This is a genomic window from Arthrobacter sp. 'calajunan' (assembly GCF_046940185.1).
Lineage (GTDB): Bacteria > Actinomycetota > Actinomycetes > Actinomycetales > Micrococcaceae > Glutamicibacter > Glutamicibacter soli.
Window position 1 is genome coordinate 453,893 of record NZ_JBKZDY010000002.1, and the last position, 57,671, is coordinate 511,563.

A 57,671-nucleotide genomic window follows, 5' to 3' on the forward strand; every position below is an offset into this window, starting at 1 on the left:
GCTAGCTCATTCCCCTCCTCCTTCTTCATCCGGTCAAGTACGGTCGCAGCCTTGGCCACAAGATGTTCAGGCAATGGATCCGCGCTCCTTGGCCACGGCTGAGGCGCATAGTCTTCATCATCTTTAAGCATCTCCGGTTCTTCCCAGGCAACAACGAGGGCAGCGGCAACCAAGCCTATAGCCCCGGCGGATTCTTCAATCTCGGCCGTCGAACTAAGGACTGCATCCAACGCTTCCTCGATCACCGACGCGATTTCAGCCACGGTAGCGCCGTCATCAAACTCGTATCCAAAGTCGGCAGCATCATCGTTACCGAAGACCGAGACATCCCAAACACCCATATACGATTTCTCCTAATTCGATTTGCTCGACCGAGGACCGGTCTAGTTGAGTTTCTCCCACGTGGGCTTCAGAATACTGAGCGAGGACCGCATGCATGGCGGCAGAGATTCTAGATGATTTTAAAAGTAGCATCCCTCCTAGCCTAGTCCTGGCCCCGGATCCGAACAGTTGAAAATTAAACAGATTTCAATAGGAGTTTTGTCGTACAACTCAATGCTACAAATTATGTACTGAAAATAAGCTATATTCGCGAGTATTGATGCGTTGCGAACGCAACTCAAAGCTATCCAGATAGAAAGTTCAGCTATGGTTACATTTCTCGCAAGCCTTGCGATCGGAGCTTTTGGGTCACTCTTACTATATTTGTCGTTTCGACTCTTAAAGAGCGATTGGCCGACGAACTATTCAGATATGAAGACCGTTGCCGATTCTGCTTCTCAGCGCAACGTCTGGATATACGTGGCAATGAGATTTATTCCAATGTACGTAGTCTCTGCGCTCGTAGCTTCCATAGCAAATTCTAGCGGCGGCAATATGGCGTTATCTCTTACGGTCTGCGCGGTACTACATACCTGCATGACGAACTTGCGACCTTCAATACTGCGTAAATTAGTTAAGACTTCCCGCAACCGGCCGCGATATCTAGCTATGTTTTCGTCATCGTTGCTTTTCATAGTTCTGGCATCTCTCCTAGCGTCCTCAACATGGTTACTTTGGAAACCACTTCTGCCACAACCAAACGAGTTGCTCCAAGCAATATGGACGAGTTTGTTTGTTGGACTCGTTGTCGTCTTAGCGCGAACGTTAGGAAAATTTGAAGACAGTCTCGCTAAGCGCATCAAACTAGCTCTCGATGACTTAGGCGAATCTCTGCTGAGGAAAATTCGAACAGTGGCGGAGACTAACGATGTCTCCGCAGAATTCATTGAAGCAGTCGTCCTAACCGAATGCATTCAACGTCCAAAGTGGATACGTCGAGCCGAAAACTTCAAAGGGCGCTTCGTAAAACCGGGATCATATGGGGTTGCTCAAGTCTTTTCTTCGTCACCGATCTCCGACGAAGAGTCCATTGAAAAAATTTGCAAAATCTACGCCGGATACTATCCTGTGCGGAACGAATATGGAGACTACAACCGGACATTGCTTCAAGTAGCTCTGGAAACGCATAACCCCGATCCAGTATTCGTGAAGCAAGCAACAGAGATCCTCATAGCGAGAAGTCAGAATCTAATCGAGAGCTCCTCATCTTGGGCTCACGATGGACGGAAATTCATTGAAGTTACAAGTCTTAAGCGAGTAGGTAAAGAATGGGTTATCGAACTAACTCACTATCGCGACATTGATTGCTTACGCATGAGCAAGCAGTACAGAAACGGAGTAAATGAGACAGAGTACATGTGCACAGGCAGTGACACCGACACCAAATTTCGTATCAAAACCCAGATCAGACTTCCAATAGAGGTTAGTCAATTTACACTTACCGGCGTATGTGCAAACAACCTAGACGAGGAGTTTGATTCGCTCGACTTAGATCTCGAAGATCCCTACTTAGATTGACAATTTCCGCCTCTAACTTGCTTGTTGAAGCGTCTTATCGAGCTCGGGGCCTCGTCTTGCAACCCATAGGTTGCACGACGTCTCATCTGGCGCAAGTCGCCAATGAGAAATCCACGGAAAATCAACGTTCTGAAATTCTCGCTTCTATGTATCGCAGCTCATGATATAGAACTTACCCGACACCATTAGTTACGAGATGATTTCGAATAGTTACGAGATGATTTCGAAGGTTCGATGAGCAGCAAACTGATTGGATATACCCGTGTATCAACCCGAGTCCAACATGCAGACCGGGAAATCCAAGACATCCACGCCGCCAGACTCCAACTCGATGACCTCTATATCGACCATGGACAGGCTCGGGCGCTCCACCCAGAAAATGATCGAAATGGCCTAAAACTTACGTGAACGCAATTTCATGCTACGGGTGCTGAATCTGGGCGGCGACGTCGATACCAAAACTCCCATGGACGCATGGTCTTCACCGTCATGGCCGCCCTCGCTCAAATGGAGGTGGAGATCAAACCTGAAAGCAACAGTGATTCCGTCATCAAACGGCGTACAACCGGCGGCGACCTAGGTGGACGTCACCGCACCTTCACCGACTTCCAAATCTGGGCCGCAGCTAAACTCGTCAAGGGCAGGCAGACCGGCAACACAAGTCACCAATGTTTTGGGCAGGTCCCCCGCTACCCTCTACCGAAGAATCAATGGGCAAAAACCCAATAATATTCGGCTTCTTTACACCCACGCTGGAATACCTATGAGCTGGTCAAGTTTCTGAGACACGATCTTTGATCTTTTCTAACTATTCTCAAGCCGCAAGGGCCAGAAAATTCCTTTCCCAACACGAGTCCAGAACTGCTTGGGGGTTGAGCCCTCCATTAGCTGTATGCGGTCGTTTCCGGTTGTACCAAACTTCGATGTATTCCATCACCGCGGTCCGCGCTGCCACCCTGCTGGTAAATGCCCGGTGATGATACATTTCGTTCTTGATGGTCGAGAACGTCGACTCGGCCACGGAATTATCCCAGCACACCCCGGTGCGCCCCATCGATTGCCGCACGCCGTGGGCAGCGCACCACCCCTGGAACGCGTCCGAGGTGTACTGCGTTCCCCGGTCCGAGTGGAACACGCTGCCAGGCTGGATAAAGCCCCGCGACGCGGCAAGCTCCATGGCGTCGATGACCAGCTGAGTTTGCATGTTCTCGCCCATTGACCAGCCCACGATCTGACGCGAATACAAATCGATGACCGTCGCCAAGTACAGCCAGCCTTCTCCGGTGCGCAGGTAGGTGATATCGCCAACCAGCTTCGCCCCAGGCCGGTAAGAGCGGAAGTCCCGCCGGCCGAGCTTGTCGACCATATGGTTCTTGATATGCGCTGTTCGAGCTTGGTGGTCACGTACCGTCGTTGTTTTGAACGCACTCATCCGCTTGGCCTGGATTCCCAGGTCTTTCATAATCGAGAGGACCGTAGACTTCGCGATCTGTTCCTCATGGTTGTTGCGGAGCAGGTCCACCAGTTGCCCGGCCCCAGCAACCTGGTTGGATGCTTCGAATTCGGTGTGGATCAGTTCGGTGCGGCGCCTGCGCAGTGCTTGGGCTGCGATCAGCTCCTCGCAGGGGTTTAGCCACCGGTAATAGGATGCCCTGGAAACCTGCAGTTTCTGGCACATCCACTTCACCGGGTACTGGCCGGTATGGGCTTTGATGAAGGTGAAGACTGCGCTTATTTCTTGCTGTTCGAGGCGAAATAGGCGCTGACATCTTTTAAAAAGTCGTTCTCCCGTTTCACCTCCAGCAGTTCCTTGCGTAGCTTCTCGTACTGGGCCCATTCCACCGGTCCGCGTTCCTCGGTTTCCGCTTCGGGGTGCTCGGTGCGGTAAGCGCGGACCCAGTTGCCCAGGGTTCCTTCGTTGATGCCCAGGGATGCTGCAACTTCGACCAGGCTCTTCTGGGAGGAGATCACTAGTTCGACTGCTTCGGCTCGGAACTCCGGGGTGAACTTCTGACGTTTGGACATGCACTCATTCTCCTATGAACGCGTGTCTCACAACATCATGACAGCTCACTATTCTGTCGGCCTGAGGTGCTTAGATAGCATTAACGGAAAAACTAGAGTTGGGTCTAATCAGGTAACTTTGATGGGTTATTCAAAGCGCAACGTGCACCTGAAAATCTGCGCCGAACGTCCTCCGAGTACGGCTCGCACTCAATCTCACTAGGAACGCCTGGGCAGTCTCGCTCTAGATGACGCCGAGGCTGGCACCACCAACAATTCAACCGATCATCCCAGAGCTAAACGCTACAACGCTTCAGACAACCGGCAAAAGCCAGCGTGCCCGTTCAACTCGCGATTCTTAGATCAAGGACACCGCAATGACCCTCAAAGATCTCACCGACCCTGTCGCCGTCCATCAAGCCCTGGACCTATTCGACCAGATGGGACGAGAAAACTTCCTGGCCAAGTACGGCTTCGGCCCCGCCAAATCTTACTGGCTACTACGTGACGGCCGCACCTATGATTCTAAGGCTATCGCCGGCGTCGCTCATCTCATCCAAACCGGCGCCCTCTTGGAACGCAACCAGTTCACGGGCGGACTCCATGGAGCGGCGAAAACCCTCATGGACCTCGGGTTCGATATCACGCCGCAGCTCAACGTCTCAGAGTCGATTCGCGAAGGCGCTGCGTTCGAAGTGCTCTGGAATCCCAACCACTACACCTTGGAGAAGGAAGAATTCCAAGATCTTCAGCACCAAATCCAATCGGGTGCTTCAGTCCCATTCTCATGGAGCACAGGACCACGCAGACAAGGCATCTTCTCCGGCGACCGGATCTACATGTTCCACGTCGGATCGAAGAACCGCGGTCTAATCGCCTCCGGTCACGCAGCCAGCGAAATCGAGCAGCATCCTCACTTCGATGAGACCAGAGATGATGACGCAAACTACGTCGATGTCTCCTGGGACGCACTACTTGACCCCGAAGACCTGTTGTCCTGGGAAACAATCCAAGTTCATGTCCCAGATTTCCCTAAGGCATTCATGTCAGGAGGAATCCGGCTCGAACCAACACAAGCAGACGACCTCGAAGCTCTATGGCAAGACCACACCGAACAAATTGCGTTAGCTGCCGTCAAGCCTCATTCCGCTAAGCCAATCGAAAAGGACTATAAGTACTATCTGGCGAAACACCGTAGCCATCAACGACGTTTCCGGACGTTGCTCCTGGCGCACTACGAGCCCGAGTGCATCGTCTGTGGCCTAGACGAGATCGCGATTCTCGAAGCCGCGCATCTGATCGCCGACGCTGAGGGTGGTTTGCCGACCGTAGAGAACGGGCGGCTGATGTGTCCCAATCATCACAAGGCCTTCGACAGCCAGTTCTTCCATCTCGACGCAGACGACAATGCGATCTGGCAGGAAGGAATCGAGGAATTCTAACCTTGACAAGCAGACAGACGGTAGCCTGTCACCAGCTGCGTGCCTAGGGACAGCGGGCTCCCGAGTCATGAGATTTCAGAATTGCTCACGCGCTGAAACCCCAGGACAACGGATTTCGCCCGTCCAAATTCTTCACACGAGTCTCTTCAAGACAAGATGCATTGTCCACGATCCCTATTTTGTCGCGTTCATTGCATACGATGAGCTCAAACAATACTCAAGAAAGTAGAACAGTACATGCAGGTATGGGGCCTCCATAACGACACCCTCACCACCGAACTGACTGAGGAGAACTTCGTCAGCCTCAGCTGGGACACCATTTCAGATCTCTCGCATATCCCGGGCGGTCGCGAAGGACTCAAAGCCGAGCTCGCCCGCATCATCCCCGAAGAACGCCACAAAGCAATCCCCACCTGGGCTGGCATGCTCTTTCGATTCCGGGAGGAAATGCAGATCGGGGACATCGTTGTCGCGCCATACAAACCCGACAGCACCATTAACATCGGTATCATCAGCAGTGACTACTATTTCGATTCCACAGCACCTACCCACCGGCACCGGCGCAAAGTGCAATGGAAGAAAATCGGTCTCTCCCGCACCGTTTTCACCCAACCAGCACTCTATGAAATTGGCTCAGCACTGACGCTCTTCAAAGTCAGCAAGCACACGCACGAGTTCCTCGCCGCCCTCAAAACTCGCACCGAGGACATCGAAAAAGTCACCGCGGTCGTCGAACAAGCAGCAGCCCGCAACACCCCCGAGGACGAGGTTTCCGATGAACCCCGGGCATCCAGGATCGAACGCCATACCCGAGATTTCGTCCTTGAAGTACTTCAAGAGCGCATCACTCCACGCCAGTTCGAGGAGTTCAGCGCCGATCTTTTGCGGGCACTCGGGTACCAAGCGCGGGTCACTGCCTATTCGCAGGACGGAGGGGTGGATGTCATCGCTCATAAAGACCCTCTCGGGGTCGAACCGCCACTGATCAAAGTCCAGTGCAAACGCATGACCGCCACGATCGGCGCTCCTGAAGTACAGCAACTCATCGGTGTCCAAGGTGCCGGCGAACTCGTAGTATTCATGACCCTAGGAACCTACAGCCGCGACGCTCTGGCGCTCGAACGCCAACGACCAGGACTGCGCCTGATCACTGGCGAGGACATTGTCTCCCTCGTCCTAGAGCACTACCCTGCGCTTCCTGAACGGTGGCGAACCATCATGCCTCTGACGCCGCTGCTCGTCGTCGCCGACACTGCATCCTGACCACGGAGAAACCATGACTTCCCAAACCCCGCACTCGGAACTGATCAAGCACTTTAGCAACGACGTTCAGCAACTGACTGAAGAACAGCTCACCGCCTACGCCGGTGGATGGCCCAACCATCTGCCCATGGTGATCCTCGACGCTATCTATTCGATCCAGGCCCGATACACCACCAAACATGGCAAAGGGCTGCTTCCACGCCTCAAGAAATTCAAGGAAACCTACCCCGAGGCTGCCCAAGACCTCCGTGAACTGCTAAAACTCAGCACAGCAGATATCGAGGACATCCTCGGCCGCGGCAAAACGTCCGGGACATCAAAAGCCCAGGCAGCCCTGCAGGTCGCCCAGAATCTAATCGAGCTGGCTCCTCCTGTCTACACAGCACAAGACTTCAACTACCTGAAGGCAGACCATGAACACGCTTATTGCGGCGTTCACGGTCTCGGGAAAGTCACCTACCACTACCTCGGCATGCTCCTAGGATACGGCGATGTCAAGCCCGACACCTGGATCGTTCGAGCCGTGCAACGAGTCGCCGATACCCACATGCTCGGGCTGAGTGTCACTCCAGCCCTTGCCCGGCTTGTTGTCACCGAAGCCCACAAAGCAACCGGCCACGGCAAGACCGTTACACATCTGGATCATGCGATCTGGCTCAATGAACGAGCCGGCAAAGAGAACTAACTACGCATCCTCGCTGCCCAGAAACCTCGAACAAATAATTACGGGAAGCCGTATTTCGACTCACGGTATCGGGACGAGCAGAAGCTGGAAAACCGCAGGTAATGAGCTACTTTTCACCTGCGGTTTTCACTTTTCCAAGAACCACTGATTATCAGTCGACCGGTCCTGGATCACTTCATTTCACTTAGTGGTCAATCATCCGGTTTCACGTCGCGAAGCTTGAGAATTCCAGATTCTGGATTATCCCAATCAAATATTGGTGCGGGGTTCCACTGCCATAGGATTGCCGACCGCATTGCTTTGCGAAACCAGGCGGTCTCTCGCCTAATCAGCGTTCAATTCCATACTGGCGGCATGCTTCGGGACACTTTTCGTCTTGACCAACCATGCAACAGCCAGCACATCCAGAACCACGACCATCAGCACGGAACCGTGCGCTGCCAACCACATCAATTCGGAGTTCGGAAGCATCTGGCCCGGATCAATGCTGGACTCCGATTCCATGCGGCCAATGGCGGCGCTGTCGGCACTCAGCCACAGGACAAAGAAGGCCACCACGGTGATGTTCAAACCGACCATGGCCACCGCACCAGCGAGGCCAAGTGTTTTCTTTGAATCTTGCGACATGTTCGGCTCCCTGGATGCAGTTGTCATTTTGGTTCCCCGATCAAGCTGACCGGATCTCATCACATTCGGAACCCAGTATTCCTTGCCTGACGTGCGCCACAGGTGAGAATCGCTTGTGCCGCGCCAACGATTAACCGTTGATGCGGGCCTTCCAACGAGGAAGGCCCGCATTCGGTCTTCGGTGGCGCATCAGGCGGTGGTCAGGCTCCGATACTGGAGGCTGCCCGCTTCGGATGCCTTGGCAGCTGCGGCCAGCCCGCGTTCCAGGTCCCCCAGCAGGTCGTCGGCTTCCTCGATTCCCACCGACAGCCGCACCAGGTTTGCAGGGATTTCCAGCGGGGTGCCGATCAGCGACGCATGGGTCATTTCCCGCGGATAGCAGACCAGCGATTCCACCCCGCCCAGCGACACCGAGAGCTGGAAAAGATCCATGGACTCCGCGAAGGCGCGGGCCGCTGCCTCGTCGGCCAGCTGCAGCGAGAGGATCCCGCCGAAGTCGCGCTGCTGGCGGGCGGCCAGCTCGTGGCCGGGATGCACGGGCAGCCCCGGGTAGTAGACGCGGGCCACGTCCGGCCGGCCCTCCAGCCATCCGGCCAGCGTGGAGGCGGTGGCGCAGTGACGTTCCATGCGCAGCCCCAGGGTCTTCAACCCGCGTGAGGCCAGGTAGTTGTCCTGCGGCCCGGACACCGCGCCGCCGGCGAACTGCTGGTAGCCCACGGCCTCGGCCAGCGACTGCCCGCGGTGCAGGTGCTCCCCCACGATCACCGCGCCGCCGAGCACGTCCGAGTGCCCGCCGATGTATTTGGTGGTCGAGTGCACCACCGCGTGCGCGCCGAATTCCAGCGGGCGCTGCAGGTACGGGGTGGCGAAGGTATTGTCCACGACCAGCAGCGCGCCGGCTTCCGCGGCCACGGAGGCCCAGCCTGCCAGATCAGCGATGCCCAGCAGCGGGTTGGAGGGAGTTTCCACCCACAGCAGCGCGGTGTTCGGGCGCAGTGCTGCGCGCACCGCGTCGAGGTTGGTGATGTCCACGGCGCTGGCGGTGATGCCCCACTTGTGGTGCAGGCGGGTGATCAGCCGATTGGTGCCGCCGTAGCCGTCGGCGCCCAGCACGATGTGGTCGCCCGGGGCGAGCAGCGCCCGCAGCAGCGCGTCTTCCGCCGCGATCCCGGAGGCGAAGGAGAAGCCTGCGGCTCCGCCTTCCAGGGCGGTGAGCTGGGTTTCGAACCCGTTGCGGGTCGGGTTGGAACCGCGGGAGTACTCGTGGCCTGCACGCAGCACGTTGATGCCGTCCTGGATGAAGGTGCTGGTCTGGTAGATCGGAGGGATCACCGCACCGGTGTGCGGATCCTTTTCCTGGCCGGCGTGCACCGCCAGCGTATTGAAGCCGCTCATGCGAAGCTCTCCTCTCGGGTCGCGGCCTGGGCCGCGTTCAGCGCGCGGTCCAGGTCGCGGATCAAGTCTGCGGGGTCTTCCAGCCCTACCGAGATCCGCAGCACCGCGCGGTTCAGGCCCGCGTCGGCCAACTGCGCTTCGGAGAGCCGACAGTGGGTCATGGTGGCAGGGTGGGCGATCATGGTGCGGGTGTCGCCAATGTTGGCGGCCAACACAATCACCTCAAGGCTGTCGATGAACGCGGAGACCAGGGCCTCGTCGTGCAGTTCCACCGCCAGCACGCTGCCGGTGCCGCGCGGGAAGAAGCGTTTGGCCCGCTCAAAGTGCGGGTGCCCGGGCCGGCTGGGGTGGTGCACCTGCGCCACCGCGGGGTGGGCCTGCAGGAAGTTTGCCAACAGCAGCAGGTTTTGCTGCGCCGCGGCGGTGCGCACGGACAGCGTTTCGATGCCGGTCAGGATGCCATGGGCGCTGGCCGCCGGCAGGGTCGGGCCCAAGTCGTGCAGGAACTTGGAACGCACCAGCATGGAATAGGCTCCGGCCCCGTAGCGTTCGAGCAGCGAGGTGCCGGCGTAGCGGGCCCGCGGCGCGGCGATCTGCGCCCAGCGGACCGGGTCCGAGAAATCGAAAGTCCCGGAATCCACGACTACGCCGCCGAGCACCTGGCCGTGGCCGGCCAGGGCCTTGGTGGCCGAGTGCACCACAATGTCCGCGCCGTGCAGCAGCGGCCGGAAGTTCGCAGGGGTGGCCAGTGTGTTGTCCACGACCACCGGGATGTTGTGGCGGCGGGCGATCTCGCTGAGCGCAGGCAGGTCCGGCAGCGTGGACAGCGGGTTGGTGACCGATTCAAGGAAGAACGCGCGGGTGTCTTCCTCGATGGCGGCTTCCCAGGCCGCCGGGTCGTCTGGGTCCACGAAGCTGATGCGGATGCCGAAGTCGTTGAATGAATCGGTGAGCAGGTCCACGGTGCCGCCGTACAGCTGGCTGGAGGCCACGATGTGCTTCGGGCCCTGTGTCAGCGCCAACAGCGCCAGTGCCACGGCTGCCTGGCCGGTGGCGGTGGCCACCGCGTAGGCTCCGGCCTCCAGGGCGGCGGCGCGCTGCTCGAAGACCGACACCGTGGGGTTCCCGGTGCGCGAATAGGTGAAGCCCGACTGGCGCAGGGCGAACTTCTCCACCGCATCCGCATGCGAGGGAAATTCATAGGCCGCGGAGGAATACAGCGGCACGGTCAGCGGTCGGTAGTCCCCGCTCGGGGTGTATCCGGCGTGGATCGCCGCGGTTGACTGCTGTGCGAGGTCTCGTGGCTGGGCCATGGCAGTACTCCTTCTCGTTGTGTAATCCACGAGAGAGTGCACCGAACACGGTGCCGCGCACCGCCGGTGCCAGGCCGATTGCCGGCCTGGACATCACGGTACGAGGCACAGCGCCGCGGTTTATAACGCGGCTCGGAGCTGCTCCATCGTTCCTGGCATTAGCACCTTTCGGTTTCCCGATGGTTGCTGCGACGTCGACGAGCCAGATCTCTTAGTCGCTCTTGATGGGTAGGTAGTTCCATGGTTGGGCACCGGCACCGCCAGGCGCAAGCGGGAGTGCGGCCGACGCTTCATGCAGCGCCGCGGCCCGTCATATGTCGCGGTTTCGTCATGCTGGGCATGGCCCCGTATGGCCTTTGTGACGTGTCGACTGGGGCGAAAACCGCTGGGTTCCGGAGATTAGGGGCTTATATGTGTCGCGTGAGGTCGAAATGAAGACGCATTATGACGTTTCAGCCCATCAGGTGCACACCGAACTCGGAGACCACCGAGCGCACTTCCTCAAGGTAGCGCTGGGCCTGTTCGGTCAGCGGAATCGCAGCGTGGTCGATCCAGCCGATCTCGATCCGCTCGTCGATGTCCAGCGGGATGGCGACGATGGACGGGTCCAGCTCGTCGCTGATGATGCCGGTGGAGATCGTGTACCCGCCCAGGCCGATCATGAGGTTGAAGATGGTCGCACGGTCCGAGACCCTGATCTCGCGCTTGCTGGAGAGGGTGGAGAGGATTTCCTCGGCGAAGTAGAACGAGTTGTTCGCACCCTGGTCGAAGGTCAGCCGCGGCAGGTCCTCGAGGTCCTCCAGGGTGGCGCGCCGGCGGGATGCAAGTGGGTTGGTGCGCGAGATGAAGATGTGCGGGTCGGCCAGGAACAGCGGGTGGAACACCAGCCGGGATTCGCGCAGCAGCTTGTCGATGACCTTGCGGTTGAAGTCGTTGCGGTAGAGGATGCCGATTTCGCTGCGCAACGTGCGCACGTCCTCGATGATCTCCTCGGTGCGGGTCTCTCGCAGCGAGAATTCGTACTCCTCGGCCCCGCTGGCCTGGACCATGCGCACGAACGCATCCACGGAAAACGAGTAGTGCTGGGTCGAGATGCCCAGCAGACGGCGGGAAGGCGGGCGGCCCAGGTAGCGATGCTCCAGCAGCTGCACCTGTTCGAGCACCTGGCGGGCGTAGCCCAGGAACTCAGCACCCTCGACAGTGAGCGTCACGCCCTTGGCCGAGCGCACCAGCAGCGTGCGCCCCAGGCGGGCTTCGAGCTCCTTCATCGCCGCGGACATGCTCGGCTGGGCCACGTAGAGCAGGTCGGCGGCCGCGGAGATCGATCCCTCGGTCGCGACCGCAGTGAAGTAGCGAAGCTGTTGCAGCGTCAGGCCGCTTGCCTTTTGAACCATAGGCTGAGTCTATATCAATCCATAGTTAGCCCCAGTTACCCGATATCGAAAAAGGCCCTGCATGATTGAGGCATCCACTTGATTCAGGCCTGTCCAGGCCCATGACCAACAGATTGGCCGCCATGGCAGACGCATTGACCTTCAGCATTTCCGGCACTGACTTCAACCAGGACTACACCCCTGCCCAGAGCTCGCGCATCACCACGAACTTCGCGAACCTGGCCCGCGGCGAGAACCGCCGGGAGAACCTGGGCAACGCGCTGACGATGATCGACCGGCGCCTGAATTCCCTGATGCACTGGGACAATCCGGACGGCGAGCGCTTCACGCTCCAGCTGGAAATCATCTCAGCCAATGTGCATTTCAACTCGGCACAGGGGGCGCAGGACTTCCCGCTGCTGGAGGTGCTGAACACCAGCATCCTGGACCGCTACACCGGGACGAGCACCCACGGCATCGTGGGCAATAATTTCTCTTCCTATGTGCGGGACTACGACTTCAGCGTGCTGCTGCCGGCAACTGCCGACGCCTCGGGCAAACCGGTGGTCCCGGAGGACTTCGGGGAGCTGCACGGCCGGCTTTTCCAGCACTTCCTTGACTCGGAAGCCTACCGCCAGCGCTTCGAGCAGCTGCCGGTGATCTGCATCAGCGTCTCCACCTCCAAGACCTACCGCCGCACCGGCAACATCCACCCGGTGCTGGGCCTGGAATACCAGCAGGACGACTACTCGCTGACCGACGAGTACTTTGCGAAGATGGGCCTGAGAGTGCGCTACTTCATGCCTGGCGGCTCCGTTGCCCCGCTGGCCTTTTACTTCCGCGGCAATCTGCTGAACGACTACACCAACCTGCAGCTGGCCAGCACGATTGCCACCATGGAGACCTTCCAGAAGATCTACCGCCCGGAGATCTACAACGCGAACTCCCCCGCCCCAGCGGTCTACCGGCCTTCCTTGGGCGCGCAGGACTTCTCGCGCACCCAGGTTTCCTACGACCGCGAGGAGCGCACCCGCCTGGGCGCAAGCCAGGGCAGGTACACCGAAGAACACTTCATCACCCCGAACCGCGAACTGCTCGACGCATGGGCCGCCGGCTACGCCGTCCCCGCCGCCTAAGCGCCCCTGAACACCTCACGAATTCAAAGGACCAGTTATGACCAACACCCTGCTTCCCACCTCCATCGTCGGCAGCCTGCCCAAGCCTTCCTGGCTCTCGGAAACCGAAACCCTGTGGTCGCCATGGAAGCTTGAGGGGGCGGCGCTGGCCGAGGGCAAGCAGGACGCGATGCGCGCCGCGGTACTGGAGCAAACCCGGCGCGGAATCGACATCATTTCCGACGGCGAGCAGACCCGCCAGCACTTCGTGACCACCTTCATCGAGCACCTGTCAGGTGTTGACTTCGAGAACAAGCAGACGGTGCTGATCCGCGACCGCTACGAGGCCAGAGTGCCCAGCGTGGTCGGCGCGGTGGAGCGCAAGGCCCCCGTGTTTGTTCAGGATGCGAAGTTCCTGCGCACGCTGACCGACCGCCAGATCAAGTGGACGCTGCCCGGCCCGATGACAATGGTGGACACCTTGCACGACGCCTACTACGGCAGCCGTGAGAAGCTGGCTTGGGAGTTCGCCGCCATCCTGAACCAGGAAGCCATGGAGCTGGAAGCCGCGGGCGTGGATGTCATCCAGTTCGACGAGCCGGCGTTCAACGTCTTCTTCGACGAGGTGGCCGACTGGGGTGTGGCAGCGCTGGAACGCGCCTGCGAGGGTCTGAAGGCGGAGACCGTGGCGCATATTTGTTTCGGCTACGGCATCAAGGCGAACAACGACTGGAAGGCGACCTTGGGCACCCAGTGGCGCCACTACGAGAAGTCCTTCCCGCTGCTACAACGCTCCTCCATCGACACCATTTCGCTTGAGTCCCACCATTCGAACGTCCCGGTGGAGGTCGTGGAGCTGGTGCGCGGCAAGCGGGTCATGCTCGGTGCCATCGACGTAGCAAATCAGCAGATCGAGACCCCTGACGAGGTGGCAGAAACCCTGCGCAAGGCGCTGGCGTACGTGGATGCCGACAAGCTCATCCCGAGCACCAACTGCGGCATGGCTCCGTTCCCGCGTGATGTGGCGCTGGCCAAGCTCAGTGCGCTGAGCGCCGGGGCCGCTGTGCTGCGCGAGGAGCTTGTCGGCGCAAGCGTCTAAAACCGAAGTGGCGGCGCAACGCTGATTACCGCCGACGCAGGCCAGAGCCCAGTGGCGCTGACTGCGTCCTCGGTGGCTTCGGTGAGCGGGCAGCCACAGTTGCTGTTGTTCTCAATTTCCGAGCTGTCCTCGGCCGCCGGGGGGGGGCTTGCCCAGGCGGCATCGGTGGTTGTGCATTTTCTTGATGCCCAGGACATCGAAGGGACGAAGCTCGGTGCAACCAGCGGCATCGACCGCTTTGCCCAAGCCCAGACCTGAACCCGGCTGGAAAGTGGTGAAGCCATGTATGATGGTGTGCGCGTCTGGATGCGCTGCGAGGTTGCCGAACGCGTTCCGGCTGGTGAATCCACGGTGTACCTTGCACGGCCTGTGAATTCCCATATCGAACGCGATGTGTCACGGACGATACTGAAGCTCTACTCGTCGATTTGCCAACGAATAGTTAGGATATGTTCGCGACGATCTGAACCTTTCAAAGCTTGTTCGATCATTTCTAGGTAGTCATCCGCTTTCCGGCGCAAACGATTACGCTCAACCTTGAATTCGTCATACAGACTCTCTGCGCGCTTTGCCAGTCGTTGAGCATCCTTTCGGAGTTGGAGTCGTTTCGAAAGGTTGCTGGCACGCCGCTCTAGCGCACGAACTTCTTCTTCTTCCTTGTTGAGTTTGCGTACCTCGGCGTCGTATTTTGCCTTGTGATCCTTGAGGCGAGCCTCAACTAGATCACCTTGCTCGATGCTGAATTGCGCGGTCCGGTTCTGCACGTACCGGTTGTACTGTGTGGCTTGGGCGGAAAGTGCTGAATAAACAGGATCTAAATCGATATGGGGCGAATTGCTAATACGAGTGCAGGTGAGGTCGAGGATTTGTTCAACCAGCTCAGCATCGACGGGCTGGCCCGTGTCTGTTTGCCCAGCAGCAAGCAAGTATGATTCTTCCGAGAAGTCCTCTCCGACCTGAGTAGTGAATTTCATCAGTTCAATGGTGAGGAATCCCTTCTCACCCTGCATACCACGTACCGCCGCCGCTACTCTATCGGACGCTCGGATCGAAAAATGTAGTGTCTGCTCCGGCGTACTGCCAGCGATTGCTCGTTGGATGACGAATCGCCCGAGGTCGCTTCCATATCGGTATTGGTGTGCTCCATGGAGAGGCTTCGATTTGAAGAAGTATTTTCCGGTCAAGATTTCCGGTTCTGGCGCTTCCGTCAACGTGAAGCTGTACCCACCGTCGTCAAACCGCGCGTAATCGCCAAGCTCTCGTTGCGTCACTTGGAGAAGAAGTCGTTCGAAGTTGTTGAGAACTACTTCTTGCTGGGCGTCGTAGCTTTTCAACTTGTCCTGGACGTTCGGGTCAAGGTTGTCGAAGACTCGTGCGCGGGCTGACTGCATCTCCGCGCTGATCTCGGCCTCGTATTGACGTTCAATTGCATCGAACGCAGCATTGATCTCGTCGGCAGTCTTGCACCGTTCGAGGATGCCCACAATCATTTTCTCGAAGTCCAGACCATCTTCGATCGTTCCAAGCACCTCATCCGATGCTCCGAAAACAGACTTGAAGAGGTTGAACTTCTCAGACAGCAGCTCGAGGATGCGTTCTTCCGCAAGGTTTCCCCTGTTCGAAAAATTCACGACGATAACGTTGTGCTTCTGTCCGTAACGATGGACACGGCCGATACGCTGTTCAACACGTTGCGGATTCCAAGGCAGGTCATAGTTGACCAACATCGAACAGAACTGAAGGTTGATACCTTCGGCTGCAGCTTCAGTAGCGATCATGATGCTGCCGCGTTCGCGGAACTCATCTACGAGGGCTTTTCGACGATCAGCCGATGCCACTCCCGTGATCAGGTCAGATCCATCGTTCGTCGCGAGCCAGTCCTTATAGATCTTGCTCGCCTCTGATGAGTTATTTTGGCCGTTGAACAAGACCAGTCCATCACCACGACCAGCCTCGCGAAGCGTGACCGCAAGATATTCCTGAGTCTTCGTCGAGTCTGTGAAGATGATCGCCTTTTGTGGCGCACCAACTTCCGTCAGCTTCGCAAAACCTTGATCAATTGCATCCAGAAGTTGCACGGCTTTCTGATTGACACGAATCGAACGTGCAAGTGCCGCATACTCACGAAGTTCCTCCACTTCGGCAAGGGCCTCTCGCCGAGTATCGACAGCAACTTCTTCCTGATTTTCTTTCGGCATGGCGAAAAGGGCAGTCTCTGCTGCTTCGATCTCATCCCCAGTGAGATCTTCGTCGATCAAAGCTCCGCGTCGCGAACGGCGTTGACCAGCGTAAAGCTCTCCCTCTAGGCGATTTGCGATACCTTCCAACGTCGACGCGACTGCGTACGTCGATGATCCGAGCCTCTTACGAAGAATGAGCGCGGAGAGGTGTCGCTGAGATTTCGCGAACGCATACAGCTCTGGACGCTGCAAGTAGTCGTTGACCCTTTCATAAAGGTCCTGCTCTGCCGGCGAGGGCATGAAGCCGAACGTGAGCGGCATTCGTTCGGTGAAGCGGATGTACTTCTGTGCATCGCGGCGGAGTGTGCGTTTCGCAAGACGCGAGATACGCATGGATAGGTCATCGTTTCCAAAATCGTCAGGACGATCAACATAGCGTTCCTTGAAGCCTTCGATGGAGTGGAAGAACTCTGGGTCGAAGACAGAAACGAGCCCGTAAAGCTCCTCGAGTCGGTTCTGCAAAGGTGTCGCTGTAAGGAGCAATGACTTTCGTGCATTGCTCATCACATCGGAGACAGCGAGGGCGATCTTAGCATTACCCTTCCAGAATGAGCGCAGACGATGGGCTTCGTCAGCGACCACCAAGTCCCAGTGCCGCGAGAGTTCTTCCTGGTTGCGCAGAACAAACTCGTACGAGCAAATCAGCGCCGCTGCGGACAAGCCCAGGCAAGGTCTAAGGAGCTCTGTTTTGCTTTTCGCGTCGAGAAGCTTTGCAGGTATTGCAAACTTCTCATCGAGTTCCTGCTGCCACTGCTGACGAAGGGACGAAGGAGCAATAATCAAGATGCGACGCTTGCGTTCCGACCAGTATTGGCAAAGAACGATACCTGCCTCAATCGTCTTTCCCAAGCCGACCTCGTCAGCAAGTATGACGCCCGGCGACGACGAAGTCTGCAACGCAAACAACGCTGCATCGATTTGGTGCGGCTTCGGATCTACCTGCGCATCAAACAACAGACCCGCAAGCTTACCCACGTGGTCCGACGCATAAGAGCGCTCGAGTTGGTGCGCGTAGAACTTTGCCTGGTGAGCTGTCAACCGTGACGTCATCCCTTATCCCTACCTGTAGTCGCTCGCCAGATCAGACTCGTACAGCGACTTCGCGTCTTCTACGCGTCGGATCGCATTACGGACTTGGTCGCGCTTCAGATCAAGAACGCGATAGCCTTTAGTCGTCTCTGCCACAGACTCGACGCGACGGAACTCATCACCATATTTCTCCACGAAGTCGACTAGCCCACGGAGCTTCGGCATGGCATCTGACAGGTGGTAACCATGCGGATCAACGAGATCAGCAACAATTCCGTACAGTCCTTCGGAGAAGAAAATAAAGTCGGGCCGCAATGCTTTCCAATCACCGGAAGGTGTAGCGTAGGCGATCGCGAGCGATTCCTTGACGCCGCGGTTCGGGTTACGCCACCATCCGACGTACCCGCTTCGTGAGCTCTCGGTCTCGAGAACCTTCTTCTCCCAATTATTAAGATCTGCCGGAAATTCACCCGCGTCATCCACCATGAGGTGGTTGCGGAACGTTGGAAGCTCCCGCTCTATATCGCCGGTTTCACGGACTTTAGATTCAGCCTGACCAGCCTTCGGGATGACCATGCTGATACGTTCCGGCTCCGTCGACATCCCTTCGAGACGCTCGTAGGCAGCCTGCTTCTCATCGGACAGATTCTTCCGATCTACGCGCGTCTCAGTCAGCCAGTCCCGCGCGAACCGGTCGGCTTCTCGTTCGACACTCTTGACGATGTCCGACACCAAGCCGATCGCTGCTACCTCAACGTACGCATCTAGAAGCTCGTCTTCGATAGCGTCTTCAGGTACGAGGTAATCGACGTAAGCACCGCACAGTTGCTTACTGAGGTTTCGTTCCGCAACTTTGTACGCTTCGTAGATAGCACGGGGGTCTGCCGCCGTCTTGAAGGACGAATTCACCCATAGCCCACCGTCAAGGCGAGCCCGGAGTTCCTCGCCAGACATCGTCAGCACGTCCTCGCGTGCCCGATCAACCTGCTCCTTGTACTGCATCGCCCGTGATTCGACGACGCGGGTCAGCTCAGTGGTCGCCTTCCTGACGGCCTGATTTAGTACTTTGTCTTTCGTAAGCTCAGAAGCGAGAGCAGTGAACCGCTGGATCGGCTTCGTTCGCTGCTTCGGTATAGTCACAGTTGGCAACGACTCAAACTTCGCCCAAACCGATTCAGCGAGTTCCTCGTTGGGGTAAAGCATGACCGGGTCAAACAGCACCCTACGTCCCTCACCACCTCCTGACTCACCTTCGTCATCCTTCGAAGTCGCTCCGTGCATCAACATCTCAGCGACGCGCGTCGCAGTAGTCCGATCGAAGTACGGCAGGATGCAGTCTACGGAGTTGAGGAGCTCATTACCTGGCACTCGACGCGCTAGTGGCGTGCGGATCATTCGCCCGAGAAGCTGAGTGATATTCGTCGGATCCGACGCAGGACGAAATGACACAAGTACTTCGGCTCGCGGACAGTCCCAACCAGTGGAAATGGCAGACTTCGCAATCAGAACCCGGATGTGCTTCGAGTCTTGAACGCGCTGTGGCTCAATGTACGGCACAAGATAACCGCCAACTTCTAGTGATTGGTGCTCGCCAAAAACATGCGCGATTGACTCCGCGCCAAGCTCTTGCCATGCCTCGAAGATCGTGTCGAGAGTTCGGATCATCGTTGCGGCGTCTGGCTTGTCGGCCATCTGCACAACGAGCAGTGGAACAACTTCATCGGCCTCATCTTGCTCGCGCGTATACTCGGCCCAGGCTTCGCTCGATGCACGAGTCTTCTCAACTGCACGCCTCAACAAAGTCGTATCGAACGAGCCAGTTTCACTTGGTATAGTGAGTACGATGTCGTCCTTTAACAGACCCGATGCTTGAACAAGCGTCGAGTCTACCTGGACGCTTGGCAGTCCCGTTCGACCCGTAATTGACCTCATTGCCTGCTCAAAGCGATCAACTGTAGCGGAGATGCCGAACACGACCGGTATCGGTGGCACCTTGCCCTGCCCATTTATCAGACGCTGAACGATGGTGGCGCGGTCACGCTGGGGCTTCATACCGCGATGGGCCTCGTCGAGCACCAAGTAAAGCGTCAGCTCTGGGTTCCCGACAGTGTTGATGATCGTGTCGTAGATATTCGTCTGAGCCCCGTCTGGAGCTGGACCATACTCGAACAGTTGGGGTCCGCTCGCTACAAACTTCTCTGCCCCCTTTACGAGAGTGGAGCTTTTACTGAGCTTCTGCGTATTCAGGAAGTAGACGTTGCCTTGGCTAAATTCCTCTGCACGAAAGTCGGAGGTGATCAACTTTAAGCGTGGACCCAGCTCGTCAGAAACAGAGTGTATTCTAGCGCGCGACTGCTCGTTGAGCGCTGGATCGTCCGAAAACCAGAGGACTACCGCACCGGGGTCGGCTGGAAAATCAAACTCATCGGACCCAAATATTAGTGCTTCAATAACAGCTGCAGCCATGACTGTCTTGCCCGCACCCGTCGTGGCAGACAGAGCAAATTGAGAAAGAGAGCCGTATCGGTGATACATGTCCTTAGCTTGGGCAAGACGCTGTAGCACTCCCGAAACCGCGTCAACTTGATAGTCCTTCAATGTGTACCGCATCAGAGACTGCGTCCTTGGTTGATCTCAAAATTCTGAAAGTAGGATTCATACAGCCGAATCACGTGAACGTCTTCAGGAATCTCTCGGCAGATCATTTGAAATACCGCATCATCGTCAGTGATTACAAAAACAAACTGAACAGAGTCGTTGCCACGAATCGCGTCAATGAAATCGTTACTATTATCAACATTTTCGATTACCGCGTAGACATCTGAAAGTTCCCAACCCCTAACACCGAGTTCGCTAAGGATACGACCACGTGACCCAGCTCGCATCCACAGCATAGGTGCAATTCGCTCGAACGAACGATTTCTGCGCACCGATAACGGTGTTTCATAGGTAAGTGTAAAAAAGGCCGCATTCTCCCGGAGGCCTTCAGCTAAAGAGAACTCAGCGTTGAACTTATAGTCCCCCTTCACGCGGTCACCTTCTGGAGTAATACCAGAGATAGCAGCGCGGAGGCGAGGTTTGGTAATAAAATCACAAATTCCATGATTCTCCCATTCGTCGTCTCCAGGGCGCAGGCCTCGCTTCCGCAGTACGATTTGCTCTTCGGCGCTAACTTCATTGTTTGTCACCGAAATGCACTGCCGTACGCCCCCATCCTCATGGTTCAGCCTCATGACAGCATGCGCTGTAGTCCCAGATCCAGAGAAGAAATCTAGAACAATCGCGTTCGGTTTATCTTGGACATAGAACCTAAGGATATCTTCAACTGCGTAAAGTGACTTCGGATAAGGGAACCGTCTTCCTGGCAACAAAGCGGAAAGCATGCCAGCACCACCACTGCCACTCGAGTTGTGAGAGCTGATCCTCCATTGCGTGCCAGCAACGAACTCTGGAACGTAACCTGAGTCGTTCACTATTACGGAGTTGTCAGATGCTCGGCCAATGACTGGGAAAACACCATCGGCAATTTTCTTGCGCTGACCGCTATTTAGATACATGACTGCGGTCTGTTCATCTCGCCATTTACCAAGTTTGGCATGACCTGCGGCGATCAGTTCTCGTAGCGCGCTTGGCGATGTCGACCAGCGGCCTTCTTCGCCAGTTCCACGAATCGGCCAGATCGCTACGGCGCCGTCAGGTGTCTGAACTGAATGATAATCATCCCCAAAATATGCGTCTCCGACCGCAACGAACTCAGGTCCGGCATCACCATTCGTAGCGAAAATTGGGTAAAACAGATTCGGTCTAGCTGTCCTAAGTCCGCCAGCTCCTTGCCTAGCCAGCCACGCCCACTGCAGTTTTTGAGCACGCTTATCATTGACAATTCTCCACTCTTCCCCCAGCGGCAATGCCTTAGGCGAAGATTTGCCTATCTGAACTACGAAAATATACTCGTCCGTTCGACTAAACGCATTTGATCGCGCAGAGCCCTTCGAGTTAATGACGCTAGATATCATCTGAATCTGTGCATCCGGGAACGTCTGCTCGAGCAACAATCCAAGCCTAAGATATTCCTTTTCATCGATCGTAACGATCAGGACAGAATCTTCAGGATTCAGAAGTTCACGCGCAACAAGTAGGCGACGTTCGATAAGCGCCAACCACTTCGAATGACGGTAGTCATCATCCCCTTCAACGTAGTCATTATTGTATTTCCAGTCACGTGCCCCTGTGTTGTAGGGCGGGTCAACATAAATCGCATCGATTCTCCCTCGATGCGTGTAGGTGAGCATTTCCAATGCATGGAAATTTTCGGCGTTGATGACGGTATGAAACGGCTTATCTCCACCGCGTTCGATGCAGCCGGTCTTAATAAGCCCGGGATAGATCTTGTCTTCAAATTCGGCCACAACGACGAGATCCTCAACGGCAACATTAATTCGCTCGGGTTCGTCGTGCGTCAGATCGATGAGCTGGGCATTTCGTTTACCAACCCCATCTAACTCAAGTGACTCAACCCGCCACAGTCGTTGGTCGCCTTTCTTCACCTCATTACGCGGAGGAAGTACGCGTACCTTCGCCCCACGTCGTATCGGTTGGTGCGGAAGCTCCACGGCTTCCGGTTGGTGACGTTCAAAAACAAGACCGAAGCTGCGCCTCTTCGTGAGTGCAACGATCTCTTTCTCAAGATCTGCACCGAGTTGTGCATCTACGCCGCGCACCTGCCGCAACAGGTCGGTGAGTCGTGACATGTTCTATTAGTTCTCCTGCGTCGACACGCCACGTTGGCGCACCCATTCGTCTACTTCGCTAATTTGGAACTTCCAGAGCGGTCCGACCTTGTGGGCGGGCACCTGCTACGCATTGATCCAGGCTTACACAGTGTTCTTCGATACACCGAGATGCACCGCGATCTCCTCAGCAGACTTTCATGGCTTAGCTATGATCACGCGTCGTCAGAGCACTGCGAAGTCAGCGCTATAAAGGATTCTACCGGAATAAGGCTGGTTCATACGGAATCCATTGGATCGAGTCTCGGTTGTGCATCCACATTGATTCTCTCTCTTGCCGATAACCGTTCACACCTCTGGCGGTTCAAGCACGCTGTCCGGTCCTGCACACTTTCATCCTATCGAGAGAAGGTGCGTGGGTCATTGTTTCGACACGTGCCTTGTCAACTGGCGACGAATACAACTATCTCCTGCGCACTGTCTCCACCGCTTACTTCGACTGCACCTTATCCACCCCGCTAGCTCGCGGCTACGGGAAATGCCAGTGACTTTGAGGGCTTGGCGTTGGGAGCCGGTAAGGCTCATGAGGGCATGGACCAATTCGTTTTCCGTGGCGATGAATTCTTGCGCCCGTTGGTCATGTCGAGGCAGGCTCTTGTTCGTTCAGTGCGGACAAGAGCCCAATAGCTTTTCCCAGGACCTCGTTGGTCCCTTTGACCTGGCGGACGCGTTCAGGCAGCACTTTCAGCTCGACTTCGCGTTCTGATTGTTCTCTGGCACGCGCTTTTTCGAAGGTGTACCACGCCTTGTCTCATGTCAATATGCTCGCCTAATATACTGTGCCTCCTCCCCCGGAACCTAGCTCCGGCGATCAGTTGACCCTACAGCTGGTTGATCCGACGGGTGATCTGCGCAGGGTTCAACTCCCGATGCACCGCGGCTAGCTCCTTGGCATGGACTGCGTCCATGGCCCCGAGATCCAGCAGCCGCTGGTAGGCGGTCCGCGGTGCATCGTAGGTGCGTTTGCTGCGCCCCGACCGGGCGGTGCCGTAGCCGTTGGCCTTGACCATGGGCAGCAGGTGGTTCCTGCGCCACCCCACCAGTTCCCACAGCTCGTTGAGCAGCGCCAGTTCCTCGGGCCCCTCATACCGGTAGTGGAAGGCATGGCGGCGCACCCAGTCCCGGTTGCGCTGCTCGACATGCGCGTTGTCGTTGTGCTGGTAGGCCCTGGCCCTGGTCAGGTCGATGTGCTGGCGTTCGGCCCACTCGATGAGCTGGACGTTGATGAACTCCCCGCCGTTGTCGAAATCCAGCCCGGTCATCGGGTAGGGCAGGGACTGCACCAAGTTGTCGATGCCTGCCACCACGTTGCGGTGGGCCCGATTCTTCACCGTGAGGTTCGCCGTCCAGCCGGTGAAGACATCGGTGAGGGTGATCGAATACAGGAACTCACCCTTGAGGCTGTGACCGCAGTGGGCGACCGTATCGACTTCGAAGAACCCGGGGGCTTGTTCCATCGGGGTTCCTGACCAGCGGACGGGGATCTCGGAGCGCAGCATCGCCCCGGGTTTCGTGGAGGACAAACAGGACGCCGGGTAGCGTGCGTCGCGCACCGGTTTGAGGTAGCGGTCCATGGTGCCCGCGGACATGCCCAGCAGTTGCTCGCGGACCTGGTCGGTGAGCAGAACGGCGTAAGTTTCCAGCTCGTTGAACCGTTCGAGGCGTTCGAGTTCATCGGCGATGATCACCGCCAAGTATTTGCCGCAGGGATCCCCTGCCAGGGTCCAGATCCGGGTCAGCACGGTGATAGTGGCCGGTTGGTAGGTGCAGGGCCGGCGCTTGGGTAGCACCACCGGTTTCTTGCCGGTGATCTTGGCGAATTCGGTGGTGACGCGGCGTCGGGCGTTGGCTCTGGACCAGCCGGTCGCGGCGCAGAGGTTGTCCAGGAGGATGCCTTTCTCGCGTTTGGTGGCCTTGGCGTACTCCAGGGCGAAGCCTTTGACGATTTGGTGGCGTGTTGTCGTCGAGAGCCCCTGTTTCATTCCTCCAGCAGACCGCCGTGCCCGCTGGAACGCCAGAGGTTTCGCGAGCAAAAATAAGTGAGGCATGGGCCTCGTTTCGCGAGCACTTTTAATGAGTCAACGCGCCTTGATGACAACTTGCCGAAACACGACTATCATTCCAGACACTAGTTATCCCCACTGTTTGTTGCATACGTCGAGGAGCCCATAGTGGCTACAGAAGATGAATTTCGGAGATTCGTCTCTGAGCAGTCCAATGCTGGAATAAACGAGGCCCTTTCGAAGAAGACAGAAGAAGCTCAGCAAGCTGTAGACGAAAGAGCTAAAACCCTATTGGCCTGGCGAAGCTACCTGGAGACCTGCCAAATGGCAGCAAAAATTCTGAGCGAAAACAATGTGCCTAAATTCAAGTCAGCCAACATTGATTTTCGAAGAAATTATTATGGCGATAAAGCAGGTTTTTTTGAATTGGACTGGAGACGCAAAAAAGCTATTAGTAGTCGAGAATTTCGGAAAATGGAATCGTGCTGGATACTAGGTGCACGGCAAATGTATTTGGGCAGTGAGACTCTAAGTTCATTTTTCGGCATGGTTGATGAAAGAGGTTTTCTCTACAGAAAAGACAGAGTTAGTTCTAGAGTTGGGTCTAGTATTGCGTCTAGAAATTGGAGCTACGATCAACTTATTAAATATGAAAATCCACTAAAGAAGTATTCTTACAGCTCTTACATTTGGACCTTCAGCGCATCCGATGGGCGATTGTATGGGAATTTCCATGAATCACGGGAAGGCTATGGGGGAAGTGTGGATATGGAAGCGGGCGTGATGGAAGGGGTTTCTAATGCCATCATCCAAGCAAGGCTAGCCGAAGAATTGTAATAGCCATATATAAAATTAGATTATAACTAGTCGGTGCTGGATCTAAAATTGGATCTTCTGCGGTCTGCAGCGTATTTTTCTCGCGAAGTCAGTTATTGAACATCTCCTATGATGAACTAGAAGGGCATGACCCACGACTTCAAACAGTGCCTATCTGCGAAGATTTACCGCGATTACCACGAGTCGCCCTCGTGTTAGGCGCTAACCCAGTGGTTTCATGGCGGGCACGTCATTAACAGTCATTAAAACGAAAAAGTGATCCGGACTTGGGATAATAGGAGTGTCTGGCTTCTATTCCACCGAAATCAAGGATCACCTTTTCAGTGAACCATTCTACCCACGTTTTCCCTGCCTTCCCGACCCAACTCACCGGCCAAGCCTTGGTCTCCCATGCTGGGTTGTCGGTGCTCACCAGCTTCCTGAACGCCTTGGACTTCAGCCAACTCTGCGAAGACCGGCTCAGCCAATTCGTCCCAGCCACCGCAACACACCGGCCAGGAAAGATCCTTGGTGCGCTGGCCCTGTCCCTTGCTGCTGGCGGCGAGCAAGCCGCAGACGTTGACCAGCTGCGCGCCGCACCAGAACTCTTCGGACCGATAGCGTCTGATGCGACGGTCAGCAGGTTCATGGGACGGATCAAGGACCAGCCAGAAGCTTTCGCCTATGGCTTCGCCACCATGACCCGCAGCCTACGCTCCAAAGTTTGGGCTGCGGCCGGGCCACGGAACCCAGCCCGGCTGGCCACGTCAGCCAACCCGCTGATCATCGACCTTGATGCCTCGCTAGTGCACGTGCACTCCGACAAAGAGAACAGTGCCGGCACCTATAAAGGTGGGTACGGATTCTCACCCATGATCGCCATGGCCGACTACGGCAAGACGAATGGCACCGGCGAGGTCCTCGCGGTGCAGTTGCGTCCGGGCAATCGGGGCGCGAATTCCGCGAAGTCCCATATTGAAGTCCTCAACCAGGCGTTGGCGCAGCTGCCTGATGATTTCTATGACGAGCACGGAAACCTGCAGGCAGAGAAGATCCTGGTCCGCACCTGAAGCGTGCGGCTCCTCCCGTGAGTTCTTGCACCACCTGCAGTCGTTGGGGATCCAGTTCTCCACCTCCTATTCATTGCCGGTGATCAAGGAGCGGTTCATCCGATGGATCGATGAGAAGAAATACTGGGAACCAGCCCTGACCGCTGACGGGGAGCGGCGTGATGATGCGTGGGTGATCGATGCGAGCAAGGTGATCGAGCTGAAGGACTACCCACCAGGAACAAGGATTTATTTGCGGGCTGAACCGTTGCATCCTAAGGGCGAAAGCGACCTTGTTCGATACGGATGGGAACCGGGTGACCGCGTTCTTGACCAACAGCCCGCGGTTCAACGTGGCGTTCCTCGATGCCCGGCACCGGGCGCGGGGCCGGTGCGAGAACAGGATCAAAACGCTGAAGAGCACGGGGTTGGGCAAGCTGCCGTATTGGTCTTTTGCCGCGAATCAGGCATGGGCTGATCTGGCGATGTTCGCGGTGAATTTGGTGTCCTGGCTGCAGCTGGCGGTGTTGCCTGGTGGCCATGAGGCAGGGTGCTGGGATTTGAAGCGGTGGCGGTTCCGGCTGTTTTCCATGGCAGGGAAGCTTGTTTCTGGTGGCCGGCAACGCCGGCTGCTGATCCCCAAAAATGCGCCGGAAGCTCAGCTGCTATTTCAGCTTCAGCAGAATATTAGGTTGTTGTTCCAGCGGTGGCGGCACGGCGAGCTCGCTGCCTGAACTGGCGGTTGCCCTGTTGTTTCTTTAGTTTCGAAAGGTCATTTCAGTCCAGGTTGGTGGAGCCTGGCGCCCAGCGCTGGTGAGTCAAGGCGCTCTTTGGCGTGGGCTAGAACAGTAACGGCCACCGGGAATCCCTTGGTAGTGGATTTCGGTGGCCGTGTGAGGCGTGATGAAACATCTGGGCTAATGAACCGCACAATAGTTTCCATGGACTATGACAACCCGCTGATCCTCAAAGATGTCGATGCATGGCGTGCCTGGCTTGATGAGAACGAAGAAACCAGCGACGGGGTCTGGCTGCTCGTAGCAAAGAAAGGCACCACCGAGCCGACCTCCCTGATGGTTGCCGACGCGCTGCAGGAAGCGTTGTGCAGCGGATGGATCGACGGCCAGCGCCGCAGCCGCGACGAAACAACATTCCTGCAGCGCTACACTCCCCGGCGCAAAACTTCAGTCTGGTCCGAAAAGAACACGCAGTTCGTGGCAGCGCTGATTGAGCAGGGCAGGATGCGCCCACGAGGACAGGCAGAGATCGACAAGGCCAAAGCCGACGGCCGGTGGGACCGCGCCTATCAAGGGCAGGCCACCGCCCAGGTGCCCGAGGACCTGCAGCGCGCGCTGGATGCGCAGCCGACTGCTAAAGCCGCCTTCGAATCACTGAAGTCCCAGCCTCGATATCACATACTGCATCAGCTGATGATTGCCAAGACCGATAAGACCAGAGCCTCACGCATCGCACGTTTTATCGCCCAATTGGGCGAAGAGTCCGAGTGACATGCGCTGAATAACGATTTCCAAGTATTTTCGAATGGTTGATTGACGGATTGACTAGGCTTCATGAAGAATCCTTCAAGTGCTCTCCACACCCGATTCACATGCCTAGACAATGAGGAAACCTGTGAGGAAAAAGCGAACAGCCGATCCAACCATCAGGTTGCTGCTGTTCCCGGAACTTCGCCGCATTGAAATCGCAACCGAGGTACCACATCCTGCACCAACTGATGATTGCCGGAACCGAGAAAACCAGAAGCAACGGGTTGGAGCGATTCGTCTCTGAATTGAATCTCAAAACCTCTTGATCAGGCAAGGGTTTTGCTCCGCCGTCAGCTGAACGATTGACTTAGGTGACCTTTTCTACGAGCTGTCGAATATAGCGAGTAGACTCTGAGTTATTCAGGGGGTTGCCCCCACCGACCCGAGATGAGTTACCTCGGATCGCCTTGATTTTCGAAGGGAGTTCAGAATGCAGCTTGAAGGCAAGGTCATCATCGTTACGGGTGGCGCATCCGGCATCGGCGGGGCCATCAGCCGCGTCCTGCTCCGCCGCGGAGCCAAGGTCGTCGCAGTGGACCTCAACGCCGAAGCGGGAGCCAAGCTCAAGGAAGAAGCCGGCGATTCGCTGGCCTTCATCGCCGGCGACGTCAGCAAGCAGGAAACCGCAGATGCAGCAGTTGCCGCAGCCGTGGAGAACTTCGGCGGACTGAACGGCCTGGTCAACAACGCCCACGCTTCGCGCCAGGCACCGTTCACCGACCTGGACCAGGCTGCCTGGGACCTCTCGTTCAACACCGGCTTCCTGGCGACCCGCCAGTTCATGCTCGCCGCCTACCCTCACCTGAAGGACAACGGCGGCTCGATCGTGAACTTCGGTTCCGGCTCGGCCATGGTTGGCCAGCCGACCCAGGCCGCCTACGCTTCGGCCAAGGAAGCCATCCGCGGCCTGTCCCGCGTGACCGCCAACGAATGGGCGGCCAACAACATCCGCGTCAACGTGGTGTCGCCAATGGCGCTGACCGACGGCGTCAAGGCCTGGAGCCAGGCCTTCCCAGACCTGTACGAGCAGTCGCTGACCAAGGTTCCGCTGGGCCGCTTCGGCGATCCGGAAACCGATGTCGCACCGGTCGTTGCATTCCTGCTCTCGGATGACGCCAAGTACGTCACCGGCCAGACCCTCATGGCAGACGGTGGTGCCAATAAGCTCTACTAACCTCTAGACCTCTTTCCTACACTCCAGGCTCCGGGATATTGCCCCGGGGCCTGGACTGTTTTAAGGCCTGGCTCGGATGGACTCGGCAATCATGGCTCCCGTGTGAAGCACGGCCCCGGACACCACCAGCAGCCCGCCGCCTACCGGTTCGCCCAGCACGAAAGCAACCAGGCCGATTACCACCAATGTCCAGCCGACAACCATTGTCGCGGTGGATCCTCCGGTGGCCTTTGTGCCGGCACGTTTTGAAGTTTGGGTCATGGCCAGATTCTATCCGCTGGATCATTTCCATACAGCCCAATAGCCCGGAAGTTGGCTTTTTGTGTTCCTTAACGGCGTTCCGGCTTGTCCAGCTGCGGCCCCAGCAGACACAATAGCCAGGTACCCACCGACGATTGGAAGCTCCGTGACCTTGCGTGTTCTCGTCCCCTGGCAACAACTCGTCGACGGGTTGAAGCTTCCCGGAATCGAACCGATCCTCTGGCACATCAACGATGATCCGCACGATGCCCCGGAAGCCCATGTGCTGGTGACCGAACGACCTGTGAACCCCGAGCGGCGGGCCCGCGTGGCACGGGTCAAGGGCCTGCAGCACGTGCACCTCATGTCCATCGGCTACGAGTGGGTCCTTGAGCACCTGCCGACGCAGGTCACGCTGACTAATTCCCGCGGCGCCGTGGAAGACGCCACGGCGGAGCACTGCCTTGCCTTGGTCCTGGCCAGCCTGCGCGAACTGCCCAAGGCCCTGGAGCAACAGCGGGAACGGCGCTGGGAGCGGACCTGGACTTCCTCGCTGCACGGTTCGACGGTGCTACTACTGGGCGCCGGGGGCGTCGGCAGCGCCATTTCCGAGCGCCTCGCCCCGTTCAAACCTGCGCAGGTCATCACGGTGGCCTCCACGTCCAGATCCCTGCCCGATGGGAACGCCATCCACGGAATCGATTCAATCGAGGCCCTGCTGCCGCAGGCGGACGTTGTCATAGTCGCGCTGCCCCACACCGCCCAAACCGAAAAGCTGGTCAACGCTAAGTTCCTTGCATGCCTGCGCGACGGCGCCCTGCTGGTGAACATCGGCCGGGGTCCGATTATCGACACCGACGCGTTGCTGCCGGAGCTGAACAGCGGCCGCCTCCGCGCCGCGCTGGATGTCACGGACCCCGAACCCCTGCCGGCCGACCACGCGTTGTGGACCGCGCAGAACTGCATCATCACCCCGCACATGGCCGGGGACACCGGGGAGTTCCTCAGGCTGGTCAGCGAGCTGGCCATCGAACAGGTCCGCGGGATACACGCCGGCAAGAAGCCGTTCAACGTCGTGACCGACAGGAACTAGCGCGATCGCGCCGGGTTCCCGAATGGATACAGAGCCAAGTGGACATGGTAAACACTTAGTATGACTACAAGCAGCCGCGCTCCCCTCCGATCCGTCAGCCTCAGAGAGCAGGCGCGCAATGCGATCCGCACCTCCATCGTGATCGGAGAGATCGCACCGGGGCAGGTGGAGAGCGTCGTCAAGATCGCTGCTGAACTGGGAGTCTCCATCACGCCGGTCCGCGAGGCAGTAATGGACCTGGCGAATCTGGGTATCGTCGAAGTCATCAAGAACAAGGGATTCCGCGTTCCGCAGCTGACGGACCAGGACCTGGACGAGATCTTCAAGATCCGCACCATGCTCGAGGTTCCGGCAATGCTCGAAGCCGCGGAAAAGTTCGGCGACCGCGACCCCAAACCCTTCCGGGTCCTCGCCGAGGCCATCATCTCGGCCGCCGCCGCGGGGGACGTCCGGGCCTTCCTGGAAAGCGACAGGCTGTTCCACAAGGCCCTGCTGGAGACCCTGGGCAACCGGCGTCTGGTGAACACCGTTGAACAGCTGCGCGACCAGGCCCGCATGCAGGGGCTGCAGAAACTCGCCGACCACGGCGACCTGAACGAATCCGCGGCCGAGCACCTTGAAATCCTCGACGCGATCACCGCCCACGACGGCGAACGCGCGGCGGCGCTGATGAACAAGCATCTGGCGCACAGCCGGGGCATCTGGGCCGACCGGCCGGAACCCTCGGATGCATGATCTGCAGACCGCCTGCGGTGCAGACACGCAACCGCCCGGAAAATCTCCCGGCCGCGCCCGGCGTCATCTAGGCTGGTGCCTACGATGGATATCAGGGAAAAAACACACCAGAGCGGCGGCCGTCAACGAGCCATCGCCGAACCGCGCGTAGCCAACGAAGACGAATTCCGCGTCGACATCGAGCGGATCCGCTTCTCCCCCTATTTCTCCCGCCTTTCCTCGGTCACCCAGGTGATCCCGCAGGCAGGCTCCGGCACGCTGGTGCACAACCGGCTGACCCATTCGCTCAAGGTTTCCGCGGTGGCGCGTTCCATCGCCATCCGGCTGCGGACGGCCGACGAAGCAACTAGAGGACTAGTCAGCGAGTTGGGCGGTTGCGACCCAGTGGTCGTGCAGGCAGCCGCGGCGGCCCACGACCTCGGCCACCCGCCCTTCGGCCATCTGGGCGAGCAGGAGCTGGACCGGGTGGCCCGCGGCGTGCTCAAGCTTCCGGACGGTTTCGAGGGCAACGCCCAGACCTTCCGCATCCTCACTGCGCTGGACAGCTGCGACGCGACCGCGCGCGGCATGAACCTCACCAGGGCAGTGCGCGCCGCCGTGCTGAAATACCCGTGGACCCGCAACGAGTGGCGCGCCCTGGCCCCGCTGGCCCCGGAGCTGCTGCCGCGCGGGGTGGGCATCGATCCCGCCGCCGGGGCGCTGAAGTTCTCCGCCTACGACGTGGATGCCGACGAGATGCGGGACGTGCTCTCGGTGTTCCCTGGCATCGCCAAGCACCAGCAGACCGTGGAAAGCTCGGTCATGGATATCGCGGACGACATCGCCTACGCGGTGCACGACCTCGACGACTTCTACCGCGCCGGGGTGCTGCAGTACACCAGCGTCTCCGCCGAGCTGCGCGCCTGGCTGGAGCATTCCAGCCAGCTCAGTTCCCTGAAGCAGTCCGAGCTGGATGCCCGCCGCCCGGGCCACGCGCTGGAGCTGACCTGGCGCCGTACCCGCGCCAAGGACCCCTGGATCGCGGACGCGGAGGCCTTCCGCGAATCCGTCGAGCGGGTCGGCCACGACCTGGTGGAGGGCCTGCTCTCGGTCCCCTACGACGGCGGACTGGAAGCGGACCGTGCTGTCACTACCTTCACCCGGCGCTGGATCGACCGGTTGCAGGAATCGGTGACCGTTGAACGCACCCCGACCATCCGCAGCGGCCACGTCCGGCTGGGTGACGCCGCCTGGCACGATGTGATCGTGTTGAAGTTCGTGCACGCGCGCTTTGTGCTGGAACGCCCGGACCTTGCCGTGTACCAGCGCGGACAGACCCGCATCATCCGCTCGCTGGCCGAGGGATTCCACATCTGGCTCAACGACCCCGACGACGCCGGACGCGCCCCGCGCCGCCTGCTGGATTCGGTGGAGGCCACGACGGAGGAATACCGGCAGCTGCGCGAAAACACCCCGCATCTGTTCCTCCAAGCTGGCCCTGACGAAGTGCAGCGGCTGGGGCAGGCGCGCGCCATAGTGGACTACATCGCCTCGTTCACCGACGCCCAGGCGGTATCGCTGAACGCGCTGCTCACCGGCACCTCCGACAACCTGTGGGAGGCAGGCCGCGGGCTCTAGGCCGACCAACGAGCGGAGCCGGCCTTCCCGCGGATTCGATCTGCACAGTCGAGCGCTTCGACAAGATGGTGCACCCGCTGGTGAAGAACGAAAAGCCGCCGTGCTGAAAGTTTTCCAACTTTCCGCACGGCGGCTTTTCAAATATCCAAGGGCTTGCGGGAGACATTCCTGCGAAGCGGTGCCTGGGCTAGGCTGCCAGCTCGACCTTCTGCTCTTTCTTGGAGGCATCCGGGAACACGAACTTATGCAGGGCCCACCAGCGGAAGACCATCGCCAACGCGGTACCGATGATCGGTCCGGAGATGAAGTCGGCGGCTTCCTGGAACAGGAAGGAAACGTTCGGGTGGTGCAGGCCGAAGACCCAACGTGAAATGTACAGCGGAGCCGAGTTGATCACGATACCCATCGCGGACACCGCGAAGAATCCGATGACCTGGATGCGCTTGCGGTGCGCATCATTACGATCCTGGAAAGTGTACTGGCGCGAGAGCACGTAGGACACCACGGTCGCCACGGTGTTGGCGATCAGGAATGCCGTGGTCGGATGGTCTTCCATCACGGTGTACTTCAGGCCGTAGTTCACGGCCAAGGTCACGATGAAGCAGAACCCACCGACGCCGAGGAAACGCAGGGCACGGACTACCACTGGATTTTCACGTAGAGCCATACTTCTCCTGAATCCGGTGAGCGCGAAAAAACGCCTAACAAACCGATTTTAGTTTCACACGCTGGGAAGAGCCAAAGAGCCACCCAGTTTTCGCCTGTTGGTTACATTCTGCGACATCGGAAATACCGCATGCTTGCAAGGGAATTTCGGCTGATGTGTGAATTGCACCGCAAAAACTGGCAGTTTGCCGATAGCACGCCAATCTCTGCTGTTTTCGTGCCAGCCACCCCGTCTGGGGACCGAAGTTCGTGCATGGGCCACCTCTGGGAATTCCGCAATTAAAAAGCCGCACGGCACCATCCCCGGAGGGGTGGTGCCGTGCGGCTTTAGCAGGTGAGGGCTACTTGGAAACAGCCTGGGTCAGCAGTTCAAGAGCCTTGTTCAGGGTGGCGCTTGGACGCATCACAGCGGAGGTCTTTTCCTCGTTCGGACGGTAGTAGCCGTCCAGTTCGACCGGCTTGCCCTGGACCTCGGCGAGTTCGGCCACGATGGTTTCCTCGTTCTCGCCCAGTGCCTTGGCGACGTCGGCGAAGGCCGATGCCAGCTCGGCGTCCTTGTCCTGCTTGGCCAGTTCCTCGGCCCAGAACTTGGCCAGGTAGAAGTGGCTGCCGCGGTTGTCCAGCTCGCCGACCTTGCGCTTCGGCGACTTGTCTTCCAGCAGGAAGGTGCCGGTGGCGGCATCCAGGGTGTCTGCCAGGACCTGTGCGCGGGCGTTGCCGGTGGTGACTGCCAGGTGCTCGAAGGAAGCGCCCAGTGCCATGAATTCGCCCAGCGAATCCCAGCGCAGGTGGTTCTCGGACACCAGCTGCTGCACGTGCTTCGGAGCGGAGCCGCCGGCGCCGGTCTCGAACAGTCCGCCGCCTGCCAGCAGCGGCACGATGGACAGCATCTTGGCGCTGGTGCCCAGTTCCAGGATCGGGAACAGGTCGGTCAGGTAGTCGCGCAGCACGTTGCCGGTGACCGAGATGGTGTCCTCACCCTTGCGGATGCGCTCGATCGAGTACTTGGTGGCCTCGATCGGGGACAGGATCTCGATGGTCAGGCCCTCGGTGTCGTGCTCCTTGAGGTACTCGTTGACCTTGGCGATCAGCACGGCGTCGTGGGCGCGGTGCTCGTCCAGCCAGAACACGATCGGGGTCTGGGAGGCGCGGGCGCGGTTCACGGCCAGCTTCACCCAGTCGCGGATGGCGATGTCCTTGGTCTGGCAGGCGCGCCAGATGTCGCCGGCGAAGACCTGGTGCTCGATGAGCACGGTGTCGTTCTCGTCGACGATCTGCACATGTCCGTTGGCGGCCAGCTCGAAGGTCTTGTCGTGGGAGCCGTATTCCTCGGCCTTCTGGGCCATCAGGCCGACGTTCGGCACGGTGCCCATGGTGGTCGGGTCGTAGGCGCCGTTGGCACGGCAGTCCTCGATCACGGCCTGGTAGACGCCTGCGTAGGAGGAGTCGGGCAGCACGGCCAGGGTGTCTGCGGTCTCGCCCTTGGCGTCCCACATCTTGCCGCCCAGGCGGATCATGGCAGGCATGGAGGCGTCGACGATGACGTCCGATGGGACGTGCAGGTTGGTGATGCCCTTGTCGGAGTCGACCATGGCAACTGCCGGGCCCTCTTCCAGGCCCTTGGCGATCAGCTTCTCAACGCCGGCGCGCACGTCGTCGGAGAGCTCGTCCAGGCCGTTGAGGATGGCGGCCAGGCCGTTGTTCGGGTTCAGGCCGGCTGCCGCCAGCTCGTCCCCGTAGGTGTCGAACAGCTCGGAGAAGTAGGCCTTGACGACCTGGCCGAAGATGATCGGGTCGGAGACCTTCATCATGGTGGCCTTCAGGTGTGCCGAGAAGAGGATGCCCTCTTCCTTGGCGCGGGCCACGGAGGCCTTCAGGAAGTCCTGGAGGGCTGCCACGTGCATGACGGTGCCGTCGATGACCTCGTCCTTGAGCACCTTGAAAGGCTTCTTCAGGACCTTGACTTCGCCGTCTTCGCCGACGAAGCGTATGGAGATCGACTTGTCCTTGTCGATGACGATGGACTTCTCGTTCGAGGCGAAGTCGTCAACGCCCATGGTGGCGACGTTGGTCTTCGAGTCCGCGGCCCAGGCGCCCATGGAGTGTGGGTACTTGCGGGCGTAGTTCTTCACGCTCAGCGGTGCGCGGCGGTCGGAGTTGCCCTCGCGCAGCACCGGGTTCACGGCGGAGCCCTTGATCTTGTCGTAGCGGGCGCGGACGTCGGTCTCTTCGTCGGAGGAAGGGTTGTCCGGGTAATCCGGCAGGGCGTAGCCTGCGGCCTGCAGCTCGGCGATCGCGGCCTTCAGCTGCGGGATCGACGCGGAGATGTTCGGAAGCTTGATGATGTTAGCTTCCGGGGTCTTGGCCAGGTCGCCAAGCTCAGCCAGGGCGTCGCCGATGCGCTGCTCTTCGGTGATGTAGTCCGGGAAGGTGGCGATGATGCGGCCGGCCAGCGAGATGTCGCGGGTCTCCAGCTCCACACCGGCGGTCGAGGCGAAGGCCTCCACGATCGGCAGGAACGAGTGGGTCGCCAGCATCGGCGCTTCGTCGGTGTGGGTGTAAATAATCTTGGCCATAGGTGTGGCTTCTCCCTGAACGTCGTGCGGAAGCGGGGTTATCCGCCCTGAACTCAACGTTCCAAATCTACCCGATTTTGCTCCGCGCCACACTTTCCAGTCCCGGAAAATACGCCGAAAGAGCCCTAAAATTCGCCCAATTGCCGGGTGGGAGGGGCTACGAGCAGTTCGTCACATTTAAGTTAATCGTCGATAACTCAAGCGCCATGTTCGCTATTCGGCCAGCTGCGCCGTCAGCACGCGGAGCGATGCCGCCACCTCATCGAAGATGCCGGCAGGGTCCGCGGATTCGCCGGACCGCTCGGCCAGGCCGAAGCACTGCCAGGTCACGCGCCAGCAGGTTGCGAGCATTTCGCCGATCAGCAGCGCGGGTATGGCCGCGAGCAGCCCGCGTCCGGTCAGGTAATCGGAAACCGCGGCCACCAGCTCCTGCTCCTGCCGCGTGGCCACCAGCAGCAACCGCGGCTCGGCCGCCATCAGCCGCGAAACACGGCGGAATTCATTGCCCTGGACTTCTTCCAGCAGCATGCTCCGGAAGGCGGCCAGCAGCAGGCGCAGAATGCTTGCCCCGTCAGCGCCGTCGGGGATGTCGCAGCCCTCCACCGCTTCAAACAGCCCGCGCTCGGCAGGCAGCATGGCCGCTTCCCTGGAGGGAACGTAGCGGAAAAAGGTCCGTTCGGAAATTCCGGCACGCTGGGCGATGCGCCCCACCGTCACCGCGTCGAAGCCCTGCTCTTCCAGAATGTCCAAGGCCGCGGACCGGATGCCCTGCAGGGTCGCGGCTTTGCGTTCGTCTCGGATTCCCACCGTGCACTCCTCGCGTTCGGTTGCCTGTCGCCATGGTATCCCGGGTATCCAAGCATATTTCCTGTCACACTCTGACAGATTCATCCCTTAAATGTGTCAGACTATGACAGAATTTTTGAGTCTTCCCTTCAAGAACGAGGTAACCGTGTCCACCGAACACATCCAAACCGCCCAGGGCGCGCCGCCGGCCGGCCCCCAGCTGTCCACCCGGCAGGTGACCGGGATCATCGCGGCCCTGGCGCTGGCCGCCTTCATGATGATCCTCAACGAGACGGTGCTGACCGTGGCGCTGCCCGGCATCATGAACGACCTGCAGATTTCAGCTGCCACGGGGCAGTGGCTGACGACCGGATTCCTGCTGACCCTATCGGTGGTGATTCCGACGACCGGCTTCCTGCTGCAGCACTTCAACCACCGTTCGCTGTTCATGTTCGCCATCATCAGCTTCATCATCGGCACCGCCGTCGCGGCGCTGGCTCCCAGCTTCGTGCTGCTCCTGGCCGCCCGCATGGTCCAGGCGCTGGGCACGGCCATTGTGCTGCCCCTGCTCATGACCACCACGCTGCGACTGGTGCCGGCGCAGCGCCGCGGCACGGTCATGGGACTGAACTCCGTGGTCATCGGCGTGGGACCGGCCGTGGGACCCACCGTTTCCGGCGCGGTGGTCCACGCGTGGGGCTGGCACTACATCTTCGCCATGATGCTGCCGATCTCGGTGCTGGTCCTCATTCTCGGCGCCGTCTTCTTCAAGGTTCCCGCCAGCGCGCAGAAAACCCGCGTCGACGCAGCGTCCGTGCTCCTTTCCGCGGTGGCCTTCGGCCTGCTGGTCTACGGCATTTCAAGCATCGAGCACGCCTCGCAGAACCCCGCCATGGCCATCGCCAGCTTCGCCATCGGCGCGTTGTCCCTGGTCTTGTTCATCCGCCGCCAGCGGGGGCTGGCGCGCGAGGGGCGCGAACTGCTGAATCTCGCTCCCTTCGCCTCGCGCAACTTCCGGCTAGCCATGATCCTGATCATGATCGCCTTCGGCACGCTGCTCGGTTCGCTCATGGTTGTGCCGATCCTCCTCGAATCCGGGCGGGGACTGGACTCGCTGACCATCGGCCTGATGCTCCTGCCGGGCGGGCTGGCCCAGGCGGTGGCCTCCCCGGTCTTCGGGCGCGTCTACGACCGCTTCGGCCCGCGCCCGGTATTGATCCCGGGAACCGCCATGCTGGCCCTGGGCCAGTGGCTCTATGTGGGCGTGCGCGCCGACAGCCCGCTGTGGCTGTTCGCCACCGCGCACGTGGTCTTCTCCATCGGATTCGCGCTGCTCATGACCGGGTTGATGTCCTCGGCCATGGCTTCGGTGGATCCGCGCCTGTTCGGCCATGGCTCCGCGATCTTCAATACCGGCCAGCAGCTGGGCGGCGCCATCGGCACTACGCTGTTCGTCACCGTCCTGACCCTGCTGTCCACCGCGCAGGAGGCTTCCGGAACCAGCGCCGTCCAGGCCCTGTTCGACGGCGCGCACGTGGCCTTCCTCATCGGCGCGGTGCTGGCCAGCGCAACGGTGGTTCTCTCGCTGTTCATCGGACGCGGCACCGCGCCCACGGGCAGGTAGCCGCATCCCTCCGAGGCAGGGCCTCGGGCAGTTTCCCAGCCTCCGCCAAGGTTGGGAGCCTCGTGAAGCGCAGCTCGCTAGGGTTAGGTCATCTGCCAAACCCAGGCGGAGGCCGAGCAGCTTGAGCGGTCGGCACGCTACCGAAGACAAGGGAGAGAACATGGGCAACAACCACGACGAAACCGTCGCACCAGACAAGACCCCTGATCCGCAGGGCAAGAACACCACCGTCCCGGATTCCCCGACCTCGTCTCCGATTCCCTTCGGCCACGAAGACGACGACGAGCAGAAGAAGGACTCGACCCAGCGGTAGGAGTTGCACGCTTCTTCACAACGGACAGCGGGCCGGCAGGTACGAGATTCGTACCTGCCGGCCCGCTGGCTTGTGCAGCAGGACTGGTTAGCCCTCGGCCGGGAACCTGCCCCACACGCGGTGCCGGGAGACCAGATCCTCCAAGACTCCGGGCAGTGAATCCGCGTCAACCAGTTCCACGCCCGGATCGCCGCTTGGCAGCCCGGCGGCGTTCACCGCGCCATAGGCCGCTTCATCCAAGCACAGGATCGGCTTGCTCTGGCGGTAGGCCTCCTGCACCAGCAGGACCACGCGGGGATCCGCCGACTGCGGCACGCCCACGCCGGCTCCCGCCTTGGTGTCCAGGGGAACCTGCGCATCGGCCGCCGGAGGCAGCGCCCCGGCAAGCACCAGCGCGTCGAACTCGATCGAGCGGGTAGTGAAATAGGTCCGGTCCACTTCCATCCCCGACTCGGTCTTCCCGCCATGGGGCGCGACAATCAGCGGCGTCATCCCCTTGGCGCGGATCGCCTCGGCCAGCTCCTTGTCCTGCGGGTAGCCGGGCAAGCCGACGACTATCCCGATCTGGCGTCCGTCCACCGGCCAGGTGCCGCCAACCTGGGAGAGGGCCGGACTCGACGGCAGATCGTCGATGTCCTGCTGCGGCGCAGGGGCCGGCAGCCCGAGCGCGCTGGCCACCGCGGCGGCGAGGTCCGCGTCGATCTCCGCCAGGCACTGGACCTGGCGCTCGCGGATCGTGTTATCCGCGCACTTGCCCAATTCAAAGCTGTAGGCCTGCTTGATATGGTCGCGTTCCTGGGCGCTGAGGCTGCGGTAGAACAGCCGCGCTTGGGAGTAATGGTCCGAGAAGCTCACCGGTTCGCTGCGCTGCCTGGTGCCCGCGGTTTCCTGCGGGTACTCCAAGGCCGGGAATTCCTGGCCGTTGGCCAGCTCCGCCATGAACGGGCATCCGCCGTCCAGCGAATTCGGCTTGTAGGGCGCGATGCCCTCATGGATATTGTGCTGGTGATAGCCATCCCGGAACATGTCGTTGACCGGGTTCTTCGGGCTGTTGATCGGGATCTGGGCGAAGTTCGGCCCGCCCAGGCGGGTCAGCTGGGTATCCAGGTAGGAGAACAGGCGCGCTTGCAGCAAGGGATCATCGGTAATGTCGATGCCCGGCACCAGATGGCCCGGGTGGAAGGCAACCTGCTCGGTTTCGGCGAAGTAGTTCGATGGATTGCGATCCAGCACCATCTTGCCGATCAGCTGCACCGGGCACAGCTCTTCCGGGACGAACTTGGTGGGATCGAGCAGGTCGATGCCCTGGAAGGTCGCGGTGCCGTCATCCTCGAAAAGCTGGACGCCCAGCTCCCATTCCGGATAGGCGCCGGCATCAATCGCGTCAGCCAGGTCCCGGCGGTGGAAGTCCGGGTCCGCTCCTGCGGCCAGCTGGGCTTCTTCCCATGTCAGCGAGTGGACACCGAGCTTCGGCTTCCAGTGGAACTTGACCAGGGAGGCCTTGCCGCCCGGTCCGATCATGCGGAAGGTATGCACGCCAAAGCCTTCCATCATGCGGTAGGACCGCGGAATCCCGCGGTCGCTCATGTTCCACATGGTGTGGGCCTGCGCCGGGGTGTGCAGGGAGACGAAATCCCAGAAGGTATCGTGCGCCGACTGGGCCTGCGGAATTTCCCGATCCGGCTCGGGCTTCACCGCGTGGACGATGTCCGGGAACTTGATTCCGTCCTGGATGAAGAAGACCGGGATGTTGTTCCCCACGAGGTCGAAAACGCCTTCCTCGGTGTAGAACTTCGTGGCGAAGCCTCGGGTGTCGCGGGCCGTGTCCATCGAACCGCGGGAGCCAGCTACCGTGGAGAAGCGCACGAAGACATCGGTCTGCTTGTTCGGCTTCAGGAAATCCGCAACGCAGAAGTCTGCGGCATTGCCGTAGCTGACGAACTTTCCATGCGCGCCGGCACCGCGGGCGTGGACCACGCGCTCCGGGATGCGCTCATGGTCGAAGTGCATGATTTTCTCGCGCAAATGGTGGTCTTGAAGGAGGATCGGTCCCCGCTCGCCCACTTTCAAGGAGTGGTCGGTATCCGTCAACGGGGATCCCTGGCTCGTGGTCAGGTGCTTCGAGGTCTGCCCCGGAGCCTTGTCCCGGCGGTCCGCTTCCGGATTGGTGGGATGTGCTGATTCGGTCGTCATTGCGTGCTCCTTCGTCCTGGAATTCTTTCGGAATGCCTTCGGCTGTCCCGCGCGGTGCTCCGCGATACGGTGAACAGCAAGGTCTTTGCCACGCTATGGGTTCGGGCAGGCCGTTTCCATGAAGCCTGCTAATTCCCATGCTCTTTCCAGCCTTGGTGCTCCCAGCGCCATACGACGAGAGATTGTTGAACAATCTTGGTTTTTGGTGCATTCTGTAAGCAACACATTTATCGAGACGGGGATCACAATGCCATTCATAGACCTGAATTCCGATGTCGGCGAGTCCTTCGGCAACTGGAGCATGGGCGACGACGCCGCCATCTTCACCTCCGTCTCCTCGGCCAATGTCGCCTGCGGATTCCACGCCGGCGACCCCAGCACCATCCGCCAAACCTGCATGGACGCGGTCGCCGCCTCGGTGACCATCGGGGCGCATGTGGGCTATCGCGACCTGGCCGGATTCGGCCGCCGCTTCGTTGACTGCTCGGCCACGGAACTGGCTGACGACGTGCTCTACCAGCTTGGCGCCCTGCAGGCTCTGGCCCGCTCGGCCGGCGGGGAGATCAAGTACGTCAAGCCGCACGGCGCGCTCTACAACACGATCGTGCACCACGAGGTGCACGCTCAGGCCGTCGTGGACGCCATCAAGGCCTTCGGCGAAGACCTGCCGGTGCTGCTGCTGCCCGGATCCGTGGCGTTGGCCAAGGCCGAGAAGGCAGGGCTGCGCGGGGTGGCCGAAGCCTTTGCCGACCGCAACTACAACCCGGACGGCACCCTGGTCTCGCGCCGCGAAGCCAACGCCGTGCTGCACGACCCGGCGGCAGTCACCGCGAACATGATCCGTCTGGCCACCGAGGGCACCTTGGAGGCAGTGGACGGCAGCACCATCACCATGCCCGCCGAAAGCATCTGCCTGCACGGTGACACCGCCGGAGCCGTGGCCATGGCCGCCGCGGTCCGCGAAGGCTTGGAATCCGCTGGCGTGAGCATTAAGAGCTTTGCATGAGCCAGCGCGACGTACGGCTGGCCGGCAGCCGCTCGGTGCTGGTTGAGCTCCCGGACCTGGATTCAGTGCTGGGTTTGTCCGCTCTGCTGCGCACCAGCCCGCTGCCCGGACAGCTCGATGTGCTCGCCGCGGCGAGCACCGTGTTCATCAAGGCCGACTGCGCGGCCAACGCGCAAGCCATCGCCAAGACCGTGCGCACCCTGGAACTGGGGTCCTCCGCGGCCGCGACCGGTTCGCTGATCACTGTGCCCGTCCATTACGACGGCGAAGACCTGGCCGAGGTGGCCCGGCTGACCTCGCTGAGTCCCGAGGCGGTCATCAACGCCCATTCCCAGCAGATCTGGCGGGCGGCCTTCGGTGGCTTCGCCCCGGGCTTCGCCTACCTGCGCGGCGAGAACCAGCTGCTGAACGTGCCGCGCCGCGCCACCCCGCGCAAGGCGGTCCCCGCCGGCGCGGTGGCGCTGGCCGGAGAGTACTCGGCCGTCTACCCCCGCCAGTCCCCCGGCGGCTGGCAGCTGATCGGCCACACCGATGCAGTGCTGTGGGACCTTGAGCGCGAGAACCCCGCGCTGATCCGCCCGCAGGACCGCGTGCAGTTCATCCCCAGCCGCGCCGCATTGACCGTGGCGGACGCCCCCGCCGCCGAACCGGCCCCAGACACCGAGCGCCCGGCGTCCTCCGCCGCCCAGCTGGAGATCCTGGATCCGGGACTGCAGTCGCTGATCCAGGACGCTGGCCGTCCGGGCCTGGGCGATCTGGGAGTCAGCACCGCCGGCTGGGCCGATGCCATCTCCGCCGCCCAGGCCAACCGCCTGGTCGGCAACCAGCCAGGCGCCGCCGTCATCGAGAACCTGCTGGGCACGCTCACACTGCGCGCCCGCGGGGATGCGGTGCTCGCGGTCTCCGGAGCCTCCGCCACCGTGGACATCACCCCGGTGGAAGGCGACGACTTCCACGAGGCCCGGCAGATCCCCATGGACACGCCCTTCGCGCTGCTCGACGGCGAGCTGCTCACCCTCGCCCCGAACGGCGCCGGCCTGCGCAGCTACCTGGGCGTGCGCGGCGGGTTCGACGTCCCGCAGGTGCTGGGTTCCCGCTCCAGCGACTCGATGTCTGGCATCGGCCCCGCGCCGCTGCGCGCTGGGCAGCTGCTGCCGGTCGGAGAAGTCTCCGGCCTGCAGGTGGTGGGCAACCCCGAGCCCTCGCCGCTGCCGGTGCCCGACGAGCACGGCGTCTTCACGCTGCGCATCACCCCCGGCCCGCGCGAGGACTGGTTCGGCGCCCCGGGACTGGCCCGGCTGGCCGGCCAGCTCTGGAAGGCCTCCGCGGATTCGAACCGCGTGGGCGTCCGGCTGGAATTGGGCCAGGACGACGCGCGGCCGCTGGAACGGGTGCGCGCGGGCGAGCTGGCTTCCGAGGGCGTGGCCCTGGGCTCGCTGCAGGTCCCGCCCTCCGGTCTTCCGGTGCTGTTCCTGGCCGACCACCCGGTCACCGGCGGCTACCCGGTGATCGCCGCGGTCGTCGACGAAGACCTGCCCGCCGCCGCCCAGCTGCCCCCGGGCTCGCTGATCCGCTTTGAACTGACATCCCGTCCCGGCACCCGCACTCCCGTGAAGGAATCCCGCGCATGAAAAAAGTACTGATCGCCAACCGCGGCGAGATCGCCGTCCGCATCGCCCGAGCCTGCACCGACGCCCAGCTGGTCTCCGTGGCCATCTACTCGGATCCGGATGCCGACGCCCTGCATGTGCGCCGCGCCGACGAGGCCTACGCGCTGAACGGCTCGCAGAGCGCCGACACCTACCTGGACATCGCCAAGATCATCGAGATCGGCACCCGCGCCGGCGCCGACGCGGTGCACCCGGGCTACGGCTTCCTGGCCGAAAACGCCGATTTCGCCCAAGCGGTCATCGATGCAGGCATGACCTGGATCGGCCCGTCCCCCGAATCCATCCGGGCTTTGGGCAACAAGGTCACCGCCCGCGAGATCGCCGTGCGCGCCGGAGCCCCGCTGGTGCCGGGCACCGACGGCCCTGTGGCCGACGCGGCCGAGGTGCGCGCCTTCGCCGAGCAGTTCGGCCTGCCGGTGGCCATCAAGGCGGCCTTTGGCGGCGGCGGACGCGGCATCAAGGTGGTCCGCGCGCTGGAAGACATCGAGGCCTCCTACGAATCGGCGGTGCGCGAGGCGACCGCCGCCTTCGGCCGCGGCGAATGCTTCGTCGAGCGCTTCCTGGACAAGCCGCGCCACGTCGAGGCGCAGGTGCTGGCCGATGCGCACGGCAACGCCGTGGTGGTCGGCACCCGCGACTGCTCGCTGCAGCGCCGCCACCAGAAGCTCGTCGAGGAGGCCCCGGCCCCCTTCCTCACCGACGAGCAGCGCGCCTCCATCCACTCCTCCGCCAAGGCGATCTGCCTGGAGGCAGGCTACGTGGGCGCCGGAACCGTTGAATACCTGGTGGCCCCGGACGGGCTGATCTCCTTCTTGGAGGTCAACACCCGCCTGCAGGTGGAGCACCCGATCACCGAGGAAACCACCGGCGTGGACCTGGTGGCCGAGCAGCTGCGCATCGCCGCCGGCAAGCCGCTGTCCTTCACCGAGGATCCGGCCCCGACCGGGCACAGCTTCGAGTTCCGCATCAACGCCGAGGACCCGGCGCGCGGCTTCCTGCCGGGCCCCGGACGCATCACCGGCTTCGAGGCTCCGACCGGCTCGGGCATCCGCGTGGATTCGGGAGTACGCACCAACTCGGTGGTCCCCTCCTACTACGACTCGCTGATGGCCAAGCTGATCGTCACCGGCGCCACCCGCGCGCAGGCGCTGCGCCGCGCGAAGCAGGCTCTGGATGAAATGACCATCACCGGCGTGCCCTCGGTGCTTCCTTTCCACCGCGCCGTGGTGCGCAACGCCGAGTTCACCCGGGATGACGCCTACGGGGTCTACACCACGTGGATCGAGGCGGAGTTCGCCGAGGACCTCGCGTCCAGCCCGGAAATCGCCGCTGCCCAGCCGGGCGCCGAACGAGAGACCCTCACCATCGAAATCGAGGGCAAGGCCATGAACATCGGACTGCCGGCCTCGCTGGTGGATTCCATCCGCCATGGCGGGCACGGGGCCGCCATGGAAGCCGCCGCGGACAACGTCGAGGCCGCCGCCAGCGCAGCCACCCTGAGCGCCCCGATGAACGGGAACCTGGTCAAGTGGGTGGCCGAGGACGGCGCCGCGGTCGCCGCCGGCGACACCGTGGCAGTGCTGGAAGCCATGAAAATGGAATCCAACGTCACCGCGCACGCCTCCGGCACCTTCACCCGGGGCGCGCAGACCCCGGGAACCATGATTTCCCGCGGGGAAGACATGGGGCGCATCGCTTAACGCTTTGCACTGCGTCCTTCAGGGTGAATTAGATTGGAAGCATGCTCGTGAATGACCTGATTCGTGCTCTCCCGCTGGACGAGGAGGCAACCCACGCCCATACCGGCGCCTGGGTTGCCTCGGTGCTGCGCACCAAAATCGCCGAGGGGCAGCTGCGCCCGGGAACGAAGCTCTCCGAGCAGGCTCTGGCCCAGGCCCTAGGCGTCTCGCGCAACACGCTGCGCGAGGCATTCACCGTGCTGGGCAACGAGCTGATCATTACGCGTATCCCCAACCGCGGGGTGTTTGTCGCCTCCCCGGGCATGGACGATGTCAAGGAAATCTATGCGGTACGCCGCATGATCGAACCCGCGGCGCTGCACTGGGGCCCGAAGCTCAACGTGCCAGCCCTTGAACGGATCATCAAGAAGGCCCGCACCGCCCTGGCCTCCGGGAAGATCGAGGCGATGGCGACCGCCAACCAGCGCTTCCACGAGGAGGTTGTGCGCGCCAGCGGCAGCGCCCAGCTGCAGGAGCTGATGACCCGGGTGCTGGCCCAGATGCGATTGGTCTTCCACGCCATGAGCGATGCCCCGGACTTCCACTCGCACTACGTCGAGCTCAACGCGTCGCTGGTCGAGATGCTGCGCGACGGCGAGCGCGAGCAGGCCGCGACCGCGCTGCGCAACTACCTGGACGTCGCGGAAACCGAGCTGCTCTCCCATCTGGAGGAGCGGATGGACGCCGACGGCAACTAGCCCTGCCGGCACCGATTACGTTCAGGCGTTCTCGGGAGCCGCGAGCGCGGCCCCTGAGTCGATGCGCTCCAGCGCACGGGGCAGGTGCTTGCGCGAGTTCACGGCAACCACTGCAAGGGACAGCAGGCACAGGAGAACCGCGGCGCCCATGATCCACAGGCTGGAGACCCACTGGGCCACCAGGGCAATCACCGTGGGCGCCAGGAACCCGGCGTAGGCAAAGGTGTAGAAGAAGCCCGTCAGCAGGCCAAGCTCGTCCGGGCCCGCGGCGCGCTGCAGTTCAAGCAGCCCGCCCACCATCAACAGGCCGTTGCCGCAACCGAGCAGCACCGAAGCGCCCAGGCCGAGCGCCGGGCTGTTGAGCAGGATCGCCCCGATGATGGCCAGCATGCCGCCAAGCACCACTGCGACGCCCAGCAGCAGGGTGCGGGCGCTGTTGACGGTATCGACCCTGCGTCCCAGCGGCTGAATCAGCACCCCGCATCCCATGGTCAGCGCCACCGCCACGGTGGTGTAGGTATGGCGTGCCGCACCGCCCATGGCGGGAACCATCTCCGGAATCACCACGAAGCCCATGGTCGCCGCCGCGAACACCCACGGGGCGGCGGGCGCGATGACCGCCCAGAACCGTTTGCCGCCGCGCTGCTGCGCCGCACCGCCCGGTACTGGCCGGGTCTGGGTTCCGGGCGCCGTGGCTTGCGGGAGCTGGCGTTGCCTGGTTTCGGGGAGCTTGCGCAGCAGGATCAGGACCGGCAGGCACAACAGGATGTGCGTTGCGTAGGGAAGGACATCCGGCATCGGCGCCCACGCCACCAGCATTCCCCCGGCCACCGGGCCCAGGCAGAATCCGGTGGAGGTCAGCAGCGAGGCACGCCGGGCCCCGGATCCGGCCGTCGAGTTCGGGTCCCAGGGTGCTTGGGAGAGCTCCTTGACCCAGCTTGTTGCAGCCGCCATGCCCAGGCCGGTCGCCGTGCCGGCCAGCAGCCTGCCGGCGAACAGCGGCAAGGGACCGAGGTGCGAGAGCATCAAGGCAAGGCTCGCGGCAATGGAGATCAGCACCGCGATCATCGTGAGGCGTTTTCGTCCACGCAGGTCAGAGGCGCGCCCGCCGAGCAGCAGTGCCGGTACGAGTCCCAGCACGTAGATGCCCAGCAAGGAGGTCACCAGCACTTCCGAGAAGCCGTGGTCCTGCCGGTAATGCACCAGCAGCGCGACGTATTGGTTGGCTCCCCATCCCACCAGAAGCAGGCTCAGTGCTGCGGGGAACCAATATTTTGCCTGTTGCGCCATGGACCGATGTTTCTTTCACGTTCAAGAAGTGATGGCGACCAACTGTCCACCATTCACGCCAGTGTGTCATAATTCACAGCGCAATGACGGATTCATGACGCCGCTTCCACGCGCCCCAGCGGCACAGCTGGCAATCCGGCGTCCAGCGCTTGTCGATATGATCAAACCTGGGCTGGATATTTTCCCCTCCCAGGAGAAGAACAGCCGATACATTCCAGCGTCAGAGAGGTCGACAGATGCGCAGCGCACTCACGAGGCGGACCATCCAGCGCCACTCCGCCTTCCGCCCCGGGCGACAGGCGGCCTGATGACGGAGCAGACATCACCAGCCAAGGGCTCACGCACGGCGGTCTTCGCTCCCTTGAGCTCCGACACCCGCACCGCGCAGGTCGCCCAGCGGCTCACGGATGCCATCTTGCTGGGTGTGTTGGCACCCGGCGAGCGCCTGCCCACCGAAACGGATCTGGCCAAGAAGTTCGGTGTTGCCGTGGTGACGGCACGCGAAGCCTTGGCGGACATGCGCAAGGATGGTCTGCTGGAAACCCGCCGCGGCCGCGAAGGCGGTTCCTTCGTCCGCGCCGAAGCCCCCAATGCCTCCCAGCAGTTGATGACCTCCAGGCTGCGCGGCATCTCGCGCACCGAATTGCTCGATGCCGCGGTCTACCTCGACGTCATCACCAGCGGTGCGCTCGACCGGGCCACCCACGTGTGCACTTCGGCCGAAGCGAAAGCCCTGGAAGCCTGGCTCGACCGCGCGGATTTCTCAACCCCGGCCAACGCCGCCCGCGACCACGGAGGATTCCTGCTGGAACTGTGCGTGCTGTCCCAGTCCCCGCGGCTGGTCCGCGAGCAAATCGGCTTCCAAGCGCAGTACGGGCAGCTCATGTGGCTGGGTCTGCGCGATGAAGCGCTCGCCGGACGGATCGCGGAACTGGACCGAGCCATGGCGCAGGCCCTGGCATCACGCGATGCGGCGCCAGGCCGCGCCGCATGCCAAGAATCATTCACGCTGCTGTCCACCTGGCTCATCAGCCGCAAACAAGAACTGGAGGTGGCTTGATGGCTGTCGCAGCCGAGCTTGGAGAATGGTTCGAGCGGTATTTTGAACGTTTGGATGCGCTGCACACCCAGATCGCGCAACTACCTGCCGAGCACTTGGGCGCCACCGTCCAGGATCTGGTGCGCCCATGGCTTCTGGATGATGCCAACGGCATCGTCGGCGCCGGCTACATTGGCGAAAGCGCCGGGCAGATGCGGTTCGAATGGTGGCTGGCACCGATGCAGGACAATCCGCTGTTCGCTGCCGGTTCCGAAATCAATCGGCTGCAGCTGGAGCAGCGCGAGTACGCGGACTATGTTCGCGACTACCGCAGCCTTGAATGGTATTCGGTCCCCTACTCCTCGGGACGCCGTCATATCACCGGTCCGTTCGTCGATCACCTGTGCATCTGCGACTACGTGCTGACGCTGACTATTCCGGTCACCGGCAGCGCCGAAGGAATTGTCGGTTTGGATCTTCGGGTCAGGGATGTCGAAGCCGCGCTCCAGCGCCTGCTGCTGGGCTTGGACGGGCCAGCCGCGCTGGTCTCCGCGCACGGCCGGGTGATCACTTCCTCTGATCCGCGGGACGGCCTGGGTGCCCTGATTGCCCCTGAATCCCTTGAAAATTCGGACGTGGTGACAGGTACGAGCCTGTTGGTGATGCGCGGCCAAAATTAAACCTTCTATATAGAATCTTTAAGTGTTATTCTCGGTGTGTCACACTTCACACGCAGCTTCTGCGTACGCTCGCAACGAGGATTCCATGAATTCACAACACGATCTCCAAGACGGGAACCATCTGGCCGTCCTGGGCTATGAACAGTCCTTTGACCGTTCAATGTCCCTTTGGGCCAACTTCGCCCTGGGCTTTACCTATTTGTCTCCGCTGGTGGGCGTCTATTCGCTCTTCGCCCTGGCCATGGCCACCGGTGGTCCGCCTTCGGTCTTCTGGATCCTCATCGTGGCCGCGGGGCAGTTCCTGGTCTCGCTGGTCTTCGGCGAGGTGGTCTCGCAGTACCCGATCCACGGCGGCATCTACCCGTGGACCCGCAGGCTCTGGGGCAAGCGCTATGCCTGGATGGCAGCCTGGATCTACATCTGGGCCATGATCGTCACCATCACCTCGGTGGCCCAGTTCGGCTCCGGCTTCGTGGCCAGCACCTTCAATGTCGAGCTGACCGAGGCCACCACCTTCTGGTTCGCCACGGCCATGCTGCTCATCGCCCTGCTGTTGAACTTCTCCGGCACCAAGATGCTGGCGCGCATCGCCCGCATCGGCCTGGCCGCCGAGCTGATCGGCGTGATCGCCGTCGGCTTCTACCTGCTGGTCTTCAAGCGCGAGCAACCGTTCAGCGTTTTCTTCGACTCCATGGGCGTTGAGGGCGACGGGAGCTACGGCGTGGCCTTCATGGGCGCGGCGCTGGCCGGCCTGTTCCTCTTCTACGGCTTCGAGGCCTGCGGCGACGTCGCCGAAGAGGTCAGCAACCCAGCCCGGCGCATCCCCAAGGCCATGATGATGACCATCCTGGTCGGCGGCGTGTCGGCACTCATCTCGTTCACCGGCTACGTGCTGGCAGCCCCGAACCTCCAGGAAATCGTTAACGGCGAAGACGTGGACCCCATCCCGGCCATCCTGGAAGCTTCGCTGGGCGCCGTGGGCGCCAAGATCTTCCTGGTGGTTGCGTTGACCGCGTTCCTGTCCTGCGTGCTCTCGCTGCAAGCCGCCGCATCCCGGCTGATCTATTCCTTCGCCCGTGACGGCATGCTGCCGGGCCACCGCTGGCTCGCAAAGGTCTCCCCGCGCAACAAGGTGCCGTCCAATGCCCTGCTGGTGGCTTGCTGCATCCCGCTGCTGCTGTGCGTGTTCATCTACTTCGGGCCGGAGACCCTGCTGACCCAGATCACCGGCTTCGCCATTCTGGGCATCTACGTCGCCTTCCAGTCAGTGGTGCTGGCCGCCCTGCGCCAGCGGCTTCGCGGCTGGAAGCCTGCAGGTCCGTTCTCGCTGGGCGCCGCCGGCATGCTGGTCAACATCCTGGCCCTGGCCTACGGCCTCTTCGCCATGGTGCTGCTCGCGGTCCCCGGTTCCAGCGGCGATGTCCTGGCCGACTGGATCGTCTTGATCGGGCTTGCAGTGGTGGCAGGAACCGGGGCGCTGTACCTGTTCATCGCCCGCCCCGATGCCAAGTCCGATGCGCCGAGCAATGACGCCATCGAAGTGGCCGAGAAGCTGCGCGCGGCCCAGCGCTCTGCCGCGCCGGTCGACTGATCGATACAGAACGCAAAGCCGCATGCGTCGCATCCCCGATGGGGTGCGCCGCCTGCGGCTTTGCTGCGTATTTGGAGCCTATGGCACCTGGTAGAACGTATCCTTCACGTCAGTGATCAGCATGTGCCCTGGCGCGTGGCCGATGGCCAAAGCCGGGCGCGATTCCATGACCGCCGCCTGCGGAGTGACGCCGCAGGCCCAGAACACCGGAATGCAGCCTTCCGGGATCTGCACGGCGTCGCCGAAGTCGGGTTTGCCCAGATCCGTGATGCCCAGCTCCTCCGGGTTGCCGATATGCACCGGCGCCCCGTGCACCGCTGGGTAGCGGGAGGTGATGCGCACCGCGTCGGCAACCTGCGAGGCCGGAATCGGCCGCATCGAAACCACCATGGGCCCGGACATGGATCCCGCCGAGACGCTGCGCCGCGTCGTCTTGTACATGGGCACGTTGACGTCCTGGTCGATGTGGGCCACGGAGATGCCTGCCTCGATGAGCGCCGCTTCGAAGGTGAAGGAGCACCCGACGATGAAGGTCACCAGATCCTCGCGCCAGTACTCGGCAAGATCCGTTGGCTCGGCGACCTTTTCGCCGTTCTCATACACCACGTACTTGGGGACGTCCGTGCGGATGTCGCCGCCGGCCAGCAGCTCATTGGACACCTGGCCCGCTTCCAGGACCCCGAGGATCGGGCAGGATTTGGGGTTGCGCTGGGCGAAGAGCAGCACCTCGAAGGCCAGTGCCTGCGGCACGATGATCAGGTTCGCCTGCGCGTAGCCGGCGCTGAAGCCCGCGGTGGGCACCACCTGTCCCTGTCGGAAGTACTCGCGCGCTTCGCGGGGGCTCAGGGCCGCCCGCTCGCTGATGCTCAGGTCTCGAACGTTTGCCATGGGTAATCCGCCTTAGGAATTCCACAGGGCCGAGAGCCCCGACAGGGAGTTGTAGCCGAGGAACACGGTCAGGAGCCAGGCCAGGGCGCCGATGAAGAGCAGGAACTTGGGGTACTTATAGCCGCCCATCAGGTCGCGGCGGCGCCAGGCCACCCAGAGCAGGACGGCCAGGCCGACCGGAAGGATCAGGCCGTTGAAGGCCCCGGCGAAGATCAACAGGGTCGCAGGAGCCTTGCCCAGGAAGACGTAGATCACGGCGCAGACGGCGATGAAGCCGACGGTGATCAGGTTGCGGGTGCGTTCGGGGGTGGTGCTCTTGGTGATGAACGAAACCGAAGTGTAGGCGGCGCCGATGACGCTGGTCAGCGCGGCGGCCCAGAGGATGATGCCGAAGGAGCGCAGGCCGATATCTCCTGCCGCGGCGCCGAATGCCTCGGCTGCCTTGTTGTCGCTGGTCAGTGCCACGCCGCCGGCAACGACGCCGAGGATTGCCAGAAAGAGCAGCACCCGCATGATGCCGGTGACGATGATGGCCAGCACCGAGGTCTTGGAGATCTCATTGACGTGCTCGACGCCGGTGGTCCCGGAGTCCAGCATGCGGTGCGCGCCGGCATAGGTGATGTAGCCGCCGACCGTGCCGCCGATCAGGGTGGTGATGATCAGGAAGTCGACCTGCTCGGGAAGCACCACGTTGCGCAGCGCATCGCCAACCGGAGGCGCGGCGACGATGGCGACATAGAGCATCAGCAGGATCATGATGGCGCCCAGCAGCACCACGATGCGGTCCAGGGCCATGCCCGCTTTCTTGGACAGGAAGATCAGGATCGCAATCACTGCGGAAATGGCACCGCCGATCTTGGCGTCCACACCCAGCATCGCGTTCAGGCCCAGGCCGGTGCCGGCGATGTTGCCTATGTTGAACACCATGCCGCCGATGAAGACCAAGGCGGCCAGCAGCCAGCCGACGCCGGGAAGGACCTTGTTGCCCAGCTCCTGGGCGCGCAGGCCGCTGACGCCGATCACGCGCCAGACGTTGAGCTGCACCGCAATGTCGACGAGGATCGATACGACGATGGCGAAGGCGAAGGCCGCACCGATTTGCACGGTGAACTCAGTGGTCTGGGTAATGAAACCAGGGCCGATGGCGCTGGTGGCCATGAGGAACATGGCGCCCAGCAGCGCTGTGCGCCGGGCTTTTGACGTAGCCTGAGGCTTCGAATCGGGAGTAGACATGATTTCATCCGTTGCGGTAGCGGTGACTGCTGTCACAGAACTAATGTAACGCACAAGACAATACAGGTTGTTGAACAATCTGGGCAAGTAGTTGTTGAACAATTTCTTTTCCGCTCACGCCTTGCTCAACGGCGGCGCCGAACACTGAGGTGGCTTGGCTGTCTACCTCAAGCAGGCTGCCATCACGCCGCAGTAGAACGCTGGCTTAGCGCTGGGAATACGCCGCCAAATGCATTCCCCGGCTCGGAACGTAGAAGTCCACCGCTTTTTGGCAAACGCCGAAAAGCGGTGGACTTCAGTGGAACAACTTTTGGATCAGGTCAGCTCTTGACCGTTTCCGGGGCGTCGTCGTCCTCGGCCTTTTCGAGGCTCGGTTGCACGTCCTTCCCTGTCAGCTCAGCAGGCTTCGGGCCACCGGCCTCGACCTGCGGCTGCTCGCCGGTGAATTCCGGCGCATTGTCGGTGTACCACTCGGTCAGCGCCGGATCCTCGCTGTCGAAGTCGGCACCTGCGCCGAGTTCCTCCGGAACCTGCGAGATCCCGAAGACGAAGTCGTCGCCGTGCTCGTCGATGCCCTGGCGGACGCCGCCCTTGATGGCTTCCACCGCATAGCGGCGGCGGATCATCAGCGGGTCGTTGCGCAGTTCAATGCCCCAGGAAATCATCACGCCGATCAGGATGATCGCGAACGGCAACGCGCAGGTGACCATGATCGACTGCAGCCCGGACAGGGCATTGCGCCCGCCGGCCAGCAGCAGGAACATGGAGATCAGGCCCAACGCCACGGCCCAGACGATGGTGACCGGCTTGGACGGCACCGGGCGGCCGGACTGCGACATGGAACCCATGACATTCGACGCGGAGTCCGCGGCGGTCACGAAGAACACCAGGATCGCCAGCAGGGCGACGATCCACATCACCGGGCTCATCGGCAGGTTGGCCAGCAGGTCGAACATCACGTTCTCGCCGGATCCCTGGATTTCGATGTCCTGGCCGTTGAGGTTCATCCAGATGGCGGAGCCGCCGAAGACGGTGAACCACATCATGGAGATCGCCGAAGGAACCAGCATCACCACGGTGACGAACTGGCGCAGCGAACGGCCCTTGGAAATCTTGGCGATGAACATGCCCACGAACGGCGACCAGGAAATCCACCACGCCCAGTACAAGGTGGTGTAGGCGGTCAGGTATTCCTTCTCGACGGTGCCCTCGCTGGCGAAGACCGTGAGCATCTGCGGCAGGTTGTCGAAAAAGGCGATGACCGAGGCCGGAAGCAGGTCCAGGATGTACATGGTCGGTCCGGTGACCAGCACGAAGATCGCCATGAAAATGACCAGCGCCATGTTCGTGTTGGACAGCAGGCGGATGCCCTTCTTGATGCCGGCCACCGCCGAAATGGTGAAGACGACGGTCAGCAGGCTGATCGCGACGACCACGAACCCGTTGCCCAGTTCCGCTCCGGTGACGATGCTCGTACCGGTGCGGATCTGCAGTGCGCCGATGCCCAGCGAGGTCGCGGTGCCGAACAAAGTCACCAGCACGGCGAAAACGTCGATGATCTTGCCCAGCACGCGGTTGTTGCCGTTTGGGAACACCGGTTCGAACAGGGAGGAGATCAGCGGCAGGCGCCCACGACGGTAGGAGACGTACGCCAGCGCGCCGCCGACCAAGGCGTAGATGCACCAGGCGAAGGTCGCCTGGTGGAGGAAGGAGTCGGTCATCGCCGGGAGCACCGCGTCGTTGGTGCCTGCCTGCGCATCGGTGGATGGCGGCGGAGTCTTGAAGTGGCTCAGCGGTTCCAGCGGGCCGTAGAAGATCAAGCCGATGCCCAGGCCCGCGGCGAACAGCATGGAGATCCACGACGTGGTGGAAAATTCGGGAGTGCTGTCATCCGCTCCGAGGCGGATCTTGCCGGTGGGCCCGTAGCCGACTACCAGCATGAACAGCACGATGCCCAGGACGATGACGTTGAAGAGCCAGCCGAAGTGGGTGACGACCCAGGTCTGCATGCCCACGCCGACTTCGTTCAAATTCGTCGGGGCAATGATGGCCCAGAGCAGTACCGCGAGGACGGCAACCAACGCGGAAATGAATACTCCTCGGCGGGTCGGGAACGTGGCTCCGGTGTCTTCAACGCTGATGCCGGGGATCAATCCCGGATGGATGCCGAAGGACGGTTCCTTGGCATGGCGCAGGGCTTTGAGCACGCGTTCACCCTTGCGTTCCCGGTGTTGTTTTGGGTCTTTTTCACTTCCCTTTTCGGTCGCTTTCGATCCCGTACCTGACGGGTGCGGACGTGGCGTGTGAGATTCCATAGCGTACAAGTTTACTATGAAAACCTTGAAATCCCGGGCTTTTTGGACCTCTCCCGGCTGGATTCAGGCATCTCGGGCAGCGATCCTGCCCCGTGATCACGGGCTGAAATGGGGATTCGCCAACCGCAGAAAAAAGATGCTTTTTGCTGGCGGGGCAGACAGTGTTTCGGCTGCCCCGGACCCGACTCCGGGGTTCCGGCTATGCGGCTTCACCGTACTCTTTCGCGTTTTTCCCGCGAACACTTCCACGGCTTTGACCCAAGCTCCGGCACCGCTCGCTGCCGAACATCATTTCCGAACCAATGACTGTACTGCAGCTGCGGGCGGCGCTCCCCCAGCTGCAGTGCTCGGTTAAGCACCGCGGGCCGTGCAGCCAGCGCGCAAAGCGTTGGCGGCACGGCCCGGAACGGCGCGATTGGTTCCTAGTGGAAGAAGTGGCGTGCACCGGTGAAGTACATGGTGATGCCTGCTTCGTTCGCGGCGGCGATGACTTCCTCATCGCGGACCGAGCCGCCCGGCTGGACAACTGCCTTGACGCCGGCGTCGATCAGGATCTGCAGGCCGTCGGCGAACGGGAAGAACGCATCCGAGGCGGCGACTGCGCCCACGGCGCGCTGCTCGGAGGCCGCGGTATCGGCGTTCTCCGCACCACCGGCTGCATCCGCACCGGATTCGACCTTCACACCCAGGGTGTTGGCGCGCTCCACTGCCAGCTTGCAGGAGTCCAGGCGGTTGACCTGGCCCATGCCGATGCCCACAGCGGCGCCGTCCTTGGCCAGCAGGATGGCGTTGGACTTCGCGGCGCGCACCGCGCGCCAGGCGAAGGCCAGGTCCGCCAGGGTGGCGTCGTCGGCGGCGTCGCCGGCGGCCAGGGTCCAGTTGACTGGATCATCGCCGGCGGCGTCGATCTTGTCGCCGGCCTGGACCAGCATGCCGCCGGAGACCTGGCGCAGCTCGTTGCTGTTGCGGCCGTAGCCGTCCGGCAGGGCGAGCAGGCGGATGTTCTTCTTGGCCGAGAGGATCTCAACGGCTTCCGGCTCGAAGTCGGGTGCGATGACGACCTCGGTGAAGATGCCCTTCACGGTTTCTGCCATGGACTTGGTGACGGTGCGGTTGGCCGCGATGACGCCGCCGAAGGCCGACACCGGGTCGGTGGCGTGCGCCTTGCGGTGCGCGTCGGCAATCGGGTCTGCTGCGTCCTCGGAGGCCACCGCTACGCCGCACGGGTTGGCGTGCTTGATGACTGCCACGGCAGGCTTGTCGAAGTCGAAGGCCGCGCGCAGCGCAGCGTCGGCGTCCACGTAGTTGTTGTAGCTCATCGGCTTGCCGTGCAGCTGGTCCGCCTGGGCGATGCCGGCAGGGGCCGCCTCGTCCACGTACAGGGCGGCCTGCTGGTGCGGGTTCTCGCCGTAGCGCAGCACTGCGGCGCGCTGCAGGGCGACGCCGGAGTAGGCAGGCCAGTCGATGACGCCGTCGCCGTCCTCGTCGAGGAACTGGCTGGCGGTCCAGGTGGCGACCGCGGTGTCATAGGCGGCGGTGTGCGCGTAGGCCTTGGCGGCCAGGCGCTGGCGGGTCTTGAGCTCGAAGCCGCCGGCTGCGGCTGCCTCGATGACCTGCGGGTAGAAGCTCGGGTCGACCACGATGGACACGGCGGCGTGGTTCTTCGCGGCGGAGCGGACCATGGCCGGGCCTCCGATGTCGATCTGCTCGACAACCTCGTCCTGCGCGGCGCCGGAGGCGACGGTCTGCACGAACGGGTACAGGTTCACGACCACCAGGTCGATCTGTCCGATGTTGCGCTCGGCCAGGGTGTCCATGTGCTCGGGCACGCGGCGGTCAGCCAGGATGCCGCCGTGGATGATGGGGTGCAGGGTCTTGACGCGGCCGTCGAGCATTTCCGGCGAACCGGTCACCTGCTCGACTTCGGTCACTGGGATGCCTGCGGCGGCGATCTTCTTGGCGGTGGAACCGGTGGAAATCAGCTGGACGCCTGCGTTGTGCAGTCCAGCGGCCAGTTCCTCCAAGCCGGTCTTGTCGTAGACGGAAATCAATGCGCGGCGGATAGCGACTTTGTCCAAGACGGTCTTACTCACGAAAATTTTCTCCCGGCGGTGAGAATGAATGGGGCGGGCGGCGAAAGGCCGCCGCCCCTATTCTAGCGAAATCTGCCGGTTGCCCCTCAGTTCGTGTCAGTGCCCCTGGACCAGATCACCCAGCTGCGGAAAATGCGCAGCCAGCTGCTGATCGGTCAGGCAAAGGCGCAGCAGCTTCTCCGCATGGTCCTCGTCGGCGACGTAGGACACCAGATCCACCGAGGTCCGTTCGTTCAACTCGTCGCGCAGCGAGTGGGCCACCGCCACCAGGCAGTGGTAATAGCGTTTGATGGTCGGTTCCCATCCCTCGCGGGATGCCTGGTCGGTCAGGGCCTCGGACCAGATGCCGGCCGCGGGTTCCTCGCACAGGTCGATGGAGGACCAGTGCCAGTCGCTGGGCTCCCACTTGTCCGAGTAGAAGCTCTCCGCGTCGTCCTCGTCCAGATCCGCTTCGATGACCGCGAGCACCGCATCCAGGTCCTCGCCGTCGTCCGCGTCTTCGTCGTCCTCGGAGTCCTCGTCGTTCTCTGCATCCGAAATCACCAGTGAATCCTCGTCGGCAACCGGCGGCTCGGGTTCCAGGGTGTTGTGCTCGTCAGCGTCGGGGCGGTCCTCGTAGTCGTCCGGCTCATCCACGTCTTCGCCGCGTTCGACCAGTTGTTCGCGGGATTCGGCGGCCCGGTCGCGCGCCAGGGCCTGAACCGAGTTCAGGGCCAGCAGCGG

General features: G+C 61.2%; 44 protein-coding genes, 1 pseudogene and 1 riboswitch (2 of these 46 running past the window's edge). Of the genes and pseudogenes, 24 read left to right on the top strand and 21 right to left on the bottom strand.

Going from position 1 to position 57,671, the window contains the following annotated elements; all coding sequences use genetic code 11:
- A protein-coding gene (locus RF641_RS04635) for a DUF4259 domain-containing protein (protein WP_424572614.1) crosses the window boundary here: on the bottom strand, nucleotides 1–341 show its 5' portion. Its footprint begins 76 nt before the window's first position; only the first 341 of its 417 coding nucleotides appear in the window; the start codon lies at nucleotides 339–341; its stop codon lies off the left edge, out of view.
- A gap of 892 nt (nucleotides 342–1,233) precedes the next feature.
- Between RF641_RS04635 and RF641_RS04640 the strand changes: the two genes are divergently transcribed.
- Nucleotides 1,234–1,899, top strand: a complete 666-nt coding sequence (locus RF641_RS04640; RefSeq protein ID WP_424572615.1) for a hypothetical protein — start codon at nucleotides 1,234–1,236, stop codon at nucleotides 1,897–1,899.
- A 474-nt stretch (nucleotides 1,900–2,373) separates the two neighbouring features.
- Nucleotides 2,374–2,628 carry a hypothetical protein gene (locus RF641_RS04645; protein ID WP_424572616.1) on the top strand — a complete coding sequence of 85 codons (255 nt, stop codon included), beginning with the start codon at nucleotides 2,374–2,376 and terminating at the stop codon, nucleotides 2,626–2,628.
- 85 nt (nucleotides 2,629–2,713) lie between these two features.
- Here the strand turns inward: RF641_RS04645 and RF641_RS04650 are convergent.
- Nucleotides 2,714–3,924, bottom strand: a protein-coding gene (locus tag RF641_RS04650) for an IS3 family transposase (RefSeq protein ID WP_424572617.1) whose coding sequence is annotated in 2 segments (ribosomal slippage) — nucleotides 2,714–3,678 and nucleotides 3,678–3,924 — 1,212 coding nt in all. Because the reading frame shifts where the segments join, the coding sequence is not laid out codon by codon here.
- 356 nt (nucleotides 3,925–4,280) lie between these two features.
- Between RF641_RS04650 and RF641_RS04655 the strand changes: the two genes are divergently transcribed.
- The 3 genes from RF641_RS04655 (at nucleotide 4,281) to RF641_RS04665 (ending at nucleotide 7,293) form a co-directional block, all read left to right on the top strand.
- The gene (locus RF641_RS04655; RefSeq protein WP_424572618.1) at nucleotides 4,281–5,345 is read left to right on the top strand and encodes an HNH endonuclease; all 1,065 of its coding nucleotides are present in this window, start codon (nucleotides 4,281–4,283) and stop codon (nucleotides 5,343–5,345) included.
- A gap of 237 nt (nucleotides 5,346–5,582) precedes the next feature.
- Nucleotides 5,583–6,608: a restriction endonuclease gene (locus RF641_RS04660; protein WP_424572619.1), complete on the top strand. Its 1,026-nt coding sequence runs from the start codon at nucleotides 5,583–5,585 to the stop codon at nucleotides 6,606–6,608.
- Between the two features lie 13 nt (nucleotides 6,609–6,621).
- Nucleotides 6,622–7,293, top strand: a complete 672-nt coding sequence (locus RF641_RS04665) for a hypothetical protein (protein ID WP_424572620.1) — start codon at nucleotides 6,622–6,624, stop codon at nucleotides 7,291–7,293.
- Nucleotides 7,294–7,617: 324 nt separating this feature from the next.
- Here the strand turns inward: RF641_RS04665 and RF641_RS04670 are convergent, their stop codons facing one another.
- From RF641_RS04670 to RF641_RS04685, 4 genes are all read right to left on the bottom strand, one after another.
- Complete coding sequence (locus RF641_RS04670) at nucleotides 7,618–7,920, bottom strand: hypothetical protein (RefSeq protein ID WP_424572621.1); 303 nt, start codon at nucleotides 7,918–7,920, stop codon at nucleotides 7,618–7,620.
- A 189-nt stretch (nucleotides 7,921–8,109) separates the two neighbouring features.
- Nucleotides 8,110–9,315, bottom strand: a complete 1,206-nt coding sequence (locus RF641_RS04675; RefSeq protein ID WP_424572622.1) for a cystathionine gamma-synthase — start codon at nucleotides 9,313–9,315, stop codon at nucleotides 8,110–8,112.
- Nucleotides 9,312–10,628 carry an O-acetylhomoserine aminocarboxypropyltransferase/cysteine synthase family protein gene (locus tag RF641_RS04680; protein ID WP_424572623.1) on the bottom strand — a complete coding sequence of 439 codons (1,317 nt, stop codon included), beginning with the start codon at nucleotides 10,626–10,628 and terminating at the stop codon, nucleotides 9,312–9,314. Before RF641_RS04680 ends, RF641_RS04675 begins: the two co-directional genes overlap by 4 nt.
- A 140-nt stretch (nucleotides 10,629–10,768) precedes the next feature.
- Nucleotides 10,769–10,859, bottom strand: a riboswitch (SAM riboswitch).
- Nucleotides 10,860–11,080: 221 nt separating this feature from the next.
- Nucleotides 11,081–12,022 carry a LysR family transcriptional regulator gene (locus RF641_RS04685; RefSeq protein ID WP_424572624.1) on the bottom strand — a complete coding sequence of 314 codons (942 nt, stop codon included), beginning with the start codon at nucleotides 12,020–12,022 and terminating at the stop codon, nucleotides 11,081–11,083.
- Nucleotides 12,023–12,144: 122 nt separating this feature from the next.
- Between RF641_RS04685 and RF641_RS04690 the strand changes: the two genes are divergently transcribed.
- The 3 genes from RF641_RS04690 to RF641_RS04700 are packed head-to-tail and all read left to right on the top strand — an operon-like array spanning nucleotide 12,145 to nucleotide 14,473.
- Complete coding sequence (locus tag RF641_RS04690) at nucleotides 12,145–13,137, top strand: putative oxygenase MesX (protein WP_424572664.1); 993 nt, start codon at nucleotides 12,145–12,147, stop codon at nucleotides 13,135–13,137.
- Nucleotides 13,138–13,174: 37 nt separating this feature from the next.
- Entirely contained in the window at nucleotides 13,175–14,215 is a 1,041-nt protein-coding gene (locus tag RF641_RS04695) for a methionine synthase (protein ID WP_424572625.1), read from the top strand.
- Between the two features lie 21 nt (nucleotides 14,216–14,236).
- Nucleotides 14,237–14,473: a flavin reductase gene (locus tag RF641_RS04700; RefSeq protein WP_424572665.1), complete on the top strand. Its 237-nt coding sequence runs from the start codon at nucleotides 14,237–14,239 to the stop codon at nucleotides 14,471–14,473.
- 158 nt (nucleotides 14,474–14,631) lie between these two features.
- Here RF641_RS04700 and RF641_RS04705 read toward each other — a convergent pair whose 3' ends face one another.
- From RF641_RS04705 to RF641_RS04720, 4 genes are all read right to left on the bottom strand, one after another.
- Nucleotides 14,632–17,505, bottom strand: coding sequence for an SNF2-related protein (locus tag RF641_RS04705; RefSeq protein ID WP_424572626.1), 2,874 nt, complete (start codon nucleotides 17,503–17,505; stop codon nucleotides 14,632–14,634).
- 9 nt (nucleotides 17,506–17,514) lie between these two features.
- Entirely contained in the window at nucleotides 17,515–20,094 is a 2,580-nt protein-coding gene (locus RF641_RS04710) for a DEAD/DEAH box helicase (RefSeq protein ID WP_424572627.1), read from the bottom strand.
- Complete coding sequence (locus RF641_RS04715; RefSeq protein ID WP_424572628.1) at nucleotides 20,094–22,235, bottom strand: site-specific DNA-methyltransferase; 2,142 nt, start codon at nucleotides 22,233–22,235, stop codon at nucleotides 20,094–20,096. The genes RF641_RS04710 and RF641_RS04715 overlap by 1 nt, the downstream gene beginning before the upstream one ends.
- A gap of 860 nt (nucleotides 22,236–23,095) precedes the next feature.
- Entirely contained in the window at nucleotides 23,096–24,256 is a 1,161-nt protein-coding gene (locus tag RF641_RS04720) for an integrase catalytic domain-containing protein (RefSeq protein WP_424572629.1), read from the bottom strand.
- Nucleotides 24,257–24,445: 189 nt separating this feature from the next.
- Here RF641_RS04720 and RF641_RS04725 point away from each other — a divergent pair, with 189 nt between their 5' ends.
- The 4 genes and pseudogenes from RF641_RS04725 to RF641_RS04740 all read left to right on the top strand — a co-directional run bounded on the left by RF641_RS04725 (nucleotide 24,446) and on the right by RF641_RS04740 (nucleotide 28,863).
- On the top strand, nucleotides 24,446–25,114 hold the full coding sequence (locus tag RF641_RS04725; protein WP_424572630.1) for a hypothetical protein: 669 nt from the start codon (nucleotides 24,446–24,448) through the stop codon (nucleotides 25,112–25,114).
- A gap of 323 nt (nucleotides 25,115–25,437) precedes the next feature.
- A pseudogene (locus RF641_RS04730) lies at nucleotides 25,438–26,876 on the top strand (IS1380 family transposase).
- Between the two features lie 207 nt (nucleotides 26,877–27,083).
- Nucleotides 27,084–27,650, top strand: coding sequence for a YdeI/OmpD-associated family protein (locus RF641_RS04735; protein ID WP_424572631.1), 567 nt, complete (start codon nucleotides 27,084–27,086; stop codon nucleotides 27,648–27,650).
- Between the two features lie 469 nt (nucleotides 27,651–28,119).
- Nucleotides 28,120–28,863: an SDR family NAD(P)-dependent oxidoreductase gene (locus RF641_RS04740; protein ID WP_053797442.1), complete on the top strand. Its 744-nt coding sequence runs from the start codon at nucleotides 28,120–28,122 to the stop codon at nucleotides 28,861–28,863.
- Between the two features lie 60 nt (nucleotides 28,864–28,923).
- On the opposite strand, the gene RF641_RS04745 is transcribed toward RF641_RS04740, so the two are convergent.
- Nucleotides 28,924–29,124: a hypothetical protein gene (locus RF641_RS04745; RefSeq protein ID WP_424572632.1), complete on the bottom strand. Its 201-nt coding sequence runs from the start codon at nucleotides 29,122–29,124 to the stop codon at nucleotides 28,924–28,926.
- Between the two features lie 145 nt (nucleotides 29,125–29,269).
- Between RF641_RS04745 and RF641_RS04750 the strand changes: the two genes are divergently transcribed.
- From RF641_RS04750 to RF641_RS04760, 3 genes are all read left to right on the top strand, one after another.
- Nucleotides 29,270–30,196 carry a 2-hydroxyacid dehydrogenase gene (locus tag RF641_RS04750; protein ID WP_424572633.1) on the top strand — a complete coding sequence of 309 codons (927 nt, stop codon included), beginning with the start codon at nucleotides 29,270–29,272 and terminating at the stop codon, nucleotides 30,194–30,196.
- A 60-nt stretch (nucleotides 30,197–30,256) separates the two neighbouring features.
- Nucleotides 30,257–30,931, top strand: coding sequence for a GntR family transcriptional regulator (locus RF641_RS04755; protein WP_424572634.1), 675 nt, complete (start codon nucleotides 30,257–30,259; stop codon nucleotides 30,929–30,931).
- Between the two features lie 84 nt (nucleotides 30,932–31,015).
- Nucleotides 31,016–32,548, top strand: coding sequence for a deoxyguanosinetriphosphate triphosphohydrolase family protein (locus RF641_RS04760; RefSeq protein WP_424572635.1), 1,533 nt, complete (start codon nucleotides 31,016–31,018; stop codon nucleotides 32,546–32,548).
- Between the two features lie 187 nt (nucleotides 32,549–32,735).
- On the opposite strand, the gene RF641_RS04765 is transcribed toward RF641_RS04760, so the two are convergent.
- The 3 genes from RF641_RS04765 to RF641_RS04775 all read right to left on the bottom strand — a co-directional run bounded on the left by RF641_RS04765 (nucleotide 32,736) and on the right by RF641_RS04775 (nucleotide 36,597).
- Nucleotides 32,736–33,215, bottom strand: coding sequence for a GtrA family protein (locus tag RF641_RS04765; RefSeq protein ID WP_424572636.1), 480 nt, complete (start codon nucleotides 33,213–33,215; stop codon nucleotides 32,736–32,738).
- A gap of 340 nt (nucleotides 33,216–33,555) precedes the next feature.
- The gene (locus tag RF641_RS04770; protein WP_424572637.1) at nucleotides 33,556–35,790 is read right to left on the bottom strand and encodes an NADP-dependent isocitrate dehydrogenase; all 2,235 of its coding nucleotides are present in this window, start codon (nucleotides 35,788–35,790) and stop codon (nucleotides 33,556–33,558) included.
- Nucleotides 35,791–36,003: 213 nt separating this feature from the next.
- On the bottom strand, nucleotides 36,004–36,597 hold the full coding sequence (locus tag RF641_RS04775) for a TetR/AcrR family transcriptional regulator (protein WP_424572638.1): 594 nt from the start codon (nucleotides 36,595–36,597) through the stop codon (nucleotides 36,004–36,006).
- 103 nt (nucleotides 36,598–36,700) lie between these two features.
- On the opposite strand from RF641_RS04775, the gene RF641_RS04780 reads away from it, so the two are divergent.
- Complete coding sequence (locus RF641_RS04780; protein ID WP_424572639.1) at nucleotides 36,701–38,200, top strand: MDR family MFS transporter; 1,500 nt, start codon at nucleotides 36,701–36,703, stop codon at nucleotides 38,198–38,200.
- A 160-nt stretch (nucleotides 38,201–38,360) separates the two neighbouring features.
- Entirely contained in the window at nucleotides 38,361–38,513 is a 153-nt protein-coding gene (locus RF641_RS04785; protein WP_157359296.1) for a hypothetical protein, read from the top strand.
- 87 nt (nucleotides 38,514–38,600) lie between these two features.
- Here RF641_RS04785 and RF641_RS04790 read toward each other — a convergent pair whose 3' ends face one another.
- The gene (locus tag RF641_RS04790) at nucleotides 38,601–40,706 is read right to left on the bottom strand and encodes a catalase (protein ID WP_424572640.1); all 2,106 of its coding nucleotides are present in this window, start codon (nucleotides 40,704–40,706) and stop codon (nucleotides 38,601–38,603) included.
- A gap of 247 nt (nucleotides 40,707–40,953) precedes the next feature.
- Here RF641_RS04790 and RF641_RS04795 point away from each other — a divergent pair, with 247 nt between their 5' ends.
- Genes RF641_RS04795 through RF641_RS04810 form a run of 4 tightly spaced genes read left to right on the top strand, consistent with a single transcriptional unit; the run spans nucleotide 40,954 to nucleotide 45,819 of the window.
- The gene (locus tag RF641_RS04795) at nucleotides 40,954–41,712 is read left to right on the top strand and encodes a LamB/YcsF family protein (protein ID WP_424572641.1); all 759 of its coding nucleotides are present in this window, start codon (nucleotides 40,954–40,956) and stop codon (nucleotides 41,710–41,712) included.
- Nucleotides 41,709–43,343, top strand: coding sequence for a carboxyltransferase domain-containing protein (locus tag RF641_RS04800; protein ID WP_424572642.1), 1,635 nt, complete (start codon nucleotides 41,709–41,711; stop codon nucleotides 43,341–43,343). The genes RF641_RS04795 and RF641_RS04800 overlap by 4 nt, the downstream gene beginning before the upstream one ends.
- Nucleotides 43,340–45,082: an acetyl/propionyl/methylcrotonyl-CoA carboxylase subunit alpha gene (locus RF641_RS04805; protein ID WP_424572643.1), complete on the top strand. Its 1,743-nt coding sequence runs from the start codon at nucleotides 43,340–43,342 to the stop codon at nucleotides 45,080–45,082. The genes RF641_RS04800 and RF641_RS04805 overlap by 4 nt, the downstream gene beginning before the upstream one ends.
- A gap of 41 nt (nucleotides 45,083–45,123) precedes the next feature.
- A complete protein-coding gene (locus tag RF641_RS04810; protein ID WP_424572644.1) occupies nucleotides 45,124–45,819 on the top strand; it encodes a GntR family transcriptional regulator in 696 nt (231 codons plus the stop codon).
- Nucleotides 45,820–45,840: 21 nt separating this feature from the next.
- Here the strand turns inward: RF641_RS04810 and RF641_RS04815 are convergent, their stop codons facing one another.
- The gene (locus RF641_RS04815; protein ID WP_113606848.1) at nucleotides 45,841–47,109 is read right to left on the bottom strand and encodes an MFS transporter; all 1,269 of its coding nucleotides are present in this window, start codon (nucleotides 47,107–47,109) and stop codon (nucleotides 45,841–45,843) included.
- A 307-nt stretch (nucleotides 47,110–47,416) separates the two neighbouring features.
- On the opposite strand from RF641_RS04815, the gene RF641_RS04820 reads away from it, so the two are divergent.
- From RF641_RS04820 to RF641_RS04830, 3 genes are all read left to right on the top strand, one after another.
- Nucleotides 47,417–48,169 carry a FadR/GntR family transcriptional regulator gene (locus RF641_RS04820; RefSeq protein ID WP_053797429.1) on the top strand — a complete coding sequence of 251 codons (753 nt, stop codon included), beginning with the start codon at nucleotides 47,417–47,419 and terminating at the stop codon, nucleotides 48,167–48,169.
- Entirely contained in the window at nucleotides 48,169–48,828 is a 660-nt protein-coding gene (locus tag RF641_RS04825) for a PDC sensor domain-containing protein (protein WP_424572645.1), read from the top strand. Before RF641_RS04820 ends, RF641_RS04825 begins: the two co-directional genes overlap by 1 nt.
- A gap of 85 nt (nucleotides 48,829–48,913) precedes the next feature.
- Nucleotides 48,914–50,419 (top strand): APC family permease, encoded by a 1,506-nt coding sequence (locus RF641_RS04830; RefSeq protein WP_113606851.1) that lies wholly within the window; start codon nucleotides 48,914–48,916, stop codon nucleotides 50,417–50,419.
- Nucleotides 50,420–50,497: 78 nt separating this feature from the next.
- Here the strand turns inward: RF641_RS04830 and RF641_RS04835 are convergent, their stop codons facing one another.
- From RF641_RS04835 to RF641_RS04855, 5 genes are all read right to left on the bottom strand, one after another.
- Entirely contained in the window at nucleotides 50,498–51,307 is an 810-nt protein-coding gene (locus RF641_RS04835) for a putative hydro-lyase (RefSeq protein WP_113606852.1), read from the bottom strand.
- Nucleotides 51,308–51,319: 12 nt separating this feature from the next.
- A complete protein-coding gene (locus RF641_RS04840) occupies nucleotides 51,320–52,540 on the bottom strand; it encodes an NRAMP family divalent metal transporter (protein ID WP_424572646.1) in 1,221 nt (406 codons plus the stop codon).
- Between the two features lie 320 nt (nucleotides 52,541–52,860).
- On the bottom strand, nucleotides 52,861–54,747 hold the full coding sequence (locus RF641_RS04845; RefSeq protein ID WP_424572647.1) for a BCCT family transporter: 1,887 nt from the start codon (nucleotides 54,745–54,747) through the stop codon (nucleotides 52,861–52,863).
- Nucleotides 54,748–55,277: 530 nt separating this feature from the next.
- On the bottom strand, nucleotides 55,278–56,948 hold the full coding sequence (purH, locus tag RF641_RS04850) for a bifunctional phosphoribosylaminoimidazolecarboxamide formyltransferase/IMP cyclohydrolase (protein WP_424572648.1): 1,671 nt from the start codon (nucleotides 56,946–56,948) through the stop codon (nucleotides 55,278–55,280).
- A gap of 96 nt (nucleotides 56,949–57,044) precedes the next feature.
- Nucleotides 57,045–57,671: the 3' portion of a DUF4303 domain-containing protein gene (locus RF641_RS04855; protein WP_152666775.1), read on the bottom strand. The gene runs 150 nt beyond the window's last position; 627 of the gene's 777 nt are visible here — the last part of the coding sequence; its start codon lies off the right edge, out of view; its stop codon occupies nucleotides 57,045–57,047.

What these genes read in the sequence shown, in the direction of transcription:
- RF641_RS04645 (WP_424572616.1), top strand. Translation starts at nt 2,374, where the DNA reads ATGGTCTTCACCGTCATGGCCGCCCTCGCTCAAATGGAGGTGGAGATC.
- RF641_RS04655 (WP_424572618.1), top strand. Translation starts at nt 4,281, where the DNA reads ATGACCCTCAAAGATCTCACCGACCCTGTCGCCGTCCATCAAGCCCTG.
- RF641_RS04660 (WP_424572619.1), top strand. Translation starts at nt 5,583, where the DNA reads ATGCAGGTATGGGGCCTCCATAACGACACCCTCACCACCGAACTGACT.
- RF641_RS04665 (WP_424572620.1), top strand. Translation starts at nt 6,622, where the DNA reads ATGACTTCCCAAACCCCGCACTCGGAACTGATCAAGCACTTTAGCAAC.
- RF641_RS04670 (WP_424572621.1), bottom strand. Translation starts at nt 7,920, where the DNA reads ATGTCGCAAGATTCAAAGAAAACACTTGGCCTCGCTGGTGCGGTGGCC.
- RF641_RS04675 (WP_424572622.1), bottom strand. Translation starts at nt 9,315, where the DNA reads ATGAGCGGCTTCAATACGCTGGCGGTGCACGCCGGCCAGGAAAAGGAT.
- RF641_RS04680 (WP_424572623.1), bottom strand. Translation starts at nt 10,628, where the DNA reads ATGGCCCAGCCACGAGACCTCGCACAGCAGTCAACCGCGGCGATCCAC.
- RF641_RS04685 (WP_424572624.1), bottom strand. Translation starts at nt 12,022, where the DNA reads ATGGTTCAAAAGGCAAGCGGCCTGACGCTGCAACAGCTTCGCTACTTC.
- RF641_RS04690 (WP_424572664.1), top strand. Translation starts at nt 12,145, where the DNA reads ATGGCAGACGCATTGACCTTCAGCATTTCCGGCACTGACTTCAACCAG.
- RF641_RS04695 (WP_424572625.1), top strand. Translation starts at nt 13,175, where the DNA reads ATGACCAACACCCTGCTTCCCACCTCCATCGTCGGCAGCCTGCCCAAG.
- RF641_RS04705 (WP_424572626.1), bottom strand. Translation starts at nt 17,505, where the DNA reads ATGACGTCACGGTTGACAGCTCACCAGGCAAAGTTCTACGCGCACCAA.
- RF641_RS04710 (WP_424572627.1), bottom strand. Translation starts at nt 20,094, where the DNA reads ATGCGGTACACATTGAAGGACTATCAAGTTGACGCGGTTTCGGGAGTG.
- RF641_RS04715 (WP_424572628.1), bottom strand. Translation starts at nt 22,235, where the DNA reads ATGTCACGACTCACCGACCTGTTGCGGCAGGTGCGCGGCGTAGATGCA.
- RF641_RS04720 (WP_424572629.1), bottom strand. Translation starts at nt 24,256, where the DNA reads ATGAAACAGGGGCTCTCGACGACAACACGCCACCAAATCGTCAAAGGC.
- RF641_RS04735 (WP_424572631.1), top strand. Translation starts at nt 27,084, where the DNA reads ATGGACTATGACAACCCGCTGATCCTCAAAGATGTCGATGCATGGCGT.
- RF641_RS04740 (WP_053797442.1), top strand. Translation starts at nt 28,120, where the DNA reads ATGCAGCTTGAAGGCAAGGTCATCATCGTTACGGGTGGCGCATCCGGC.
- RF641_RS04745 (WP_424572632.1), bottom strand. Translation starts at nt 29,124, where the DNA reads ATGACCCAAACTTCAAAACGTGCCGGCACAAAGGCCACCGGAGGATCC.
- RF641_RS04755 (WP_424572634.1), top strand. Translation starts at nt 30,257, where the DNA reads ATGACTACAAGCAGCCGCGCTCCCCTCCGATCCGTCAGCCTCAGAGAG.
- RF641_RS04760 (WP_424572635.1), top strand. Translation starts at nt 31,016, where the DNA reads ATGGATATCAGGGAAAAAACACACCAGAGCGGCGGCCGTCAACGAGCC.
- RF641_RS04765 (WP_424572636.1), bottom strand. Translation starts at nt 33,215, where the DNA reads ATGGCTCTACGTGAAAATCCAGTGGTAGTCCGTGCCCTGCGTTTCCTC.
- RF641_RS04770 (WP_424572637.1), bottom strand. Translation starts at nt 35,790, where the DNA reads ATGGCCAAGATTATTTACACCCACACCGACGAAGCGCCGATGCTGGCG.
- RF641_RS04780 (WP_424572639.1), top strand. Translation starts at nt 36,701, where the DNA reads ATGACAGAATTTTTGAGTCTTCCCTTCAAGAACGAGGTAACCGTGTCC.
- RF641_RS04785 (WP_157359296.1), top strand. Translation starts at nt 38,361, where the DNA reads ATGGGCAACAACCACGACGAAACCGTCGCACCAGACAAGACCCCTGAT.
- RF641_RS04790 (WP_424572640.1), bottom strand. Translation starts at nt 40,706, where the DNA reads ATGACGACCGAATCAGCACATCCCACCAATCCGGAAGCGGACCGCCGG.
- RF641_RS04795 (WP_424572641.1), top strand. Translation starts at nt 40,954, where the DNA reads ATGCCATTCATAGACCTGAATTCCGATGTCGGCGAGTCCTTCGGCAAC.
- RF641_RS04800 (WP_424572642.1), top strand. Translation starts at nt 41,709, where the DNA reads ATGAGCCAGCGCGACGTACGGCTGGCCGGCAGCCGCTCGGTGCTGGTT.
- RF641_RS04805 (WP_424572643.1), top strand. Translation starts at nt 43,340, where the DNA reads ATGAAAAAAGTACTGATCGCCAACCGCGGCGAGATCGCCGTCCGCATC.
- RF641_RS04810 (WP_424572644.1), top strand. Translation starts at nt 45,124, where the DNA reads ATGCTCGTGAATGACCTGATTCGTGCTCTCCCGCTGGACGAGGAGGCA.
- RF641_RS04815 (WP_113606848.1), bottom strand. Translation starts at nt 47,109, where the DNA reads ATGGCGCAACAGGCAAAATATTGGTTCCCCGCAGCACTGAGCCTGCTT.
- RF641_RS04820 (WP_053797429.1), top strand. Translation starts at nt 47,417, where the DNA reads ATGACGGAGCAGACATCACCAGCCAAGGGCTCACGCACGGCGGTCTTC.
- RF641_RS04825 (WP_424572645.1), top strand. Translation starts at nt 48,169, where the DNA reads ATGGCTGTCGCAGCCGAGCTTGGAGAATGGTTCGAGCGGTATTTTGAA.
- RF641_RS04830 (WP_113606851.1), top strand. Translation starts at nt 48,914, where the DNA reads ATGAATTCACAACACGATCTCCAAGACGGGAACCATCTGGCCGTCCTG.
- RF641_RS04835 (WP_113606852.1), bottom strand. Translation starts at nt 51,307, where the DNA reads ATGGCAAACGTTCGAGACCTGAGCATCAGCGAGCGGGCGGCCCTGAGC.
- RF641_RS04840 (WP_424572646.1), bottom strand. Translation starts at nt 52,540, where the DNA reads ATGTCTACTCCCGATTCGAAGCCTCAGGCTACGTCAAAAGCCCGGCGC.